The 56,281-nt window shown below is 66.3% G+C and carries 52 protein-coding genes (2 of these 52 only partly in view); 18 read left to right on the forward strand and 34 right to left on the reverse strand.

The genetic code is table 11. The features are described from left to right. Positions 1-137, reverse strand: partial view of a glutaredoxin 3 gene (gene grxC, locus AC24R4_RS15215; protein WP_066739793.1) — the 5' portion only. Its footprint begins 121 nt before the window's first position; the window shows 137 of its 258 coding nt (coding positions 1-137); the start codon lies at positions 135-137; the stop codon falls past the left edge of the window. Between the two features lie 88 nt (positions 138-225). After that, positions 226-639 (reverse strand): rhodanese-like domain-containing protein, encoded by a 414-nt coding sequence (locus AC24R4_RS15220; RefSeq protein WP_249640892.1) that lies wholly within the window; start codon positions 637-639, stop codon positions 226-228. 144 nt (positions 640-783) lie between these two features. Between AC24R4_RS15220 and gpmA the strand changes: the two genes are divergently transcribed. The 3 genes from gpmA to AC24R4_RS15235 all read left to right on the forward strand — a co-directional run bounded on the left by gpmA (position 784) and on the right by AC24R4_RS15235 (position 4,199). Then, the gene (gpmA, locus tag AC24R4_RS15225) at positions 784-1,530 is read left to right on the forward strand and encodes a 2,3-diphosphoglycerate-dependent phosphoglycerate mutase (protein ID WP_400392130.1); all 747 of its coding nucleotides are present in this window, start codon (positions 784-786) and stop codon (positions 1,528-1,530) included. Positions 1,531-1,735: 205 nt separating this feature from the next. Then, complete coding sequence (locus tag AC24R4_RS15230) at positions 1,736-3,346, forward strand: S41 family peptidase (protein ID WP_400392133.1); 1,611 nt, start codon at positions 1,736-1,738, stop codon at positions 3,344-3,346. 100 nt (positions 3,347-3,446) lie between these two features. Next, positions 3,447-4,199: a HesA/MoeB/ThiF family protein gene (locus AC24R4_RS15235; RefSeq protein ID WP_400392136.1), complete on the forward strand. Its 753-nt coding sequence runs from the start codon at positions 3,447-3,449 to the stop codon at positions 4,197-4,199. 273 nt (positions 4,200-4,472) lie between these two features. Here AC24R4_RS15235 and bfr read toward each other — a convergent pair whose 3' ends face one another. The 10 genes from bfr to AC24R4_RS15285 form a co-directional block, all read right to left on the reverse strand. After that, positions 4,473-4,952, reverse strand: a complete 480-nt coding sequence (gene bfr / locus AC24R4_RS15240) for a bacterioferritin (RefSeq protein WP_092603115.1) — start codon at positions 4,950-4,952, stop codon at positions 4,473-4,475. A gap of 167 nt (positions 4,953-5,119) precedes the next feature. Next, positions 5,120-5,401, reverse strand: a complete 282-nt coding sequence (locus tag AC24R4_RS15245) for a (2Fe-2S)-binding protein (RefSeq protein ID WP_400392139.1) — start codon at positions 5,399-5,401, stop codon at positions 5,120-5,122. 225 nt (positions 5,402-5,626) lie between these two features. Beyond that, positions 5,627-7,384: a phosphoenolpyruvate--protein phosphotransferase gene (gene ptsP, locus AC24R4_RS15250; protein WP_400392142.1), complete on the reverse strand. Its 1,758-nt coding sequence runs from the start codon at positions 7,382-7,384 to the stop codon at positions 5,627-5,629. Between the two features lie 49 nt (positions 7,385-7,433). Further along, complete coding sequence (locus AC24R4_RS15255) at positions 7,434-7,703, reverse strand: HPr family phosphocarrier protein (RefSeq protein ID WP_092603109.1); 270 nt, start codon at positions 7,701-7,703, stop codon at positions 7,434-7,436. Next, positions 7,672-8,127 carry a PTS sugar transporter subunit IIA gene (locus AC24R4_RS15260; RefSeq protein ID WP_153949029.1) on the reverse strand — a complete coding sequence of 152 codons (456 nt, stop codon included), beginning with the start codon at positions 8,125-8,127 and terminating at the stop codon, positions 7,672-7,674. Before AC24R4_RS15260 ends, AC24R4_RS15255 begins: the two co-directional genes overlap by 32 nt. Positions 8,128-8,254: 127 nt before the next feature. Continuing rightward, positions 8,255-9,208 (reverse strand): glutathione synthase, encoded by a 954-nt coding sequence (gshB, locus tag AC24R4_RS15265; RefSeq protein ID WP_400392146.1) that lies wholly within the window; start codon positions 9,206-9,208, stop codon positions 8,255-8,257. 99 nt (positions 9,209-9,307) lie between these two features. Further along, positions 9,308-10,603 carry a glutamate--cysteine ligase gene (gshA, locus tag AC24R4_RS15270; protein WP_400392149.1) on the reverse strand — a complete coding sequence of 432 codons (1,296 nt, stop codon included), beginning with the start codon at positions 10,601-10,603 and terminating at the stop codon, positions 9,308-9,310. A gap of 527 nt (positions 10,604-11,130) precedes the next feature. Next, complete coding sequence (locus AC24R4_RS15275) at positions 11,131-12,666, reverse strand: ammonium transporter (RefSeq protein ID WP_400392152.1); 1,536 nt, start codon at positions 12,664-12,666, stop codon at positions 11,131-11,133. Between the two features lie 32 nt (positions 12,667-12,698). After that, complete coding sequence (locus AC24R4_RS15280) at positions 12,699-13,037, reverse strand: P-II family nitrogen regulator (protein WP_066739826.1); 339 nt, start codon at positions 13,035-13,037, stop codon at positions 12,699-12,701. A gap of 64 nt (positions 13,038-13,101) precedes the next feature. Beyond that, positions 13,102-13,905 (reverse strand): TorF family putative porin, encoded by an 804-nt coding sequence (locus AC24R4_RS15285; protein ID WP_400392156.1) that lies wholly within the window; start codon positions 13,903-13,905, stop codon positions 13,102-13,104. Between the two features lie 524 nt (positions 13,906-14,429). Between AC24R4_RS15285 and AC24R4_RS15290 the strand changes: the two genes are divergently transcribed. The 3 genes from AC24R4_RS15290 to AC24R4_RS15300 all read left to right on the forward strand — a co-directional run bounded on the left by AC24R4_RS15290 (position 14,430) and on the right by AC24R4_RS15300 (position 17,166). Next, on the forward strand, positions 14,430-14,693 hold the full coding sequence (locus AC24R4_RS15290) for an accessory factor UbiK family protein (protein WP_066739835.1): 264 nt from the start codon (positions 14,430-14,432) through the stop codon (positions 14,691-14,693). An 85-nt stretch (positions 14,694-14,778) separates the two neighbouring features. Further along, positions 14,779-16,317: a YifB family Mg chelatase-like AAA ATPase gene (locus AC24R4_RS15295; protein ID WP_487523318.1), complete on the forward strand. Its 1,539-nt coding sequence runs from the start codon at positions 14,779-14,781 to the stop codon at positions 16,315-16,317. Positions 16,318-16,332: 15 nt separating this feature from the next. Beyond that, the gene (locus AC24R4_RS15300; RefSeq protein WP_487523319.1) at positions 16,333-17,166 is read left to right on the forward strand and encodes a YEATS-associated helix-containing protein; all 834 of its coding nucleotides are present in this window, start codon (positions 16,333-16,335) and stop codon (positions 17,164-17,166) included. Positions 17,167-17,238: 72 nt separating this feature from the next. Here the strand turns inward: AC24R4_RS15300 and AC24R4_RS15305 are convergent, their stop codons facing one another. From AC24R4_RS15305 to AC24R4_RS15315, 3 genes are all read right to left on the reverse strand, one after another. Further along, positions 17,239-17,364, reverse strand: a complete 126-nt coding sequence (locus AC24R4_RS15305; RefSeq protein ID WP_302847671.1) for a hypothetical protein — start codon at positions 17,362-17,364, stop codon at positions 17,239-17,241. 83 nt (positions 17,365-17,447) lie between these two features. Further along, the gene (locus AC24R4_RS15310; RefSeq protein WP_400397180.1) at positions 17,448-18,101 is read right to left on the reverse strand and encodes a LysE family transporter; all 654 of its coding nucleotides are present in this window, start codon (positions 18,099-18,101) and stop codon (positions 17,448-17,450) included. Positions 18,102-18,173: 72 nt separating this feature from the next. Continuing rightward, positions 18,174-18,764 carry a hypothetical protein gene (locus tag AC24R4_RS15315; protein WP_487523320.1) on the reverse strand — a complete coding sequence of 197 codons (591 nt, stop codon included), beginning with the start codon at positions 18,762-18,764 and terminating at the stop codon, positions 18,174-18,176. Between the two features lie 186 nt (positions 18,765-18,950). On the opposite strand from AC24R4_RS15315, the gene AC24R4_RS15320 reads away from it, so the two are divergent. The 3 genes from AC24R4_RS15320 (at position 18,951) to AC24R4_RS15330 (ending at position 22,370) form a co-directional block, all read left to right on the forward strand. Continuing rightward, positions 18,951-19,445: a thioredoxin fold domain-containing protein gene (locus AC24R4_RS15320; RefSeq protein WP_487523321.1), complete on the forward strand. Its 495-nt coding sequence runs from the start codon at positions 18,951-18,953 to the stop codon at positions 19,443-19,445. Between the two features lie 129 nt (positions 19,446-19,574). Then, on the forward strand, positions 19,575-20,111 hold the full coding sequence (locus AC24R4_RS15325; protein ID WP_487523322.1) for a TlpA disulfide reductase family protein: 537 nt from the start codon (positions 19,575-19,577) through the stop codon (positions 20,109-20,111). Positions 20,112-20,261: 150 nt separating this feature from the next. Next, on the forward strand, positions 20,262-22,370 hold the full coding sequence (locus tag AC24R4_RS15330; RefSeq protein ID WP_400396145.1) for an ATP-dependent helicase: 2,109 nt from the start codon (positions 20,262-20,264) through the stop codon (positions 22,368-22,370). Positions 22,371-22,377: 7 nt separating this feature from the next. Here the strand turns inward: AC24R4_RS15330 and cmdF are convergent, their stop codons facing one another. From cmdF to AC24R4_RS15350, 4 genes are all read right to left on the reverse strand, one after another. Continuing rightward, positions 22,378-23,982 (reverse strand): tyrosine 2,3-aminomutase, encoded by a 1,605-nt coding sequence (gene cmdF / locus AC24R4_RS15335; protein ID WP_487523323.1) that lies wholly within the window; start codon positions 23,980-23,982, stop codon positions 22,378-22,380. 67 nt (positions 23,983-24,049) lie between these two features. Then, positions 24,050-25,372, reverse strand: a complete 1,323-nt coding sequence (locus tag AC24R4_RS15340) for a sigma-54-dependent transcriptional regulator (RefSeq protein WP_400395165.1) — start codon at positions 25,370-25,372, stop codon at positions 24,050-24,052. Positions 25,373-25,395: 23 nt separating this feature from the next. Further along, entirely contained in the window at positions 25,396-27,405 is a 2,010-nt protein-coding gene (locus AC24R4_RS15345; RefSeq protein ID WP_400395163.1) for a sensor histidine kinase, read from the reverse strand. Between the two features lie 130 nt (positions 27,406-27,535). Next, positions 27,536-28,825, reverse strand: a complete 1,290-nt coding sequence (locus AC24R4_RS15350) for a dicarboxylate/amino acid:cation symporter (RefSeq protein ID WP_400395160.1) — start codon at positions 28,823-28,825, stop codon at positions 27,536-27,538. 462 nt (positions 28,826-29,287) lie between these two features. Here AC24R4_RS15350 and AC24R4_RS15355 point away from each other — a divergent pair, with 462 nt between their 5' ends. The 7 genes from AC24R4_RS15355 (at position 29,288) to AC24R4_RS15385 (ending at position 35,009) form a co-directional block, all read left to right on the forward strand. Continuing rightward, on the forward strand, positions 29,288-29,608 hold the full coding sequence (locus AC24R4_RS15355) for a (2Fe-2S) ferredoxin domain-containing protein (protein WP_092603084.1): 321 nt from the start codon (positions 29,288-29,290) through the stop codon (positions 29,606-29,608). A gap of 110 nt (positions 29,609-29,718) precedes the next feature. After that, positions 29,719-30,363, forward strand: coding sequence for an alpha/beta hydrolase (locus AC24R4_RS15360; protein ID WP_400394831.1), 645 nt, complete (start codon positions 29,719-29,721; stop codon positions 30,361-30,363). A 43-nt stretch (positions 30,364-30,406) separates the two neighbouring features. Beyond that, a complete protein-coding gene (locus tag AC24R4_RS15365; protein WP_153949047.1) occupies positions 30,407-31,612 on the forward strand; it encodes a D-alanyl-D-alanine carboxypeptidase family protein in 1,206 nt (401 codons plus the stop codon). A 40-nt stretch (positions 31,613-31,652) separates the two neighbouring features. Beyond that, a complete protein-coding gene (locus AC24R4_RS15370; protein ID WP_092603078.1) occupies positions 31,653-31,961 on the forward strand; it encodes a DUF493 family protein in 309 nt (102 codons plus the stop codon). Between the two features lie 4 nt (positions 31,962-31,965). After that, positions 31,966-33,159, forward strand: coding sequence for a class I SAM-dependent rRNA methyltransferase (locus tag AC24R4_RS15375; protein WP_400394833.1), 1,194 nt, complete (start codon positions 31,966-31,968; stop codon positions 33,157-33,159). Between the two features lie 362 nt (positions 33,160-33,521). Then, entirely contained in the window at positions 33,522-34,499 is a 978-nt protein-coding gene (locus AC24R4_RS15380; protein WP_400394834.1) for an NAD(P)H-dependent flavin oxidoreductase, read from the forward strand. Positions 34,500-34,529: 30 nt separating this feature from the next. Then, entirely contained in the window at positions 34,530-35,009 is a 480-nt protein-coding gene (locus AC24R4_RS15385) for a YbaN family protein (protein WP_400394836.1), read from the forward strand. A gap of 28 nt (positions 35,010-35,037) precedes the next feature. On the opposite strand, the gene AC24R4_RS15390 is transcribed toward AC24R4_RS15385, so the two are convergent. From AC24R4_RS15390 to AC24R4_RS15420, 7 genes are all read right to left on the reverse strand, one after another. Next, positions 35,038-36,288 (reverse strand): phenylacetate--CoA ligase family protein, encoded by a 1,251-nt coding sequence (locus AC24R4_RS15390; protein ID WP_487523324.1) that lies wholly within the window; start codon positions 36,286-36,288, stop codon positions 35,038-35,040. A 19-nt stretch (positions 36,289-36,307) separates the two neighbouring features. Then, complete coding sequence (locus AC24R4_RS15395) at positions 36,308-37,123, reverse strand: ABC transporter ATP-binding protein (RefSeq protein ID WP_400393760.1); 816 nt, start codon at positions 37,121-37,123, stop codon at positions 36,308-36,310. A 304-nt stretch (positions 37,124-37,427) separates the two neighbouring features. Then, entirely contained in the window at positions 37,428-38,765 is a 1,338-nt protein-coding gene (locus AC24R4_RS15400; protein ID WP_400393759.1) for an ABC transporter substrate-binding protein, read from the reverse strand. A 42-nt stretch (positions 38,766-38,807) separates the two neighbouring features. Next, the gene (locus AC24R4_RS15405) at positions 38,808-39,884 is read right to left on the reverse strand and encodes a branched-chain amino acid ABC transporter permease (RefSeq protein WP_400393757.1); all 1,077 of its coding nucleotides are present in this window, start codon (positions 39,882-39,884) and stop codon (positions 38,808-38,810) included. An 83-nt stretch (positions 39,885-39,967) separates the two neighbouring features. Further along, the gene (locus tag AC24R4_RS15410; protein ID WP_092603043.1) at positions 39,968-40,882 is read right to left on the reverse strand and encodes a branched-chain amino acid ABC transporter permease; all 915 of its coding nucleotides are present in this window, start codon (positions 40,880-40,882) and stop codon (positions 39,968-39,970) included. Positions 40,883-40,900: 18 nt separating this feature from the next. Then, on the reverse strand, positions 40,901-41,842 hold the full coding sequence (locus AC24R4_RS15415) for an ABC transporter ATP-binding protein (protein ID WP_400393756.1): 942 nt from the start codon (positions 41,840-41,842) through the stop codon (positions 40,901-40,903). Positions 41,843-41,859: 17 nt separating this feature from the next. After that, the gene (locus AC24R4_RS15420; RefSeq protein ID WP_400393754.1) at positions 41,860-43,824 is read right to left on the reverse strand and encodes an AMP-dependent synthetase/ligase; all 1,965 of its coding nucleotides are present in this window, start codon (positions 43,822-43,824) and stop codon (positions 41,860-41,862) included. 240 nt (positions 43,825-44,064) lie between these two features. On the opposite strand from AC24R4_RS15420, the gene AC24R4_RS15425 reads away from it, so the two are divergent. Next, positions 44,065-44,745: a Crp/Fnr family transcriptional regulator gene (locus tag AC24R4_RS15425; protein WP_153949055.1), complete on the forward strand. Its 681-nt coding sequence runs from the start codon at positions 44,065-44,067 to the stop codon at positions 44,743-44,745. A 13-nt stretch (positions 44,746-44,758) separates the two neighbouring features. Here AC24R4_RS15425 and AC24R4_RS15430 read toward each other — a convergent pair whose 3' ends face one another. The 5 genes from AC24R4_RS15430 to AC24R4_RS15450 all read right to left on the reverse strand — a co-directional run bounded on the left by AC24R4_RS15430 (position 44,759) and on the right by AC24R4_RS15450 (position 50,380). Further along, positions 44,759-44,932: a hypothetical protein gene (locus tag AC24R4_RS15430; RefSeq protein WP_487523325.1), complete on the reverse strand. Its 174-nt coding sequence runs from the start codon at positions 44,930-44,932 to the stop codon at positions 44,759-44,761. A 24-nt stretch (positions 44,933-44,956) separates the two neighbouring features. Further along, positions 44,957-45,811: a 3-hydroxybutyryl-CoA dehydrogenase gene (locus tag AC24R4_RS15435; RefSeq protein WP_400393989.1), complete on the reverse strand. Its 855-nt coding sequence runs from the start codon at positions 45,809-45,811 to the stop codon at positions 44,957-44,959. A gap of 91 nt (positions 45,812-45,902) precedes the next feature. Next, positions 45,903-46,340 (reverse strand): HIT family protein, encoded by a 438-nt coding sequence (locus AC24R4_RS15440; protein ID WP_400393987.1) that lies wholly within the window; start codon positions 46,338-46,340, stop codon positions 45,903-45,905. Positions 46,341-46,440: 100 nt separating this feature from the next. After that, positions 46,441-49,737 carry a fused isobutyryl-CoA mutase/GTPase IcmF gene (gene icmF, locus AC24R4_RS15445; protein WP_400393986.1) on the reverse strand — a complete coding sequence of 1,099 codons (3,297 nt, stop codon included), beginning with the start codon at positions 49,735-49,737 and terminating at the stop codon, positions 46,441-46,443. Positions 49,738-50,041: 304 nt separating this feature from the next. After that, positions 50,042-50,380, reverse strand: coding sequence for a DUF2917 domain-containing protein (locus tag AC24R4_RS15450; RefSeq protein ID WP_400393985.1), 339 nt, complete (start codon positions 50,378-50,380; stop codon positions 50,042-50,044). Positions 50,381-50,558: 178 nt separating this feature from the next. On the opposite strand from AC24R4_RS15450, the gene AC24R4_RS15455 reads away from it, so the two are divergent. After that, entirely contained in the window at positions 50,559-51,959 is a 1,401-nt protein-coding gene (locus AC24R4_RS15455; RefSeq protein WP_400393983.1) for an aminotransferase-like domain-containing protein, read from the forward strand. On the opposite strand, the gene bcaP is transcribed toward AC24R4_RS15455, so the two are convergent. The 3 genes from bcaP to aptA all read right to left on the reverse strand — a co-directional run. After that, positions 51,960-53,369 carry a branched-chain amino acid transporter BcaP gene (gene bcaP / locus AC24R4_RS15460; RefSeq protein WP_400393981.1) on the reverse strand — a complete coding sequence of 470 codons (1,410 nt, stop codon included), beginning with the start codon at positions 53,367-53,369 and terminating at the stop codon, positions 51,960-51,962. It abuts the gene before it with no gap. Between the two features lie 280 nt (positions 53,370-53,649). Next, positions 53,650-55,167, reverse strand: coding sequence for a CoA-acylating methylmalonate-semialdehyde dehydrogenase (locus AC24R4_RS15465; RefSeq protein WP_400394906.1), 1,518 nt, complete (start codon positions 55,165-55,167; stop codon positions 53,650-53,652). A 30-nt stretch (positions 55,168-55,197) separates the two neighbouring features. After that, positions 55,198-56,281 carry the 3' portion of an omega-aminotransferase AptA gene (gene aptA, locus AC24R4_RS15470; protein ID WP_400394908.1) on the reverse strand. It continues 248 nt past the right edge of the window, so the window shows 1,084 of its 1,332 coding nt (coding positions 249-1,332); its start codon lies off the right edge, out of view; its stop codon occupies positions 55,198-55,200.

Genomic DNA, 56,281 nt, shown 5'->3' on the forward strand with positions numbered 1-56,281 from the left:
ATCATTTCCTCACGCCGGCCAGGCTCGCGGTCGATCAGGATCTTCTCGATCGTTTCCACGCCACGCTGCTTGAGCAGGCGCTCGGCCATCTGGCAATAGGGGCACACAACCGTGCTGTACATGACGACGCGGGCCATGCGGATTCTCCTTGACTGAAAAAACAGCGGCGCGGACCGCCCATGGCAGTACCGCGCCGCGTGCTGCATGTTGAATGCGGCTGTTGTATTACTTGATCACCGGCAGGCCGGCCTGCTGCCACGCAGCCATGCCGCCTTCCAGCGCATAGACCTCACTGTAACCGGCTTCCTTGAGGGCTGCTTGCGCCTTGCTCGAACGCTGGCCGTTCTGGCACACCACGATGATGGGGACCGCCTTGTCCTTTGCAAGGCCGGCCGCGCGGTTGCCGATATCGGCAAGTGGCGCACTCTTGGCCTGGGGCAGATGGCCCTTGGCAAATTCGGCGGCGTCGCGGATGTCCACCACCACCGCGTTGCGCTTGTTGATCAGCTGCGTGGCGGCAGCCGTATTGACGCGCTTGCCGCCCGTGCCGGCCTTGATTTGCGGCCAGGCCAGCAGGCCGCCCGAGACCACGGCGATCGCGATCAGGGCCAGGTTGTTGTAATCGGCGAAGAAATTCACGTTGGCATTCCGTTGGGTTGGGTCGGCGGCATTATAAAATACGCGGTTTCGCGCCAGCGCCAATTATTTCGGGCGGCGCCTGCCACGCCCGGGCGTGACGCAGGCGCCGCGCGCCGCAGGTTACTCACTACCCTGGAAGCTGCAATGTACAAGCTCGTCCTCATCCGCCACGGCGAATCCACGTGGAATCTCGAAAACCGCTTCACCGGCTGGGTTGACGTCGACCTGACCGATACCGGCGTGGCGCAGGCCAAACAGGGCGGCCAGCTCCTGAAGGAAGCCGGCTTCACGTTCGATGTGGCCTACACGTCGGTGCTCAAGCGTGCCATCCGCACGCTCTGGCACGTCCAGGACGAAATGGACCTGATGTGGATTCCGGTACGCAACGAATGGCGCCTGAACGAACGCCACTACGGCGCCCTGGCCGGCCTGAACAAGGCCGAAACCGCGAAGAAGTATGGCGACGCGCAGGTGCTGGTGTGGCGCCGCAGCTACGACACGCCGCCGCCCGCGCTGGAGCCGACCGACGAACGCGCCTCGTTCAACGACCCGCGCTACGCCAATGTGCCGCGCGAGCAGGTGCCGCTGACCGAATGCCTGAAGGATACGGTCGCCCGCGTCATGCCGCTGTGGAACGAATCCATCGCTCCCGACATCAAATCCGGCAAGCGCGTCGTGATTGCCGCCCACGGCAACAGCATTCGCGCGCTCGTGAAGTATCTGGATCAGATTTCGGATGACGATATCGTCGGCCTCAACATCCCCAATGGCACCCCGCTCGTCTACGAGCTGGACGCCGACTTGCGCCCCCTGCGCCACTACTACCTGGGCGACCAGGAAGCGATTGCCGCGTCGCTGGCCGCCGTGGCCAACCAGGGCAAGGCCCGCTGACCGCCGCCGGTGCGCGCACGCGCCGGCCCGGGCGGCATCCGGGTAGGCGCGCCAAGGCCCTGTGTGGGCGCCCCCACCATGGTGTGGTGGCCCGCAGGTCTTTTTCTGCGCACCCTCTTATACTGTCGGTCAATCCGCGCCGGGCGTAACCCGTCCGGCCAGGGATTTCCCTTTCGCATCATCCACAAAAGCTCAGGCAGCCCTCATGCGTAAGACGCTCAAGAACATTAGCCTCGTCTCAGTCGGCGTCGTCGCCGGCGTGCTGGCCACGCTGCAAATCTCGGCCACCGCGCAGAACAGCTCTGGGCCGCTGCCGCTCGACCAGTTGCGGCTGATGTCCGACATCTTCGGGCAGATCAAGCGCGAGTACGTGGAGCCGGTCGACGACAAGAAGCTGCTGACCGAAGCCATCAAGGGCATGGTCGCCAGCCTCGACCCGCACTCGGCCTACCTGGACGAGAAGGACTTCAAGGAACTGCAGGAAGGCACCCGCGGCCGCTTTGCCGGCCTGGGCATCGAGATTTCGCAGGAAGAAGGCCTGGTCAAGGTCATCAACCCGATCGAGGACACCCCCGCCTTCCGCGCCGGCATCCAGCCGGGCGACCTGATCACCCGTATCGACGACAAGCCCGTGCGCGGCCTGCCGCTGGAACAGGCGGTCAAGCGCATGCGTGGCGAGCCGGGCACCAAGGTCACGCTGACCATCTACCGCAAAAGCGAGGAACGCACGTTCCCGGTCTCGATCACGCGCGCCGAAATCCGCGTGCAGTCGGTCAAGACCAGGATGCTCGACAACAACACCATCGGCTGGGTGCGCCTGACGAGCTTCCAGGAACGCACCGTGTCCGACCTGGGCCGCCGCCTGAAGGACATGGCGGAGAAGAACCCGAACCTGAAGGGCATCGTCCTGGACCTGCGCAACAACGGCGGCGGCGTGCTGCAGGGCGCGGTGGGCGTGGCGGCAGCGTTCCTGCCGGACGACGCGACCGTGGTGTCCACCAACGGACAGGTGCCCGATGCCAAGCGCGTCTACAAGGCCACGTTCAACAACTACCGCCTGTCGTCGCTCGAGGACGATCCGCTCAAGGACCTGCCCGCGCAGTTCAAGAAGCTGCCGATGATCGTGCTGACCAACGCCTACTCGGCATCGGCCTCGGAAATCGTTGCCGGCGCGCTGCAGGACCACAAGCGCGCGCTGATCATGGGCAAGACCACGTTCGGCAAGGGTTCGGTGCAGACCGTGCGCCCGCTGACCAACGACACCGGCATCAAGCTGACGATTGCGTACTACTACACGCCGTCGGGCAAGTCGATCCAGGCCAAGGGCATCCGCCCGGACATCCCGGTCGACCAGAACCCGGAAGGCGATCCGGATGACGCACTGATCACGCGCGAGATCGACACCGAGCGCCACCTGCACAACAAGCAGGAGTCGGAAGAGCCGGAAATGAACGAGCGCGAACAGCGCCGCGTGGACGAGCTGCGCCGCCTGGAAGAGGAAAACGCGAAGAAGACGCCGGAAGAACGCGAGAAGGATCGCAAGAAGAAGCCGGTGGAATTCGGTTCGGCCGAGGACTTCATGCTCCAGCAGGCCATCGCCCAGCTCGACGGCAAGCCGGTGCAGAAGTCGAAATCGCGCCTGGAAGCCACGGGCACGGCCGGCAAGCCCGACACCAAGGAAGAAAAGGCAGGCAAGGCCCCGGCCAAGCCGGCCGCCAAGCCCGCTCCGGCTCCGGCCAAGCCCGCGCCTGCCAGCCAGCCGCCCGCGAGCGCGCCGATCGGCCAGCCGCTGGGCACGCCGACCGGTCAGAAGTAACGGATCCGCGCCGCCCGCCCCAGGCGCGCGGCGCGCTTTCCCCTCATCCTGCGGCCCGCGGCATGCCACCGTCGGGCCGTTTTTCATTTGCCGCCAAACCATGAACGACGATCAGCTGCTGCGCTATTCGCGCCATATCCTGCTGGATGAACTGGGCATCGAGGGCCAGGAGCGCCTGCTGGCGGGCCATGCGCTGGTGATCGGTGCCGGCGGCCTGGGGGCGGCCGCCCTGCCCTACCTGGCGTCGGCCGGCGTGGGCCGCATCACGATCGTCGACGACGACGATGTCGACCTGACCAACCTGCAGCGCCAGATCCTGCATACCACCGCCAACGTGGGGCGGCCCAAGGTGGAGTCCGCCCGGGAAGGGCTGCTGCGCATCAATCCGGACGTCGATATCCGGCTGGTGGCGCAACGCGTGGACGATGTGGAGCTTGATGCACTGGTGGCACAGGCCGATGTGGTGCTCGATTGCTGCGACAACTTCGCCACGCGCCAGGCCGTCAACCGGGCCTGCCTGAAGCATCGCCGGCCGCTGGTCTCGGGCGCGGCGCTGCGCTTCGACGGCCAGGTCAGCGTGTACGACCTGCGCGACCCCGCGGCGCCGTGCTACGGCTGCCTGTTTCCGCCATCGGAACCGGCCCCGGAAGCGGCCTGCGCCACGATGGGCGTGTTCGCGCCGCTGGTCGGCATGGTCGGCACCGTGCAGGCGGCCGAGGCGCTGAAGCTGCTGACCGGCGTGGGCGAAACGCTGGCCGGCCGGCTGCTGATGGTCAATGCGATGACGATGGAATGGACCACGATGCGCCTGGCGCGCACGCCCGGCTGCGAGGTCTGCGGACAGGCGCATTAGGGCCCGGCGACGCAGAACGGGCGCCGAACCGCGCAAGAACAAGGAAAAACGCAGGAATGTCGCCTGGAAATCTGGCGACCCGCGGTGGAGCCCCCTCCCCGCCGGGTCGCCTTTTTTTTTTGGCGCAATGTGACTGGATGGAGACAAGAATCCGAATGAGAAGGGTTACCAACCCGCTCCGCACCGGGGCGTGGCGCCATCCCGCGCCACGCGCTTGCCCAGCCGCGCCTGCCGTGATCGCTCAGGCCGCGACGGGGTCGGAAGCCAGCGCGCTTATTGCTCGCCCGGTTCCAGCTGCGACTGCAGGTAGTTCTGCAGGCCGACCTTGTCGATCAGGTCCAGCTGCGTCTCCAGGTACTCGATATGCTCTTCGGTGTCCGTGAGGATATCGACAAGGAGTTCGCGGCTGACGTAGTCGCCAACGGATTCACAGTACGCAATGCCTTCCTTGACCGTGGCGTGCGCGGTCTGCTCCAGCTTCAGGTCGCACTTGAGCATTTCAGGCGTGTCTTCGCCGATCAGCAGCTTGTGCAGGTCCTGCAGGTTGGGCAGCCCGTCGAGCATCAGGATGCGGTCGATCAGCCGATCGGCGTGCTTCATTTCGCCGATCGACTCCTTGTACTCGACATCACCGAGCTTCTTCAGGCCCCAGTGGCGGTACATGCGTGCGTGGAGGAAATACTGGTTGATCGCGGTCAGCTCGTTCTTGAGCTGGGCGTTCAGATGCTGGATGACCTTCTTGTCACCTTTCATTCGGGGCTCCTGATGCGGATGTTGCAGACAACAAACGGACCCGGCGAATGGACGAAGGCGACGAAATGCAGCGAGATGCAACGGTCGGGAACGACAAAACGCGCCGCGGACGAATCCGTGGGCGCGCTTTTCAATTCACGCGTTGTTCGGTGTGAACGCTTCCTGAATCAGGCAACCAGCGCAGTGCGCTGGTCGTTCGCGACTGCCGGGTCACGAGCGTCCATTATGGCATGTGACGCAGCCGGCGAACAGGCGGAAATGTCGACGAGCTGGATGGTCTTCACGGCGGCAACGCCTTCGCAAAGCACTTGTTTCGCGCAGTCGCGGCAGCGGCCGCAGCAGGTTCCCACGCCTAGCGTTTCGGCCAGCTCGTCGAGCGTGGTCACGCCAAGATGCGCGGCACCATGAATCTCATGGTCGGTAACCTGATTGCAGATGCAGACGTACACAACTTGCCTCCTGAGGGCTGGCGGCACCGGCATGCCGCACGCGATGAGAGGCAGAATAACAGAGATCGAAAATGATAACAATTCCCATTAATCCACATGGGAAGCGTCGTGCACAGCGTCGTTGAAATGGCCCAAAAAGGCATCTGACACGCCACTTTTCGCACGAAAAAGTGGCGCGAGGTCCGCCAACAACGAGGCAAAAACCCTAAGGGTTTAAGGGTTGTGCTATGCCGACAGCAGCTTCAGGGCCGCCGCCTGTTCCTCTGGCTCGTAGCAGGTCAGGATCTGGTCCACGACCTTGCACAGCCGCTCGCAGTCCGCGTGGATGACTTCCTGCTTCACCCGCAGCAGCTGGGCCGGATGCATCGAGAATTCGCGCAGGCCCATGCCCAGCAGCAGGCGGGTCATCGCCGGATCGCCAGCCATTTCGCCGCAGACCGCCACCGGCACGCCGGCGTGGTTGGCGTCACGGATGGTGCGTGCAATCAGCTGCAGCACCGCCGGATGCAGGGGGTCGTACAGGTGGGCCACGGCGTTGTCGGCGCGGTCGATCGCCAGCGTGTACTGGATCAGGTCGTTGGTGCCGATCGACAGGAAGTCCATCCGCTTGAGAAACAGCGGCAGAAGCAGCACGGCGGCGGGGATCTCGATCATCGCCCCGATCTTGATGCCCGGATCGTACGGCTGGCCGCGCGCGTCCAGCTGGCGCTTGGCCTGCGCGATCAGGTCCAGCGTCTGGTCGATCTCGCTGGCGTGGGCCAGCATCGGGATCAGCAGCCGCACCGGCCCGAACGCCGACGCCCGCAGCAGCGCGCGCAACTGGGTCAGGAACATCGCAGGCTCCGACAGCGACCAGCGAATGGCCCGCAGCCCCAGCGCCGGGTTCAGCGCCGTCTCGAAGTCTTCGCCCAGGCCGTCCAGCGGCTTGTCGGCACCCACGTCGATCGTGCGGATTGTCACGGGCAGGCCGTGCATGGCCTCCACGGCATTGCGGTAGGCCTGGAACTGTTCGTCCTCGTCGGGCATTTCGTTCCGGCGGTTCATGAACAGGAATTCCGAGCGGAACAGGCCCACGCCGACCGCACCGGCGGCCAGCGCGGCACCGGCATCCTCGGCCAGCTCGATATTGGCCAGCAGCTCGATTTCCAGCCCGTCAAGCGTGACGGCCGGCATGTGCCGCAGCCGCTGCAGCCGCTTTTTCTCCAGCGCGCGTTCGCTCTGGCGGTGGCGGTATTCCTCGAGAATGATGGCCGACGGATCCACGATGACCAGGCCGGCATCGCCGTCGATGATGATCCAGTCGTCCTGGCGGATCAGCTCGCTGGCGCTCTTGACGCCCACGGCGGCCGGGATGTCCAGGCTGCGCGCCACGATCGCGGTGTGCGACGTGCGCCCGCCCAGGTCGGTCACGAACCCGTGGAACACCGTGTGCTTGAACTGCAGCATGTCGGCCGGGCCGATATCGTGCGCCACCACGATCACGCCGGGCGCGGCCTCGCCATCGGGGGCCAGGGCCGGCACCGGCGCGGGGGCCAGCACGGGCGCGCCGGCCAGCACCTTCAGGATCCGTTCCACCACCTGCTGGATATCGGCCTTGCGCTCGCGCAGGTACTCGTCCTCGATTTCGTCGAACTGGCGCATCAGTTCTTCAAGCCGCGTGGTCAGCGCCCACTCGGCGTTGTACCGGCGCTGGAGGATCAGTTCCTCGGGCTCGCGCGACAACGCCTCGTCGTCGAGGATCATCGCGTGGACGTCCAGGAACGCGCCCATTTCCTCGGGCGCGTCGCGCGGCAGGTCGCGCTTCAGGGTCACCAGTTCCGCCCGCACGGCCGCGCGCGCCGCGCGTAATCGCTCCACCTCGGCGTCGAGACGGTCTTCGTCGACCAGGTAGTGCGAAACATCCAGCGCAGCCGGCGCCAGGATATGGGCCCGCCCGATGGCGACCCCACGAGAAACCGGAATGCCGTGCAAGGCAAAGGGCATGACCCGCTCCGTCAGGAACGTTAAGAAATTCTGGGTGTGGCGCCAGGCCTCACTCGCCTTCGCCGAAGCGGTTGGCAATCAGCGCCAGCACGGCGTCCATCGCCTCCTGCTCGTCGGGGCCGTCGATTTCGATGGTGACCGTCGAGCCAATGCCGGCGGCCAGCATCATGACGCCCATGATGCTCTTGGCATCCACCTGGCGGCCGTTGCGGGACATCTTGACCTGGCTTTTGAAATTGCCCGCCAGCTGCGTCAGCTTGGCGGATGCGCGGGCATGGAGCCCGAGCTTATTGATGATGGTGGTGTCCCTCTGCAGCATATTTGTCGGGATGATTTGCGGTTTGATTCTGGACGGCGGTCGTGCCAATCTGCAGCACCCCTTGCGAGCCGCCGGCCAATGCCTTGGTGGCCAGCTGGTCAAGCTTTTCGGCGCGATAGCAGATCGCGCGCACGAGCATCGGCAGGTTCACGCCAGCCAACACCTTGACGCGGCCCGGCTCGGCCAGGCGCGCGGCAATGTTGGCGGGCGTGGCACCAAAGATATCGGTCAGCACCAGGGCACCGTTTTCTTCGCATACCGCGGCCAGGCTGCGCTGGGCCTCGGCCAGCACCGCGGCCGGATCGGCGTCGGCGACGACGTCGATGGCTGCCAGCCGGGGCGGCTGGCCACAGTAGACGTGGGCAGCGCAATCGCGCAGCGCCGAAGCTAGCGGCGCGTGCGCGATGATCAGAATTCCTGCCATGATGGTGAATCCGTTGGACTGCCCAAATTGTAGCAGGCAGCCTTGCGGCCTCTCCCGTGTTTATGTGCGCCCCCGCGACTGTGGCGCCTTCGCATCAGCCCCGGTGTACCGTGCCCTGCCTGCCGGCTCAGCGGCGGTCGCTGGCCACGGCCTCTTCGAGCGCATCGATGAACATCGCGCCCACGTTAAAGCCCGTCTGCTGCGTGATTTCCTGGAAACAGGTCGGACTCGTCACATTTACCTCGGTCAGGTAGTCGCCGATCACGTCCAGGCCCACCAGCAGCAGGCCCTGCTTGAATAGCCCCGGCGCCAGTGTCTCGGCGATCTCGCGGTCGCGCGCGCTCAGTTCCTGGGCGCGGCCCACGCCGCCGGCGGCCAGGTTGCCGCGAATCTCGCTGCCCTGCGGAATGCGCGCCAGCGAGTACGGCACCGGCTTGCCGCCGATCAGCAGGATGCGCTTGTCGCCCGCCTTGATTTCGGGGATGTACCGCTGGACCATCAGCGTGCGGGCGCCGTTGTCGCTGAGCGTCTCGACGATCGAGCCCAGGTTCATGCCGTCGGCCCCCACGCGGAAGATGCCCATGCCGCCCATGCCATCGAGCGGCTTGACGATGATGTCCTTGTGCTCGGCGTGGAAGGCGCGGATGCGGCCCGCGTCGCGCGTGACCAGCGTCGGCGTGACGAACTGCGGAAACTGGGCAATCGCCAGCTTCTCGGAGTGGTCGCGGATGGCCTGCGGCTTGTTGAACACGCGCGCGCCCTGCTTTTCCGCCAGTTCCAGCAGCCAGGTGCTGGTCACGTATTCCATTTCGAACGGCGGGTCCTTGCGCATCAGCACCGCATCGAAGGTGGCCAGCGGCAGCAGCGCGGCCTCGCCCAGGCGGAACCAGTCTTGCGCATCGTCAAGCAGCGTCAGCGGCCGCGCCACGGCCTCGACCACGCCGGCCGACAGCGACACCTGCGACTGCAGGCAGAAGAACAGCTCGTGCCCGCGCGCCGCCGCCTCGGTCATCATGGCGTAGGTGGAATCCTTGTACGTCTTGAAGGTTTCCAGCGGGTCGGTGATGAAAAGGATGCGCATGATGGCTCGTCGCGTTGGCGTCAGGTGAAAAGCGTCCGGCGGATTCGGATGGACCGCGCCGGACCGGGGGCGTGCGTGACAGGCGGCGGGCGCCGCAGGTCAGAGGATCGGGTTGGGATCGGTCTTCTCGAGCTCCACCGAGGCTGCCAGCAGCGCCAGGCGAGCCACCACGCCATACATGTAGAAGCGGTTCGGCACCGCCGCGCCAGGCTTGGCGTGGCTGTCCGGAATACCGTTCGGGGCAAACGCCAGCGGCACGAAATGCATGCCCGGCGCATTCAGGTTCTCGTCGTTGCCGCGGCCCGTGTGCACGCGGTAGAAGCCGCCCACCACGTAGCGGTCGATCATGTAGACCACCGGTTCGGCCACGGCCTCGTTGACCTTCTCGAACGTGTGCACGCCTTCCTGGATGATGACGTCGGAGACCTCCAGGCCTTCCTTCACGACGCTCATCTTGTTGCGTTCCTTGCGGTTCAGGCCCTTGATCTCGGACGGGTCGCGCACGGTCATGATGCCCATGCCGTAGGTGCCCGCGTCGGCCTTGACCACCACGTACGGGGTTTCCTTGATGCCGTACTCGCGGTACTTCTTGGCGATCTTCTTGAGCACGCCTTCGACGGCATCGGCCAGTTCTTCCTCGCCGATGCGCTCGTGGAAGTTCACGCCCGACTGGCGCGCGAAGTACGGGTTCACCATCCACGGGTCGATGTCGATCAGCTTGGCGAACTTCTTGGCCACTTCGTCGTAGGCGGCAAAGTGGCTGCTCTTGCGGCGTGTGGACCAGCCGGCATGCAGCGGCGGCAGCAGGTACTGCTCGTTGATGTTCTCCAGGATCGGCGGAATGCCGGCCGAGAGGTCGTTGTTGAGCAGGATCGAGCAGGGATCGAAATCCTTGAGCCCCAGGCGGCGGCCCTTGGTGCCCAGCCGCGCCAGCGGCTCGACCACCAGCGTCTGGCCGTCGGGCAGCTCGATCGGGGTCGGTTCGGTGATTTCCTCGGACAGCGAGCCCAGCCGCACGTTCAGGCCGGCCTGGCGCATGATCAGCGACAGCCGCGCCACGTTCTGCAGGTAGAACATGTTGCGCGTGTGGCGTTCCGGGATCAGCAGCAGGTTCTTGGCGTCCGGGCAGATCTTCTCGATCGCGGCCATGGCGGCCTGCACGGCCAGGGGCAGCATCTCGGGCGCCAGGTTGTTGAAACCGCCCGGGAACAGGTTCGTGTCGACCGGGGCCAGCTTGAAGCCGGCATTGCGCAGGTCGACGGAACAGTAGAACGGCGGGGTATGTTCCTGCCATTCCAGCCTGAACCAACGCTCGATGGACGGGGTGGCGTCCAGGATCTTCTTTTCCAGTTCGAGCAGCGGACCGTTCAGCGCGGTGATGAGATGCGGGACCATATCCATCCTAAGGAATCAGCTTTATTGTCCGCCCCGATTGTAAGGGAACGGCTATCTGGCTGCAGGCTCGCCTTGCATAACCTTATGCGGAACCTGGCCAGGGATGGGGATATGGGGCTGATCGGCGGTTTTCAAACCCCGGTGCCGGGCCGGCCGGGGTGGCCCCCGGGGCCGGAAGGCCGAAAGCAAAAAAAAAAGCGCGGCGTGGTGCCGCGCTTTCAAATGGCCTGACAGATACGGGGAGCGTTCTGCAGGTGGAGGAAACTGCCTCACTGGCACTCTATGCGCGCACCCCATTAAATACAATTGAGACTTTTTAAGATCCGATTTAAGCACCCTGCGAATAGGGCCGGCAGCCCTTGTCCCGCCTGGAGGCGCGCCAATCGCCGGTTCCGCACCGCGGAATGTCGGCCAGCGATCACACACCCATTCGGCGCCGCCAATAAAAAAGCCCCGGCGCAAGGCCGGGGCAAAACTCCTGAGAGAAGATTCCCAATCAGCTCTCCAGCACAACTCTGTTGTGGATATCAACCTTCATAGGCGGTTTCGCCGTGCGAAGTGATATCCAGGCCCTCGCGCTCTTCCTCTTCCGGCACGCGCAGACCAATCAGCATGTCCACCAGCTTGTAGGCCACCAGCGACACCACGCCCGACCACACGATCGTGGTCAGCACGCCTTCGAACTGGATCCACAGCTGGCCGGCGATCGAATAGTCGTCGGCCACCTTGTTGGCCACGTAGTCGTAGATGCCCACGCCGCCCAGGCTCGGTGCCGCGAACACGCCGGTCAGCAGCGCGCCGACGATACCGCCCACGCCGTGCACGCCGAACACATCCAGCGAGTCGTCCATGCCCAGCATGCGCTTCAGGCCGGTCACGCCCCACAGGCACAGCAGGCCAGCCACCAGGCCCATCACGATCGAACCCATCGGGCCGACGAAGCCGGCTGCCGGGGTAATGGCCACCAGGCCGGCCACGGCACCCGAGGCACCGCCCAGCATCGACGGCTTGCCCTTGCCAATCCACTCACCGAAGGTCCAGGCCAGCACGGCGGCGCAGGTGGCCAGCAGCGTGTTGACGAAGGCCAGCGCGGCACCGCCGTTGGCTTCCAGGCCCGAACCGGCGTTGAAGCCGAACCAGCCGAACCACAGCAGCGACGCACCCACCATCGTGAAGGTCAGGCTGTGCGGGCGGATTGCCTCGCGGCCGAAGCCGATACGCTTGCCGAACATGAAGGCACCCACCAGGCCCGCCACGGCGGCGTTGATGTGCACCACGGTACCGCCGGCGTAATCCAGCGCGCCCTTCTGGAACAGCCAGCCCGACTTGGCCGTGGCTGCGGTTGCGGCAGCGGCGTCGGTGTAGGCGTCGGGGCCCGGCCAGAACCAGACCATGTGCGCCATCGGGATGTAGGCGAACGAGAACCAGAGCACCACGAACACCAGCACGGCCGAGAACTTGGCGCGCTCGGCGAAGGCGCCGATGATCAGGCCGCAGGTGATGCAGGCGAACGCGCACTGGAACGCGAAGAACACCAGTTCCGGGATCACCACGCCCTTGCTGAAGGTGGCCGCCACGGCATCGACGTTCAGGCCCTTCATGAACAGCCGGTCCGTGCCGCCGAAGAACGCGTTGCCCTCGGTGAACGCGAAGCTGTAGCCGTAGATGGCCCACAGGATCGCCACCAGCGAGAAGATCACCAGGCACTGCATCAGCACCGACAGCATGTTCTTCGACCGGACCAGGCCGCCGTAGAACAGCGCCAGGCCGGGCAGCGTCATCAGGATCACGAACGCCGTGGCCACCAGCAGCCAGGCGGTATCGCCCTTGTTGGGAACAGGGGCCGGCGCGGCGGCGGGTGCGGCTTCGGCCGGCGCGGCGGCTGCCGGAGCCGCTGCCGCCGCAGCCGGGGCCGCCGCGGGCGCGGTGGCCGCTGCCGGGGCCGAAGCCTCGGCGGCGGGCTTGTCCTGCGCCACGGCGTGGGTGGACAGGCCGAGGCCGGCCGTGCCGAGCGCCAGCGTCATCGCGCCAGCCGTCAGGAATCGCTTGAACCAGGTTTTCATGGGTCTAACCTCTGTCTCTCGTAGTTCTGTTGTCACAGCGCATCGCCGCCGGTCTCGCCGGTGCGGATGCGGATGACCTGTTCAACGGGGGCGACAAAGATCTTGCCGTCGCCGATCTTGCCGGTGCGGGCCGACTTCTCGATGGCCTCGATGGCGCGTTCCACCACATCGTCGGGCACCGCCACCTCGATCTTCACCTTGGGCAGGAAGTCGACGATGTACTCGGCGCCCCGATAGAGTTCGGTGTGACCCTTCTGGCGGCCAAAGCCCTTGACCTCGGTAACCGTGATGCCCGATACGCCCACGTCCGAGAGGGCTTCGCGCACCTCGTCGAGCTTGAACGGCTTGATGACTGCAATGATCAGTTTCATTGGGGTTCTCCTTGAGGCAGCCCGATGGGCTCGGGCCGCCCGGCTGGGATGTGTGCTGTTTGCGTTAGAACGTCTTGGTGATCGATGCCCAGGCGGCTGCCTTGCCCAGGTAGCGGCCACGGTTGGCGCTGGTGTAGAACGACTCCTTGGCGTTGGTGTCCACATAGGCCACCGACAGCGCAAAGCCCTTGCCCAGGTCCTTGGTCAGGCCGATCTTCCAGTCCGTGTACGACGCGTCGCTGTGATGCGTCACGCCCTGGTAGCCCACGTGCGCGTTCAGCGTCAGATCCCAGAAATTCAGCGGCACGTTGGCGGACAGGTCGACGTAGTAGCTGTTCTTGCTGTCGTCGATGCCGAACAGGTTGGTCACCGCGTGCGAGTACTTCAGGAACACCGGGCCCCAGCCGATGCCGGCGTAGAGTTCGGTCGTGTACGGGCGGGTGGTCGTGTAGCCGCCCGGGTAGTAGTACTGCAGCACGCCCACGTCGTAGTTGAATTCCTCGCCGCCGACGCCGAACTTGTTCTTGTAGCCGCCGTAGAAGTCCATTTCCACGGGCGCCGAGACCGACGAGTCCGCGTCCTCGAGCCAGCTGATGCTCGAGTTCCAGTTGCCGACGTAGAAGCCGCTCTCGTGCGCATAGTCGAACCCGCCCTGGATGGCCGGACGCAGGTTGGTCTGGCTGATACCGCGATAGCGGTAGTCAGACACCAGCGACACGTTGGCACTGAATGTGTGGGGCGATGCCGGCTCGGCGGCGGGTGCGGCTGCGGGCGCGGCGGTGTCCGGGGCGGTCTGCGCGAACGCCACCGGGGCTGCCAGGCTCAACAGGACCGCAGCGGCGCTGACTGCGAGGCTCGACGTCTTCATCTGGTTCTCTCCTTTTCCTTGAAATCTTCGCGGGCTCGTTTTGAGGATCTGCTGCTTTATTGCTTTGTGGTGTTGACGCTCCTGGCAATCGATACTGCAACTGCCGTGCCAGCTATCGTCGCCCTGCGGCGGCGCATGCCGGGAGCGGCGTCCGCGGGGCGCCGGGACCACATGGAAGGAGACCGCGCCGTACCCTTGGCCGCGCCCGGAAAGCGTTAAAAGATGTGACCAGCCCTTGTCAGAGCTTTCATGGCGGGCGCCGAAGCGCCATAATCCGCGTCATGACGGGTCAAGTGCTGCGTGCTTGGCGTCCCGGTGAAACAGCCGGGCCAGCCCGGCGAGCGAGCGGCGCGATACGCCCCAGTCGGGTGCATCGGCCTGCTGGTCCCGTGTGCCAGGCGCCCCGGGCCACCGCCCCAATGCGGTGCATGGCTGGCCGATTCGCCACTGCCGGGCGCCTGGGCCACTGCCTGCCTGGCGCGGCCCGACCCGAACGATCCATTGGTCACAACAGGAGCTTCACCATGAAACCGACCGATCTCTTCAACGACCTGCAGCAAAAGGTCAGCGAGGCGCTGCGCAATTCGCCGGCCAAGGACATCGAGAAAAACGTGCGCAGCATGATGACCCAGGGCTTTGCGCGGCTGGACCTGGTCACGCGCGAGGAATTCGACGTGCAATCGCAGGTACTGGCACGCACGCGCGCGCGGCTGGAGGAACTGGAGGCCCGTGTGGCCGCCCTGGAAGCCCGCGCCGGCGTCAATCCGCCACCTTCGACCGGGGTATGACCCCAAGGCGCCAGCCGCCTGCCCCGCATCGCCAGAAAGGCCACCGTCACCCGGTGGCCTTTTTCTTTAACAAATCCGCAAACGTATGAGCCTTGCAGTCCTGCGCAGCCGCGCGCTGAGCGGCATCGACGCGCCGCCGGTATCGGTGGAGATCCATCTTGCCAATGGCCTGCCCGCATTCAATATCGTCGGGCTGGCCGATACCGAAGTCCGCGAAAGCCGCGAGCGCGTACGGGCGGCGCTGCTCAACAGCGACTTCGAGTTTCCGAACCGGCGTATCACGGTCAACCTTGCGCCCGCCGACCTGCCGAAAGAGTCGGGGCGCTTCGACCTGGCCATCGCGCTGGGCATTCTGGCCGCTGGCGGACAGTTGCCGTTGGAAGGGCTCGATGCGTTCGAGTTTGCCGGCGAGCTGTCCCTGGCTGGCGATCTGCGCCCGGTGCGCGGCGCCCTGGCCATGGCGATGGGCCTGGCGCGCGACAACCGGGCACGGGTGGCCGCCGGCCAGCCGCCGCGCGCGTTTATCGTCGCCATGGAAAACGGCCCGGAGGCCGCGCTGGTGGAGGATCTGACGGTCCATGCCGGCACCACGCTGCGCGAGGTGTGCCATCACGTGGGGCTGCCGCCCGAGCAGGCACTACGGCGCGCCCGCCCACCGCAACGGGTGGCCGATACGGGCGATGCGCCCGACCTGCGCGACGTGCGCGGGCAACTGCAGGCCCGGCGTGCCATGGAAGTTGCCGCGGCGGGCCAGCATTCCGTGCTGCTGGTGGGCCCGCCCGGCACGGGCAAGTCGATGCTGGCCCAGCGATTTCCGGGGCTGCTGCCGCCCATGACCGAGGCCGAGGCGCTCGATGCCGCTGCCGTGCTGAGCCTGACGCCGGGCGGTTTCCAGCCATCGCAATGGGGCCGACGGCCGTTCCGCAGCCCGCACCACACCGCGAGCGGGCCCGCGATGGTGGGCGGCGGCGGCAATCCGCGCCCCGGAGAGATCTCGCTGGCCCACCATGGCGTGCTGTTTCTGGACGAATTGCCAGAGTTCGAGCGCCGCGTGCTGGAAGTCCTGCGCGAACCGCTGGAAACCGGTCACATCACGATTTCTCGCGCGGCGGCGCAAATCGACTTCCCGGCCCGCTTCCAGTTCATCGCGGCAATGAACCCGTGTCCGTGCGGCTACCTGGGACACCCCACCCGCATGTGCCGCTGCACACCCGACCAGGTGCAACGCTATCAATCGCGGATCTCGGGCCCGCTGCTCGACCGCGTGGACCTGCAGATCGAGGTGCCCGCCCAGGGCCAGCACGACATCCTGGACGGCCCGCCCGGCGAACCGAGCGAAACGGTCCGCGCCCGCGCCGTGACCGCGCGAGACCGCCAGCTGGCGCGCCAGGGCATGCCCAACAGCGAACTGTCCGGCCGCGCCATCGACACCCACTGCCCGCTCGACAACACCGCGCAGACCCTGCTGCGCGGCGCGATGGACAAGCTGGGCTGGTCGGCCCGCGCGTACTTCAGGGTGCTGAAAGTGGCCCGCACCATCGCCGACCTGGAAGGCGCCGAGGTACTGAGCGCCGCCCATGTGGCGGAGGCGATCCAGTATCGGCGGGTGCTGCGGTCGGCTTAGCTTGGGGATTGAACGATGACTACTTTCGTTGCATTCGAATGGTTTTCCGAATTCTGGTGGTGGATCGTGTTCGCGACGATCCTGCTGTCCGGTATTGGCGGTGGCATCGCGCGGTTCATGCAATGGCGCACCAGAACCCGGGAGCCCGGCTGGATTGCCAGCGCCGTCGTGGGAGTTGCCGCAGCATTCCTGGTGCCGATGTTCCTGAATTCGATTTCAAGCGCCTTGATCGCCCAATCCAGGGAACACCCGGAAAAGCTCTTCGTACTGATTGGCTTTTGCATTGCTGCAGCGTACTTCGCTCAGCAATTCATCGATTCGGTCGGCCGCAGGGCCCTGAGGATATCGCAAGAGGCAAAAGCCATTGCAGAGACGGCAGAACGCACGGCACGAAGTGCAACAGATCATGCGCATCGCGCGAACAATCGTGCAGTTGCCATGTGGAAAGTCATGCAGCTGGTCGACAACGACCAGTATGCAGACGCACTTGCCGCAGCAGACCGCGTTTTGACGACAGACCCGGACCATGCGGGCTGCCTGGCATGGCGTGCCTACTGTCTGAAGCGTCTTGGTCGGGCTGCCGAAGCAGTAGCCGCCATCGACCGCGCGCTGGCGCTGGAAGGCAGCGAGGTGTTTAGCTGGCTCTTCAACGCCGCGTGCTATCGCGCGCTAATCGATACACCATTTATCCAGATCAAACCCCTGCTGTTGCGAGCGTGGCACTGTGCCACGGCAAGTCAGCGCGACTGGCTTGTCGCCGCGCTCACGTCCGAGGACGATCTCGAGCGCGTGCGTCAGGATCCGGAATTCTCAGCCCTTGTCTCAATATTCAAAAGGAATGCCACATGAGCGACACCCCTCCGACCCATTAAGCATGACGTATCCCCAGACAAAAGGCCCGCATCGCGGGCCTTCGTCATGTCACACCGGCGGTTCCAGCGGCGGCGGGGGCGGTTCCTCGATGGGCGGCTGGTCCGCCGGGAAGCCGGGCGGAGGCGGCTCGTCGGGAGGGGGTTCGCGGTGGGCAGTCAGGGGGACATCGTGCATCGGGGGCTCCAGGTACGCCGGGTCACTCCCCATTGAAGCAAACGCTGCCGCACTACGCCAGCCATTCGGCCGCCGGCGTGGCTTCAGGTGTGATGCCGGCGCACAAAGAACAGCGCGGTGCCCACGGCCACCAGCACGCCGCCGAAGAAGCGGTTCTGCCAGCGCACGGCGCGGGCGTTGCGGAACAGGCCCTGCATGCGCGACGCCAGCAGCGCGTAGCCGTGCATCACGATCAGGTCCACAAAGCACATCGTGGCGGCCAGGATGGCCAGCTGCACGCCCAGCGGATGGCCCGGGTCGATGAACTGCGGCAGTACCGCCACCATGAAAATGATGCCCTTCGGATTGGTGACATTGGTCAGCAGGCCCGTGGCAAAGCGGCGCCGACGGCTCATGACCGCGGTGCGTACTACGCCGCCCTCACCGTTGGCGCCTTCCTCCGGGGTGGTCTCCACTTTGGATCGCCATTGCTGGACGCCCAGGTAGATCAGGTACATCGCGCCAATCGTCTTGACGACCAGGAAGGCTTCCTCGGACGCCAGCAGCAGCGCGCCAAGGCCACCGCCGGCCACCAGCAGGATGATGACCAGGCCGGTCTGCAGGCCCAGGATCGTCGTCGACGTCTTCTTCAGGCCATACGACAGGCCATGGCTCATCGACAATACCGCGCCCGATCCTGGCGAAACGGCGATCACCCAGCACGCGGCAAAATAAGCCAGCCACACTTCCCAACGCATCCCTGCACTCCTGAAGGTAACAACGGTTAACGGCTAAAAGCGGTTCAATCGGATCAGGCGGTCGAGTCTGCCTCAGAACGGGTGGAATCCGGTCAGGAACTGTTCGACCTGCTCGGCCTGGCGCGTATCGCGGGCGGCATCGCCCGCTTCCAGCACCACGGCCTGGTAGACGCGGGCGCCCGACGCCACCAGCCGCGCGGTCAGGCGGCGCGGCGCCTTGTCCTGTGGCGATACGCCGGCCACCGACACTTCCACGCCGGCGAGCGACACGGGCGGCTGGGCCGCCGACATCACCGTGACGGGGTGCGCCTGGGCCGGTGCCCCGGGGTGCGCACCCAGGTTAGCCACCAGTCCCGCCTGCATGGCGTCCATGGCTTCGCGGCGCATGGCGGCATCGTCGCTGGGCAAGGTCACCACGCCCACCGCGAATAGCGTGCCCTCGATATTGGCGGCATCCATGGTCATCGGCAGCTTGTGGCCGGCAATCGATACATCGCGCGCGGCGCTGGTCGGCTTGGCCGGATACATGGCGGTGTACTTGCCGTCGTTCGAGACGATGGTCCGCCAGTCATAGCGCGGCGAGCAGCCGGCCAGCGCCAGCCACAGCAGGGCGAGCAGCGGCAGCCGGCAATGACCGGGGCGAAACAGGCCGGGACGGGACAAGCTGGACGAACCGGGCGGACGGGGGCGGAGCGTGGATGGGGGCATCGGCATGGGCGGCGCATTCGTGCGCAAGCCGGTATTATCCGGGAAGCCGCCCGCCCGCGCATGTCCGACCCGTGGCTTTCATCCCATCGTCCCTTGCCGACCACCCAGGCGCCGGCCGGCCCGTTTTCCCGTGAGGTGACCATGCCCTTCCGTTCCCTGCCCCGCCTTGCCGCACCGTGGCTGGCCAGCCTGGCCGCCGTGGCCGGCTTCAGCGCCGTGGCCGGCACCGTGCACCTGCCTCCGGTGACCGATATTGGCGCCCAGTCGGCCGCAGCCGCCAGGCAAGGCGAGCCGCTGGTGGTACTGGTCAGCCTGCCCGGCTGTACCTATTGCGAGACGGTGCGCCGCAACTATCTGGGCCCGCAGGTGGCGGCCGGGGACATTGCCGCGCGGGAAATCGACATGACGGCCGATACGCCGATCCGTGACGTCGATGGCACCATGACCACCGCCAAACGCTGGGCGCAGGCCCACAACATCTCGGTCGCCCCGACCGTGATGTTCCTGGACCCGCACGGCCGCAACCTGGCCAAGCCGCTGCGCGGCATGCAGCCCGATTTCTATGGTGCCTATCTGGAGCAGGCCATCGACGAGGCCCGTGCCAAGGTGGCCGCCCGGCCCGGCGCGCCGCAGTAGCGCCGGCACACGCTTCCCGATTGCGGCCAATTGCCGCAGCGCTGGCGGGCTTGACCGTCCACGATGCCGGCTTCCACGCCCGGCAGTAGAATAGCCGCTGTCCGATGGCTGTCCCGGTACCGTTATCCCATGTCCAATACTGCTGCTTCCGCCACTTCCCCGCGCAAACGCTGGCCGCTCGCCGTCGCGGTCGTGATCGTCGCCCTGCTCGGCGTCTTTGGCTATCGCGCCATGTCGCCAGCCAGCAAGGTGCCCGATGCCACGTTCACGCTGCTGTCGGGCCAGAAAGTCAGCACGGCCGATCTGAAGGGCAAGGTCTACCTGGTCAACTTCTGGGCCACCAGCTGCGCCACCTGCGTCAAGGAAATGCCGCAGATGATCGACACCTACAAGCAGTTCAAGGACAAGGGCCTGGAATTCGTGGCCGTGGCCATGAACTATGACCCGCCGATGTACGTGGCCAACTACGCCAAGACGCGCGAACTGCCGTTCAAGGTGGCCATGGATTCGGACGGCTCGGCGGCCAAGGCCTTTGGCGACGTCCAGCTCACGCCCACCACGTTCGTGGTCGACAAGAACGGCAAGATCCTGAAACGCTACGTGGGCGAGCCCGAGTGGGATGCGCTGCACAAGCTGCTGGACGGTGCGCTGGCCAGCGCCGCCTGATTGCCTTCCGTCCCGGTCGAAAAGGTGCCCATGCGGCACCTTTTTTGTTGCCCGCACGCCGCGCAGGCACGTGCGGCTTGCCAGTCGAAGCTGTATGGATATACAGTGGGCGCCAGATTTTTCTCAATCCTCCCCTCTGCCCTTCCCGCTGTGCTACCGGATCTCGCCCCTGAAGCCGACGTGCCCGCCGACCTCTCCCCCGAGACAGGCGACGCGGCTGCCTACCTGTCCAAGCTCAATCCGGAGCAGCGCGCCGCCGTGGAATATGCCGGCGAGGCGCCGCTGCTGATCATTGCCGGCGCGGGCTCGGGCAAGACCAATACGCTGGCGCACCGCGTCGCGCACCTGGTAGTGGGGGGCGCCGACCCGCGGCGCATCCTGCTGCTGACGTTTTCGCGCCGAGCGGCGTCCGAGATGGGCCGCCGCGTGGAGCGCATTGTCGATCAGGCACTGGGCATCCAGTCCGGCGCAGGGCGTGCGGCGCTGCAGTGGTCGGGCACCTTCCACGCCATCGGCGCCCGGCTGCTGCGCGAATACGCCGAGACGCTTGGCCTGGCGCCGAGCTTCACGATCAGCGACCGCGGCGATTCGGCCGACCTGATGCACGTGGTGCGCCACGACCTGGGGCTGTCCGAGCAGGCGTCGCGCTTTCCGCGCAAGGAAACCTGCCTGGCCATCTATTCGCGCGTGGTCAACACCCAGCTGCCGATCGAGATGGTGCTCAAGACCCAGTTTCCGCGCTACGCGATGTGGGCCGACGCGCTCAGGACGCTGTTCGCCGGCTATGTCGAGGCCAAGCAGAAGCAGCAGGTGCTGGATTACGACGACCTGCTGCTCTACTGGGCGCAGGCCATGACCGAGCCCGCGCTGGCGCAGGACATGGGCGCGCGCTTCGACCACGTGCTGGTCGACGAGTACCAGGACACCAACGCGCTGCAGGCGTCGATCCTGCTGGCGCTGAAGCCGCAGGGCCGCGGCCTGACCGTGGTGGGGGACGACGCGCAGTCGATCTACGCCTTCCGGGGCGCCACCGTGCGCAACATCCTCGATTTCCCGACGCAGTTCACGCCGGCGGCCGAACAGGTCACGCTGTCGCAGAACTACCGTTCCACGCAGCCGATCCTGCAAGCCGCCAACGCAGTGATCGGCCTGGCGGCCGAACGCTTCACCAAGGACCTCTGGTCGCTGCGCGAGTCGGCTGAAAAGCCCGGCGTGGTGGTGGTCAACGACGAAGCCGACCAGGCGCGTTTTGTGGTCGAGCAGGTGCTGGCGCGGCGCGAATCGGGCCTGGCGCTGATGCAGCAGGCGGTGCTGTTCCGCGCGGCCGACCACAGTGCGCAGGTCGAAATCGAACTGGCCCGGCGCAATATCCCGTTCGTGAAGTTCGGCGGCCTGAAATTTCTGGAATCGACGCACGTCAAGGACGTGATGGCCGTGGTGCGCTGGCTGGAAAACCCGCGCGACCGCATGGCCGGCTTCCGCACGCTGCAGCTGCTGCCCGGTATCGGGCCAAAGACCGCCGCGCGCGTGCTCGAAGGGCTGGAAGCGGCCACCGAGCCGCTGGTGGCGCTGGAGGCCTTCGAGGCCCCGCCCGCTGCCGCGCCCGCGTGGGACGACCTGCTGACGCTGGCCCGCACGCTGATGGCGCCCACGTCGCCGTGGCCGTCGGAGTTCGAGCAGGTGGTGGCGTGGTACGCGCCGCATCTGGAGCGCATGCACGACGATGCCGCCGCGCGCCAGGCCGACCTGCAGCAGATCGAGCGCATCGCGGCCACCTATGCGTCGCGCGAGCGCTTTCTGACCGAACTGACGCTGGACCCGCCCAGCGCGTCCAGTGACGAATCGGGCGTGCCGTCGCGTGACGAGGACTACCTGATCCTGTCCACCATCCATTCGGCCAAGGGCCAGGAATGGAAGGCCGTGTACGTGCTCAACGCCGTGGACGGCTGCATGCCGTCCGACCTGGCCACCGGCACCACCGAGGAAATCGAGGAAGAACGCCGCCTGCTGTACGTGGCCATGACGCGCGCGCGCGACCACCTCGACGTGATCGTCCCGCAGCGGTTCTACGTGCACAACCAGGTGGGTTTTGGCGACCGCCACGTCTACGCGTCGCGCACGCGCTTCCTGCCGAACCGCGTGATGCCGAATTTCTACAGCCGGTCGTGGCCGCCCCCGCCGATGCCGGGCGAAGGGCAGGACAAGGCGTCCTTGCCGCAGGTCGATCTGGCATCCCGCATGCGCAACATGTGGAAATAGGCGGCCATCAGGCCAGCGCCACCCCCGCCTGGCGCACTACCTCCACCAGCGCCCCGTCGCGCAGCAGCGCGGCCACGCGTTCGATCTCGTCGGTCATGTAGCGGTCCGTGTCCAGGAACGGCACGTGTTCGCGCACGAAGGCGAAGACGGCGCGGCCGGCTGGCGACAGGTGCTCGACCGCGCCGGCCAGTTCCGCCGCCTGGCACGCGGCCAGCAGCTCCAGCGCCAGGATGTACTGGTTGTTGTCGAGGATACGGCGCGCGTTGCGGGCCGAGATCAGCCCCATGCTGACCACGTCCTGGTTGTCGCCGTTCGACGGCACGCTCTGGATGCTGGCCGGGCTGCAGATCGTGCGGTTCTCGGCCACCAGCGCCGTGGCCGGGTACTGGGCGCCGGCAAAGCCGCACGACAGGCCTTCGTTGGCGGCGGCCAGGAAGGCCGGCAGGCGATTGTTCAGGTGCGGGCTCAGCAGGCGGTTCAGACGGCGTTCGGCCATCACGCCCAGTTGCGTGGCGGCGATGGCCAGGAAGTCCATCGCGAAGGCCACCTGCTGGCCGTGGAAATTGCCGCCGTGGAACAGCGCGTCATCGTCAAAGAACAGCGGGTTGTCGTTCGACGAATTGAGTTCGCGCGTCACCACGTTGGCGCAGTGATCCAGCGTATCGCGCACGGCACCGAGCACCTGGGGGATGCAGCGCAGCGTGTAGGCCTTCTGGATGAACACGCCCGTGCCGGTGTTCTTTTCGTCGCCGGCGCGATGCTTCATCTCCGCGCTGAGCGTGTCGTGCCCGGCCAGCCGCGTCGAGCCGGCCAGCAGCGCGCGCAGGTTGGCGGCGGAGCTGACCTGGCCCGGGTGTGGCTTGGCGATGTCGTGGCCGTGCGCCATGAACGCATCGGCCGATGCCGACAGCCCTTCCAGCGCCAGCGCCGCAATCGCTTCGGCCTGCCGGACCTGCGCGCGCAGCGTCTCCAGCAGCAGGCACGACACCCCGGTCATGGCGGAAGTGCCATTGATCAGCGCCAGCCCTTCCTTGTACGCCAGCGTGATCGGGGCAATGCCGTGCTGTCGCAGCACGTCGGCAGTGGGCGCCGTGCCGCCATCGGCGGTCAGCACCTTGCCTTCGCCAATCAGCGTGATGGCCACGTGCGACAGCGGCGCAAGGTCGCCGCTGGCACCGAGCGATCCCACCTGCGGCACGGCCGGCGTGATGCCGGCGGCCAGGTATTTGAGCAGTTGCTCGATCACAACCGGGCGCACCGCCGAATAGCCGCGCGACAGCGCGTTGGCCCGTGCCACCATCATGGCCCGCACTTCATCGCGCGAGAACAGCGGCCCCACGCCGGCGCAGTGGCTGCGCAGCAGGTTTTCCTGCAGCGCGCGGCCGTGCTCGATATCGACCCAGTTGTGGACCAGTTCGCCAAACCCGGTGGACACGCCGTAGATCGGCACATTGGTGGCCGCCACTTGCTCGAAGCGGGCCCGGGCGTCGCGCACCTTGTCGAGCACGTCGGCAGGAACTTGCGCGGTCAACTTGCCGTGGGCGATGGCGGCGACGGCTTCGGGGCGGAGCTGGTAGCCGTCGATGGCGGCTTGGGATGCGGTGTGGGTCATGGGGCGTGCGGTAGGGATTCAAGGCCGGGCGAGAGTGTACCGCGCCCGATTCGCCCTGCCGCAGCCGTTACAGTCCGTAGCGTTTGATCTTGTCGTAGAGCGTCGCCTTGCCCACTTGCAGCAGATCGGCGGCCTGGCTGACGGCGCCGCCCGTGCGCGCGAGCGTATCGGCGATCACGGCGCGCTCGTAGCGTTCCATCCGCTCGCGCAGCGGAATCGATTCGTCGCCGCCTTCGGCCTTGCCGGCATGGCCGCCCTCGGGCACGCCCAGCACCAGGCGGTCTGCCGCGTTGCGCAGCTCGCGCACGTTGCCGGGCCACGGGCGTTGCATCAGCTGCTGGCGCTGCATCTCGGACAGGATCGGCGCCGGCCGCTGGTAGCGCACGGCGGCCACCAGCATGAAGTGCTCGAACAGCGGCACGATATCCTCGCGACGCTCGCGCAGCGGCGGCAGCGGAATCGTCACCACATTGAGGCGGTACAGCAGATCCTGCCGGAACGCGCCCTGCGCCACCAGCGACTCCATGTCGCCCTTGGCGGCGGCGACGATGCGCACGTCGATCGGCAGCGATGCGTTGGAGCCCAGCCGCTCCAGCGTGCCTTCCTGCAGCACGCGCAGCAGCTTCACCTGCAGCGCCAGCGGCATGCTCTCGATCTCGTCCAGGAACAGTGTGCCGCCCGACGCATGTTCGAGCTTGCCGATGCGGCGCTTGCCCGCGCCCGTGAACGCGCCCGCCTCGTGGCCGAACATCTCGCTTTCGAAGATCGATTCCGGCACCGCGCCGCAGTTCAGCGCGATAAACGGCGCGTCGCGGCGCGTGGACAGCGCGTGCAGGCTGCGCGCCACCAGTTCCTTGCCGGTGCCGGTCTCGCCGTTGATCATCACCGGCACATCGGTTTCGGCCACATTGGCGATCAGCCCGCGCACCTGGGCAATGGCCGGCGACCGGCCGATGATGCGCGTGCCGGCCGCCGGGCCGGCCAGTTCACGGCGCAGCGCCACGTTTTCGAGTTCCAGGGCGCGGCGCTCCAGCGCCCGGCGCACGGTGTCGGTCAGGCGGTCCGCGCCGAACGGTTTCTCGATGAAGTCGTAGGCGCCTTCGCGCATCGCCTGCACCGCCATCGTAATATCGCCATGCCCGGTCACCAGGATCACCGGCAGGCCCGGCGCCACGTTGCGGCAGTGGTGCAGCAGGTCCAGCCCCGACGCGCCGCCCAGGCGCACGTCGGTGACCAGCACGCCCGGGAAGTCGGCGCTCAGGTGCGGCATCGCGGCCTCGGCCGACGGCAGCGCCAGCACCGCGAATCCGGCCAGTTCCAGGCTCTGTGCCGTGGCCTGGCGCACCAGCGGTTCGTCTTCGACAAACAGCACGCGCAGCCCGTCTTGCATCGCAATCATTTCGCTTTTCCTCATCACGCCGCCACGGGCTGGCGCGCCCGCCGCAGCGTCACCACAAATTCCGCGCCGCCACCTTCGGCATCGCCGGCCACCAGCTGGCCGCCGAACTCGCGCACGATCGACGACGAGATGGCCAGCCCGAGCCCCAGGCCCTGGCCGATTTCCTTGGTCGTGTAGAACGGCTCGAACAGGCGCGGCAACGCGTCCGGCGCAATGCCGGTGCCATTGTCGCGCACCGCGATACGTACCTGTTCCTCGGTGGCGGCGACGTCGATCTCCACCCGGCCATCTGGGCGGCCCACGGCGGTAATAGCATCGAGCGCGTTGCCCACCAGGTTCAGCAGCACCTGTTCGAGCTTCAGCTCGTCGGCCCACACGGCCAGGTCGGCGGACTCGCCGTCCAGCCCGCGTATGCGCAGCATCACCTGGCCCAGGCGCGGGGCGATCAGCTGCAGCACATGATCCAGCGCGGCACGCACGCGCACGGCATTGCGGCGCTGGCGCGCCTTGCCGGCAAACAGCTTGAGCTGGCCCGTGATCTTGCCCATGCGCTCGGTCAGGTCGGCGATGGCCGACAGGTTGCCCGTCGCGGCATCGAGCTGCCCGCGCTCCAGCAGCACCCGGGTGTTGTCGGAGAACGTGCGCAGCGCCGCCAGCGGCTGGTTGAGTTCGTGCGTGATGCCCGCCGCCATCTGGCCCAGCGCGGCCAGCTTGCTGGCCTGCACCAGTTCGTCCTGGGTCGCGCGCAATTCGCCTTCGGCGCGGGTGCGCTCGGCCACCTCGCCTTCGAGCTGTTCGTTGATGGCCATCAGGTCGGCGGTACGCGCCTCGACGCGGCGTTCCAGTTCGTCGTAGGCGGCTTCCAGCAGGCGGCGGCTGTACAGCATGTCGCGCGCGCGCTGGCGGCGCTGGCGCAGATTCACCAGCAGCAGGCAGATGCACGCGTACGCCAGCGCGGCGCCGATGGTCGCGCTGCGGGCATTGGCCAGCACCGGGTCCAGCGGCGCCATGACCTGCATGTTCCATCCGGCCGGGCCCACCGTGCGGTTGATTTCAAGGTAGCGGTCGCCGCCGGTGTCGGCCAGGCCGAAGCCCAGGCCGGCGCCCTCGCCGCCATCGGGCGCGCCCTCGCCATCGCGCCGGTCGGTCGGACCCACCCGCACCAGCCGCTGGCCATCGGAGAGCGTGTTGTCGGCCAGCCAGCGCATGAGGGGCGACGTCAGCGACTGCATCGGCAGCGGCGTGACGTCCACATCGTGGTACTGGCGCGTGCGTTGCAGTTCCGCCTGCAGCGCCGGCGGCAGCGGCCGCAGCGTGCGGTACTGCCAGCCGGGCACCGACGACAGGAAGATCACGCCGTGGTCGTCGGACACCATCAGCGGCTCGCCGCGGCCCGAGCCGGCGCGCTGGAACCATTCCAGGTTCAGCTTGACCACCGTCACGCCGATCACCTTGCCGCCGGCCTCGATCGGCTGGGCGATGTAGTAGCCCGGTTCGTCGCTGGTGACGCCGATGGCATAGAAGCGGCCTACCTCGCCGCGCGAAGCCATCTGGAAATATGGACGGAAGCGATAGTCGGTGCCGACGAAGCTGCCCGGCTCGCCATGGTTGCTGGCGGCCAGCGCCAGGCCGTTCGCGGCGATCACGTAGGTGGCCGATGCCCGGGCGCGCCGGTTGACCTCCACCAGGTAGTCATTGACGGCCGCGATGCGTGCCGGGTCTTGCGGCGACGCCAGCAGCGCACGCACGGACGGGTGCAGCGACACCAGCGCAGGCAGGAATTCGTAGCGGTCGAGCGTGGATTCGAGGGTGCCCGCGTACCGGTCGGCACGCATGGCCGTGGACTGCTGCAACGCGACGATGCCGCGCTGCACCGACAGCAGCCAGGTCAGCGTGCACAGCACCAGCAGGCCGGCCAGCAGCGCAACGGCAAAGCCCCACCAGCGCGAACTGTGCTCCGGCGCGTGCACGGAGTCAGGCGGTGCGGGGTCATGCACGGCAAGGAAGTCGTCGGAATGGGGCATCGGCGCGGGCGAAAGCTCTGGCGCCGATGATACCCGCTGGCCGCCCTGGGGGGCTCCCGGGCCAGCGGGGGGATGCTGCGGGGTGCCCGCGACGCCGTTCAGCGGGTCGGCGGGCACCTGGCCAGACATGTCAGGCGCTGGCGTCGGCGAGTTCGACGTTGTCATCGCCACCACCGCGCAGCACGCGGTTCAGGCGGGCGCGGTCAAGCTCGCGTTCCCAGGCCGACACCACCACGGTGGCCACGCCATTGCCGATGATGTTGGTCAGCGCGCGGCATTCGCTCATGAAACGGTCGATGCCCAGGATCAGGACCATGCCGGCCACCGGGATGGTCGGCACCACGGCCAGCGTGGCCGCCAGCGTGATGAAACCCGAACCGGTCACGCCGCTGGCGCCCTTGGACGTCACCATCGCCACGGCCAGGATGGTCAGCTGCTGCATCAGGGTCAGCTCGATATTCGTCGCCTGGGCGATGAAGATCACGGCCATCGTCATGTAGATGTTGGTGCCGTCCAGGTTGAACGAGTAACCGGTAGGCACCACCAGGCCGACCACCGACTTCGAGCAGCCCAGCTTTTCCATCTTCTCCATCAGGTGCGGCAGTGCGGCTTCCGACGAGCTGGTACCCAGCACGATCAGCAGCTCTTCCTTGATGTACGCGACGAAGCGGATGATCGAGAAGCCGGTCAGGCGCGCCACGGTGCCCAGCACCACCAGCACGAACACGATGGCGGTGAAGTAGAACGTGCCGATCAGCTTCAGCAGCGGGATCAGCGAACCCAGGCCGTACTTGCCGATCGTGAAGGCCATGGCGCCGAACGCGCCGATGGGGGCCACCTTGGTGATCACGTGCACGATGTGGAAGAACACCTTCGACACCTGGTCCACCATGTCGTGGATGATCTGCGCGCGGTCGCCGATGATGGCCAGGGCCGAGCCGAAGAACAGCGAGACCAGCAGGATCTGCAGGATGTCGCCATTGGCGAACGCGCTGAAGATCGTGTCCGGGATGATGTGCATGAAGAACTCGACCGTGCTCTGGCCGTGGGCCTTCGACACGTATTGCGAGATCGTCTTGGTGTCCAGCGTGGCCGGATCGATGTTGAAGCCCACACCGGGCTTCAGCACGTGCGATGCGATCAGGCCGATCAGCAGCGCGAACGTGGACACGATCTCGAAGTACAGCAGCGCCTTGCCGCCCACGCGGCCCACCTTCTTCATGTCGCGCATGCCGGCAATGCCGGACACCACGGTACAGAAGATGATCGGGCCGATGATCATCTTGATCAGCTTGATGAACGCGTCACCCAGCGGTTTCATTTCCACGCCGGTGGCCGGCGCGAAATGTCCCAGCAGGATGCCCACGGCAATCGCGAACAGGACCTGCACGTACAGGATCTTGTAAAAGGGTTTCCTCATGATGTCGTCCTCGGTGTTTTGACCGGTGCCGGGCGCTCGGAAGGCGCCCACGTTGCACGCCTGGCCCGCGATGACCGGGCGGCGCGTCTGGAAGTAACTATTTGCAACCGCCGTGCCACGCACGCCGGCGCCGCCAAGTCCTTGATTTGCCAGGGAAACCATCGGGACCGGCGCGCGAATCGGTCCGGGAGTCCGGAAATCCGGAATCGGTGCCTCCGGGAATTCGGACGGCTACGGGCCGATTTCGGCCCAAAAAGTGGTGTGTTCGGCATACGGCACGCCGTCTCTGCCCGCCGGAGCCCGCGCCGGACGGCCACGCGCATCGCGATTTCCGGCATTCCGGGCGGCGCCGCCGCGCGGAACGGCGCGCGCGACCACGTATAATTCCGAGCTTCCTCGATTCATGCCGCGCCAGGCGCCCGCGTTACCGCGGTCCGGCGCCACGCAGTCCAGTTCGCCGCCATGAGCAGCTACTACAAACACCACGTTTTCTTCTGCCTGAACCAGCGCGACGACGGCAAGGCCTGCTGTGCCGACCACAATGCCAAGGCCATGCAGGAATACGCCAAGAAGCGCTGCAAGGAACTGGGCATCGCCGGCGCCGAGGGCCGCGTGCGCATCAACAAGGCCGGCTGCCTGAACCGGTGTGAACTTGGTCCGGTGCTGGTGGTCTACCCCGAGGCCGTCTGGTACACCTTCGTCGACGAGCAGGACATCGACGAGATCATCGACAGCCATCTGATTCACGGCAAGCCCGTCGAACGCCTGATGGTCGATCGCTGATCCGGTACCCGCCGGGCCGTGCCGGGCCGCCTGCCCGGTTTTTTGTTGTGCCGCTTTTGTCGTGCCGCTTTTGTCGTGCTGTTGTCGCCGAACCTTCCTGCCCCCTCGCCATGAACGCGCATACCCAGGTCACCACCATCGCCGGCCCCGTCGGCGCCATCGACATCTCGATCGATCTGCCGCAGAACGAGCCGGTGCGTGGCCTGGCGCTGGTGGCGCATCCGCACCCGCTGTTCGCCGGCACCAAGGACAACAAGGTGGCGCAGACGCTGGCACGCACGTTCGTGGCGCTGGGCTATGCCACGGTGCGGCCGAACTTCCGCGGCGTGGGCGGCACGGCCGGCGAGCATGACCAGGGCATCGGCGAACAGGACGACCTGCTGGCCGTGATCGACTGGATGCGCACGCAGACCGCGTGGTCGCCGGACGTGGCCGCGCTGCCGCTGGCGCTGGGCGGCTTCTCGTTCGGCAGCTTCGTGCAGACCCACGTGGCACGCCGCCTGGCCGAAGCGGGCACGCCCGCGCAGCGGCTGGTGCTGGTGGGCACGGCCACCAGCCGCTGGGACGTGGCCGCCGTGCCGGCCGACACCATCGTGATCCACGGCGAGCAGGACGACACCGTGCCGCTGGCCAGCGTGCTGGACTGGGCCCGTCCGCAGGAACTGCCGGTCATCGTCATTCCCGGCGCCGACCACTTTTTTCACCGCAAGCTGCACCTGATCAAGCAGCTTGTCGTCAACGCGTGGGAACGGTGAACCGTCCCGCCCGCGCCATCCCTTTATTGTTGGAACACTACCCATGCTGAACAGAGCCACGCCGCATTTCGCATCCGCCCTTGCTCCCGTTGCCGTCGCCGCAACGCTTGCCACCGTGCTTGCCGCCGCCCCCGCCGCCGTCCTGGCGCAGGGCGTGCCGATGCCGCAGGTGGCCGCCAAGTCGTGGATGCTGTACGACGTGACCAGCGGCCAGGCCCTGGCGTCGCAGAATGCCGACCTGCGCATCGAGCCCGCGTCGCTGACCAAGCTGATGACCGCCTACCTGGTGTTCGAGGCGCTCAAGGAAAAGCGCCTGACGCTGGACCAGACCGTCACGCCGACCGAGATCGTGCGCAAGGTCAAAAGCGATGAGTCGCGCATGTTCATCGAGGCCGGCAAGCCGGTCAGCGTGAACGACCTGCTGATGGGCCTGATCGTGCAGTCGGGCAACGACGCGTCGCTGGCGCTGGCAGAGGCCGTGGGCGGCTCGGAAGAAGGTTTCGTGGCGATGATGAACCGCGAAGCGCAGCGCATGGGCATGAAGGGCACGCACTTCACGAACACCGACGGGGTGCCCGATCCGAACCACTACACCACGGCGGTCGACCTGGCCACGCTGTCCACGCGCCTGATCAAGGACTTCCCCGAGTACTACGGAATGTACTCGCAGAAGGAGTTCACCTATAACAAGATCAGGCAGCCCAACCGCAACCGCCTGCTGTACATCGACCCGACCGTGGACGGTCTGAAGACGGGCCACACCAAGTCCGCCGGCTACTGCCTGATCTCGTCGGCCCAGCGCCCGCTGGCCAATGTGCCGAATGGCACGCGCCGGCTGGTGTCGATCGTGATCGGCACGGCCACCGAGCAGATCCGCACCCAGGAAAGCCTGAAGATCCTGAACTACGGCTTCCAGTTCTTCGACACGCTGCGCCTGTACGACAAGGGTCAGGTGCTGGCCACGCCCGACATCTACAAGGGCCGCGCCAGCACGGTCAAGATCGGTGTGGCCAACGAGACGTTCGTGACGGTGCCCAAGGGCACGGGCGGCCGCCTGAAGCCGGTGCTGGAGCGCCAGGAACTGCTGATCGCCCCGATCGCCGCGGGCCAGCAGGTGGGCACGGTCAAGCTGATGGACGGCACCAACAAGGTGGGCGAATTCCCGGTGGTGGCACTGGAGGAAGTGCCCGAGGCGGGCTTCTTCGGCCGGCTGTGGGATACGATCCGCCTCTGGTTCAAGCGCAAGTAAGCGCAAGCAGGCGCATGGAGCGCGCACAAGGTTACGCAAGATGACGACAGATTCCAGCAACGGTCCGCTGATCCCGGGTGATATCCCGCCCGAGCAGTCGCTGATCGAATACCCGAGCGAATTTCCGATCAAGGTCATGGGCGCCATGCAGGACGGCTTTGCCGAGGCCATCGTGACGCTGATCCAGGAATTCGACCCCAACTTCCACGCCGGCAAGATGGAGATGCGTCCGTCGCGCAACGGCAATTACCTGGGGCTGACCGTGACCGTGTACGTCACGAGCCGCGAGCACCTGGACAGCGTGTACCGTGCGCTGACGTCGCACCCGATGGTCAAGGTGGTGCTGTAACCACATGAACGTCATCACCCTGAAGCCCGGCAAGGAAAAATCCCTGCTGCGGCGCCACCCGTGGGTCTACGCCACGGGCATCGCCTCCACCGAAGGCCGCTGCGAGGCCGGCTCGACCGTGGTCGTCCGCAGCGCGGATGGCCGCTTCCTGGCGCGCGGCGCCTACAGCCCCGAATCGCAGATCCGGGTGCGCGTATGGACATTCGACGAAAACGAGCCGGTCGACCACGCCATGTTCAAGCGCCGCGTGTCGGCCGCGCTGGCGCACCGCCAGCGTTGGGTCAGTGACACCAGCGCGGTACGCCTGATCTTCGGCGAATCCGACCGCCTGCCGGGCCTGATCGTCGACTACTACGGCCAGGGCGAGACCGGCCAGCTGGTCTGCCAGTTCAACGCCGCGGGCGTGGAGCAGTGGAAGGACGCGCTGGTCCAGGCGCTGGTCAAGGAAACCGGCTGCCCGAACGTCTACGAACGTTCCGACGCGGCCGTGCGCCAGCGCGAAGGGCTGGAACTGGTCACTGGCGTGCTGGCCGGTGCCGAGCCCGATCCGCAGCTGTCGGTGACCGAACACGGCGTGCGCTACTACGTGGACGTGCGCAACGGCCACAAGACCGGCTTCTACGTCGATCAGCGCGACAACCGCAAGCTCGTGGGCGACCTGGCCGAAGGCCGCGACGTGCTGAACTGCTTCTGCTACACGGGCGGCTTCTCGCTGGCCGCGCTGCGTGGCGGTGCGAAGTCGGTGACGTCGATCGATTCGTCGGGCGAGTCGCTCAAGATCGCGGCCAGCAACGTGACGCTGAACGGCTTCGACGCCGAGCGCGCCACGTGGCTCGATGCGGACGTGTTCAAGATGCTGCGCGAGTTCCGCGCCGAAGGCCGCCAGTTCGACCTGATCGTGCTGGACCCGCCCAAGTTCGCCCCGTCGGCCCAGCACATCGACCGTGCCGCGCGCGCCTACAAGGAAATCAACCTGGTCGGCATGCAGCTGCTGCGGCCGGGCGGCCTGCTGTTCACGTACTCGTGCTCGGGCGCCATCAGCATGGAGCTGTTCCAGAAGATCGTGGCCGGCGCCGCCACCGATGCCCGCGCCGACGCCCGCATCCTGCGCCGCCTGTCGGCCGGCACCGATCACCCGATGTCGGCGGCCTTCCCCGAAGGCGAATACCTGAAGGGTCTGCTGCTGGAAAAGATCTAGTCAGGGCCGGGAAACGCGTGCGGTGACGGGTTTTCCGGAATTGCCTCGGAACTGTCTTCCGGTGGTCATATTCACCCCCTAAGATTCGTCTCACGGTAAGGCATTGGCAGGTGCCTGACCGTCTCTTCTTATCAGTCTTCGTGGTAATCGCCCCGCTAACCCAGCGGGGCTTTTTTTGCCCGTCGCCCGTCTTTCTCCCCTGTCCCACTGCATGGGAGAGGGGAGCGCATCGCCGCCGGCATCGCATAGACTGGAGCCTCTACCCCGACTCCGCGCCCCAGCGAAACTCCCTATAATCGAACGACCGTGCATTTCGCACCGCTTGTCCGCGTCATTTCATCAGACGGATTCGAGGAGACACCATGCCTGCCGCCAAACACATTCCGCCAGCCCTGCAGAACCTGGCCCTGCCCGTCATCGCGTCGCCGATGTTCATCGTCAGCTATCCCGAACTGGTGCTGGCCCAGTGCAAGGCCGGCATCGTCGGATCGTTTCCGGCGCTCAACGCGCGCCCGGCCGAGTTGCTCGACGAATGGCTGACGCAGATCCAGGAAGAACTGGCGGCATTCGGGGCTGCCAATCCCGGCAAGCCCGTCGGCCCGCTCGCCGTGAACCAGATCGTGCACGCGTCCAACGCGCGGCTGGAACATGACGTCAAGGTGTGCGTGGAGCACAAGGTGCCGATCTTCATCACGTCGCTGCGGGCGCCGCCCAGGGAAATGATCGACGCCGTGCACAGCTACGGCGGCATCGTGCTGCACGACGTCATCAACCTCCGCCACGCCGAAAAGGCCATCGAGGCCGGCGTGGACGGGCTGATCCTGGTGGCGGCCGGCGCCGGCGGCCATGCCGGTACGCTGTCGCCGTTCGCGCTGGTCGGCGAAGTGCGCAAGATCTTCGACGGTCCGATCGCGCTGTCCGGATCGATCGCCACCGGCGATGCCGTGCTGGCCGCCCAGGCCATGGGCGCGGACTTCGCCTACGTGGGCACGCGCTTCATCGCGTCGCAGGAAGGCCATGCCAGCGCCGAGTACAAGCAGTCGATCACCAGTTCGGCCGCTTCGGACATCATCTACACGAACCTGTTCACGGGCGTCCACGGCAACTACATCCGCGAGAGCATCGTCAATTCGGGCCTGGACCCCGAAGACCTGCCCGTGGCCGACAAGAGCAAGATGGATTTTTCGAGCGGCAGCTCGAAGGCCAAGGCCTGGAAGGACATCTGGGGCGCCGGCCAGGGCGTGGGCCAGATCCACGACATTCCCACCGCCGGCGAGATCGTGGCGCGCATGAAGGCCGAGTACGATGCGGCGCGCGCCCGGCTGGGGCTGGTAGCATAAGGGCGTTTTGGCGCCCCTTTTCCTGAACCGTTGCCTTCTTCCGACCCCGAAACACCGACCGGCCCCACCGACCTGCCCGGCACGCTCACGCACCGGGAGCGCGTGATCCGCGCGTTCTGGGTCACGCTGGGCGTCATCAGCCTGGTGCTCGGCTTTATCGGCATCTTCCTGCCGCTGCTGCCGACCACGCCGTTCGTGCTGCTGGCGGCCGCGTGCTTTGCGCGCGGGTCGGAAAAATTCCACAACTGGCTGATCACGCACGAGCGATTCGGGCCGCTGGTGCGTGACTGGCAGGCCCACCGCAGCATTCCGTTCCGCGCCAAGTGCCTGGCGCTGTCGATGATGTGGACGTCGATGAGCATCACGGCCTGGCTGCTGCGCGCACGGCCCGTGTCGTCGCTGACGCTGATCGCCATCGGCATCGCCGTAACGGTCTGGATGGTACGGCTGCCCACTCGGCCGCGCGGCGGCTATCCCGACGCCAGCGACGGCCCTTCGTCGCAAGCGTAGGGCCGCCGCCGGCCCTGCGCCACGGCAATCAGTCGTAGCTGCGCGCGTCCTCGATCGATTTGCCGTCCTGCGGCAGCGATCCCGGCGGGACGAAGCGCACCTCTCCCCGCAGCCGCATTACCTCGCGCATCGAATCGGCCACGGCAATCGCCAGGCCCTCGTCGATGCGCGTGGTGTCGCAATGGAGCGTCATCACGTCGGCACCGATCGTGCCGGTCACCACCAGCCGCGCCGCGCGGATTTCGGGGTGGCGCCGCACCACTTCGGCCACCTGGCCCGGATGCACGAACATGCCCTTGACCTTGGTGGTCTGGTCGGCGCGCCCCAGCCAGCCCTTCAGCCGGATATTGGTCCGCCCGCACGGGCTGGCGCGGTGCGACGATTCGGCCACGATGGCCGACAGATCGCCGGTGCCGAAACGGATCAGCGGGTAGTCGCCGTTGCCCAGCACGGTGACCACCACCTCGCCCACCTCGCCCTCGGGCATCGGCTTCGTGCCGCCCGGCTCGACGATCTCGACCAGTACGCCCTCGTCCACCACCCAGCCGTCGCCGCCGTCGGTCTCGAAGGCGATCAAGCCGACATCGGCCGTGCCGTACATCTGGCGCGCCGTGATGCCGTGGTCCTGCAGCCAGCCCCGCAGTGCGGGCGGGCAGGCCTCGCCCGACACCAGTGCCTTGGACAGGCTGGCGCACGGCAGCCCCATCTCGTCACCTTTCTCGATCAGCAGCTTCAGGAACGATGGCGTGCCCGCGTAGGCGGTGGGCTGCAGGCTGGCCAGCGCCTGCACCTGCGATTCGGTCTGGCCGACGCCCGCCGGGAACACGCAGCACCCCAGCTTGTGGGCGCCCGACTCCATCATCATCCCGGCCGGCGTGAAGTGATACGAAAACGTGTTGTAGACCAGCTCGCCGGACCGGAAGCCGGCCGCGAACATCGCGCGCGCCGTGCGCCACCAGTCGGCGGCAAAGCCATCGGGCTCGTGGATCGGCCCCGGCGACTGGAACACATGGCGCAGGCCACCCAGCGCCGTGGCATTGAGGCCGCCCAGCGGCGGCACCACGCGCTGGCGCGCACTCAGTTCGGACTTGCGCGTGACCGGCAGCAGCGCCAGCGCATCGCGCGAGGTGATCTCGCGTGCATCGAAGTCGCCCAGGATTTCGGCAAAATACGGTGCATGTGCCTGCGCATGCGCCACCTGGCGCGCCACGGCGGCAAGCAGCGCGGCTTCGCGCTCCGCAGGCGCGCGCGTCTCCAGCGAATCGAAGTATTCAGCCATATCGGTGTCCAGGGGAGATTCAGGCCAGCCAGCGTTTGCGGCGGCGATAGCTTTTCACGTCGCGGAACGATTTGCGCGCGCCGCCTTCGGCGTCGTTGGCGGCCACGCCCAGGTAGAACTCCTTGACATCTTCGTTGGTGCGCAGCGATTCGGCTTCGCCGTCCATCACCACGCGGCCGTTTTCGAGGATGTAGCCGTAGTCGGCATAGCGCAGCGCCACCATCGTGTTCTGCTCGGCCAGCAGGAAGCTCACGCGCTCGCGCGAGTTCAGGTCGCGCACGATCTCGAAGATCTCCTCCACGATCTGCGGCGCCAGGCCCATCGACGGCTCGTCGAGCAGGATCATCGACGGCTTGGCCATCATGGCCCGCCCAATCGCGCACATCTGCTGCTCGCCCCCCGAGGTATAGCCGGCCTGCGACTTGCGGCGCGTCTTCAGGCGCGGAAAGTAGTCGTAGATCTTCTCCAGCGCGTCGCGCGTCTCGCCACGCGACAGGCCGCGCGTATAGGCCCCGGTCAGCAGGTTTTCCTCGATGGTCAGGTGCGCGAAGCAGTGGCGGCCTTCCATCACCTGGATCACGCCGCGCTTGACCAGGTCGTTGGGCGTGAGCTGGTCCACGCGCTGGCCGCGGTACTCGATCGACCCCTTGGTGACATCGCCGCGCTCGGCGTGCAGCAGGTTCGAGATGGCCTTGAGCGTGGTGGTCTTGCCCGCGCCGTTGGCGCCCAGCAGCGCCACGATGCGGCCCTCTGGCACATCGAGCGACACGCCTTTGAGCACCAGGATCACGTGGTCGTAGATGACTTCGATGTTGTTGACGGATAGAAGGGTCATGTCTCGTCCCTGTACTGGTTTTTGCTCGCCTCTCCCGCGCAGCGGGAGAGGGGAGAAAAAACTGATGGTGCTTCAGATGCTGCTGATCCGCTCCCCTCTCCCACTTGTGGGAGAGGGGTTGGGGGAGAGGGCCCGGCGCATCAAGACTCGGCACGTCGCAATTTGAGCCTCAATACCCTCTCCCCCGGCCCCTCTCCCGCGCAGCGGGAGAGGGGAGAAAAAACTGATGGTGCTTCAGATGCTGCTAGTCCACTCCCCTCTCCCGCTTTGCGGGAGAGGGGAGAAAACCGCCACCAAGCCGACACTACGACTTCATGCAGGCCGGCGTGATGCCCTTCTCTTTCGCGTACTGCGCGGCCGTGGCCTTGAACAGCGGGTGGATCAGGTTCTTGTTGCCTTCGATCCAGTCCGACACCACCACCCACTTGGTGCCGTCCCACTGCTGGATCTTCACCTTGCCCGATCCCTCGTGGTTGTCGCAGCTGGTCTTGATCTCGGGCAGCAGGCCCGTGGCGCCCAGTTGCTGGAGGCGCGCGCTGGTCAGGTTCAGATTCTCGAAGGCCCAGCGCATCTCGTCGCCGGTCATGACCTTGCCCTTGCCGAACTTGCCCTGCGCCACGCGGATCGCCTCCACCGTCACCACCGCCGCCGACACGCCGCGGTTATAGAGCACCGAGCCCACCTTGTTGCGGTCCTGCATGTTGCCCTTGTTGGCGCCGTAGACCACCTTCTCGATATCGGCGATCAGCGGCACGCTCTTGCCGGCCACATTCCACGTGGCGCTCATGTAGCCCTTGGCGGCGTCGCCGGCCGGCGTGGTGTCTTCCTCGGAGCCGGCCCACCACGATCCGATCATCTTTTCGCGCGGGAAGCCCACCTTCTGGGCTGCCTTCAGTGCCGTCTGGTTCATCACGCCCCAGCCCCAGAAGATCACGTAGTCGGGATTTTCCTGGCGGATCTTCAGCCACTGCGCGCCCTGCTCGTTGCCCGGGTGCGCCACCGGAATCTCCACCAGGTTGAACTTGCCGAGCCGGGCCTCGGCCTCCAGCGCGACGATCGGTTCCTTGCCGTAGGCCGAGTCGTGATACAGGTAGACGATCTTCTTGCCGGCCAGCGACCCGCCGTTCTTCGACGCCAGGTACTTGACGATGGCCGACACCTGCATCTGGTACGTGGTGACCAGCGGGAACGCGTACGGGAACACCGAGCCATCGACGGCATCGGTGCGGCCGTAGCCCATCATCACCAGCGGCACCTTGTCGGCGGCGGTCTTGTCGACCAGCGCGTACGAAATGCCGGTAGACATCGTGTGGTACGCGGTGCCCTTGCTCTGGCCGTTCTTGGCCTTCAGGCGCTCGTAGCACTCCACGCCCTTGGCGTTGTTGTACTCGGTCTCGCACTCTTCCCACGACAGCTTCACGCCGTTGACGCCCCCCTCCTTGAGGTTGACGTAGTTCAGGTAATCGACAAATCCGCCATAGAACGATTGCCCGTTCGAGCCATACGGGCCGACGCGGTAGCTGGGCAGCGCCACGAACTGGTCATTGGCCTGCGCCAGGGCCGGCAGGGCCGGCGCCAGCAGCGCAGCCGCGACGCTGACCACCAGGGCGGCGCGCTGCACATTGCGGAATACGGTTGTCATCACAGTCTCCTTCACCTCGAACGGGCGTTGTTATGGGAACGACTAATGCGGGAATGGCCAGAGGCGCAGCTTCTCCTTGGCAATCTGCCAGAGCCGGGCCAGGCCATGTGGCTCGACGATCAGGAAGAAGATGATCAGCGCGCCGAATACCATGAGCTGGATATGCGACACCGTGGCGTTGGTGAACGGCAGGTGCAGCAGCGCGGCCAGCGTCGGCAGCACGTTATCGAGAAAGATCGGCAGCAGCAGGATGAATGCCGCGCCCAGGAACGACCCCAGGATGCTGCCCACGCCGCCGATGATGATCATGAACAGGATGCGGAACGACAGGTCCAGCGAGAAGCCGTCAGGCTCCACCGATCCCAGGTAGCAGAACGCGTACAGCGCCCCGGCCACGCCGCAGTAGAACGAGCTGACGGCGAAAGCCAGCAGCTTGGTGCGCATCAACGGGATGCCGATGACCTCGGCGGCCACGTCCATGTCGCGCACGGCCATCCAGGCGCGGCCCGTGGCCGAGCGCACCAGGTTCTTGGCCAGCATCGCCAGCACCGTGACGATGGCCAGCACGAACAGGTACTTCCTGATCGGGGTATCGATCGCCACGCCGAACAGGTCCAGCCGCTGCGCCGTGATCACGCCCGACGAGCTGTTGTTCGAGAACCAGGGAAACTTGGTCAGCGCCCACACCACGAAGAACTGCGCGGCCAGCGTGGCCACGGCCAGGTAGAAGCCCTTGATCCGCAGCGACGGCAGCCCGAATGCCACGCCCACCAGTGCCGACGACAGTCCGGCCAGGATGAACGTCAGCACCACCGGAATGCCTTCGATCCGAAGCTGGAAGTTGTAGGCCGCATAGGCCCCCACGGCCATGAAGGCCGCCGTGCCCAGCGACAGCTGTCCGGCATAGCCGGTCAGGATGTTCAGGCCCAGCGCCGCCAGCGAGAAGATCAGGAACGGCGTCAGGATGGCGTTGAACCAGTACTCGCTGCCCGCGAACGGGATGACGACGAACGCCACCACCATCAACAAAGCAAAGAAAATACGATCTTGCCGGATCGGGAAGATCTGGCTGTCGGCAACGTAGCTGGTCTTGAACTGTCCGGATTCGCGGTAGAGCATGAAATTCTCCGATCTCGGCATGCGTGACGGCAACGCGGATGCCTTGGCTTGCGGCCGTCGCTGCGCGACTTCAATTTGCTGCGCTATACGCGGTCGATGTGTTTTTCTCCGAACAGCCCCTCTGGCCGCACGAGCAGGAACAGCAACGCAAACACATACGGGAACCAGCCTTCGATCCCGCCGAAGTTGCCGCCGAACGCCGACTGGAACACGGGCGGGATATAGATCTCGGCCAGCTTTTCCGATGCGCCGATGATCAGCCCGCCGACGATGGCGCCCGGCACCGACGTAAAGCCGCCCAGGATCAGCACCGGCAGCGCCTTGAGCGCGGTCAGCGTCAGCGCGAACTGCACCCCGTTGCGCGATCCCCACAGCATGCCCGCCACCAGCGCGACAAAGCCGGCCACGCCCCAGACGATGGCCCAGATGTTCTGCAGCGGAATGCCCAGCGACAGCGCCGCCTGGTGATCGTCGGCCACCGCGCGCAGCGCGCGGCCCACCTTGGTGTACTGGAAGAACAGCGCCAGCACCGCCACCAGCACGGCGGCAATCAGCGCGGCGGCCAGGTCGAACTTCGACACCACGATATTGAAGTGGGTCAGAATCGACTCGATGGGCTCATCGACGATGCCCAGCTGGATCGGCCGCACCTCGTTGCCGAACAGCAGCGGTCCCAGGCCTTCCAGAAAGAAAGACAGGCCGATGGTGGCCATGAACAGCGTGATCGGCGGCTGGTTCACCAGCTTGCGCAGCACCAGCCGCTCGGTGCTCATGCCGACCACGATCATGACGATAAAGGCGCCGATCACGGCCGCCCACATCGGCAGGCCCTTGTCCATCAGCCCCACCACCGCCAGCGCGGCAAAGTACACCATCGCGCCCTGCGCGAAGTTGAACACGCCCGACGCCTTGTAGATCAGCACGAAGCCCAGCGCCACCAGCGAGTACATCAGCCCCGAAAGCAGCCCGCCGATCAGGATTTCGAAGAAGAATGTCATCGTAGTTTCCTGATTTCTTCAGTGGGAAGTGCCCAGGTAGGCCTTGATCACGTCGGGGTTGGCCTTGACCTCGACCGGCGTGCCGTCGCCGATCTTCTTGCCGTAGTCGAGCACCACCACGCGGTCGGAGATATCCATCACCACGCCCATGTCGTGCTCGATCAGTACGATGGTGGTGCCGAACTGCTGGTTCACGTCCAGGATGAAGCGGCACATGTCCTGCTTCTCTTCCACGTTCATGCCGGCCATCGGCTCGTCCAGCAGCAGCATCGAAGGCTCCGCCGCCAGCGCGCGCGCCAGCTCCACGCGCTTCTGCAGCCCGTACGGCAGGCGCCCCACCGGCGTCTTGCGGATGGCCTGGATTTCCAGGAAGTCGATCACTTCCTCGACCTTGCGGCGATGCCGCATTTCCTCGGCGCGCGCCGGGCCCCACCACAGCGCATGGGCCAGCAGGCCGGTGCGGAACTGTGTGTTGCGGCCCGTCATGATGTTGTCGAGCACGGTCATGCCCTTGAACAGCGCGATGTTCTGGAACGTGCGCGCGATGCCCTGGCGGGCGGCGGCCGTCGGATGCATCTTGCGGCGCTCCTGCCCCCGGAACACGATGCGACCCTGCTGCGGGTGATACACGCCGTTGATCACGTTCAGCATCGAACTCTTGCCGGCGCCGTTCGGGCCGATGATGGCGCGGATCTCGTGCTCGCAGACATCGAACGAGATATCGGTCAGCGCCTTCACGCCGCCAAACGACAGCGAGATGTTCTGCAGGTCCAGAATCACGTCGCCGCGCGTGCTGGCGTGGGCCGGGGCGTCGGGCCGATGGGCCTCGCCGGTGCGCGGGCTGTCGCCGTGGACGGTGTCCGCATGGCCGGGCGGGGCCAGGGTGCCGGGCGACGCCATGGCGCCCGTGGCATCGACGCGGGTCATGCCGCCCTGCCACGCTGTCTGGGTTGCCGTCATCTGTGCGTCTCCCTGTCTCATGCCGCGCGCGCCCCGCCCACGGGCGGGAATCGCTTGACGTCCACCAGCTTCAGCGTGGCCGACACACTGCCCTCGCGGCCATCCTCGAACTTCACGCGCGTGTCGATGAACTGCTCCGGCTTGCCCGCGAACAGCGCGTCCACCAGCACCGCGTATTTCTCGGCGATAAAGCCACGCCGCACCTTGCGCGTACGCGTCAGTTCGTCGTCATCGGGGTCCAGCTCCTTGTGCAGGATCAGGAAGCGCGCCACCTGCGAGCCGGCCAGCATCGCGTCGGCAGCCAGGTCGGCGTTCACCTGCTCCACGCATTCGGCAATCATGGCGATGACATCGGGCTGGCCCGCCAGGTCCACGTAGCCGGCATACGGCAGGTGACGGCGCTCGGCCCAGTTGCCCACCGCATCGAAGTCGATATTGATGAACGCGCAGACGCGGTCGCGGCCGGTGCCAAACGCCACCGCCTCCTTGATGTACGGGAAGAACTTGAGCTTGTTCTCGATGTACTTGGGCGCGAACATCGACCCGTCGGCCAGCTTGCCCACGTCCTTGGCGCGGTCGATGATCTTCAGGTGCCCGTCGGCATCGATCACGCCGGCGTCGCCGGTCATGAAGTAGCCCTCGTCGTTGATGGCCTCGCGCGTGGCATCGTCGCGCTTGTAGTAGGCCTTGAGCAGCCCCACGCCGCGCACCAGCACCTCGCCGTTGTCGGCGATGCGGATCTCCATGCCCGGCGCGGCCGGCCCCACCGAATCGAACTTCACCTGGCCGTCCGGCTGCAGGCACACATAGGCGCAGGTCTCGGTCTGGCCGTAGAACTGCTTCAGGTTGATGCCGATCGACCGGTAGAAGCGGAACAGGTCCGGCCCGATGGCCTCGCCCGCCGTGTAGCCCACGCGGATACGGCTCATGCCCAGCACGTTGCGCAACGGGCCGTAGATCAGAATTTCGCCAATTCCGTAGCGCAGGCGATCCAGCGCCGGCACGGGCCGCTTGTCGAGGATGTCCGACCCGCAGCGGCGCGCCACGTCCATCGCCCAGTGGAACAGCCGGCGCTTCACCCAGCCCGCGTCTTCCATGCGGATCATGACCTGCGTGAGCAGCCCCTCATAGATCCGTGGCGGTGCAAAGTAGTAAGTGGGGCCGATCTCGCGCAGGTCGGTCATCACCGTTTCGCGCGACTCCGGGCAGTTCACGGTGAAGCCGGCCACCATGGCCTGCGCGTACGAGAACAGGTTGTCGCCTACCCAGGCCATCGGCAGATAGGACAGCACGTCGTCATCGGCGCCGAGCCCGTCGAACTGGCAGCCGTTGCGCGCGGCCCCGATCAGGCCGGCATGCGCATGGCAGACCCCTTTCGGCTTGCCGGTAGTGCCCGACGTGTAGAGGATGATCGCCGTGTCATCGGGCGCGCCGGCCTGCACCTGCGCATCGTAAAACCCTGGATTTGCCTGATCGAATTCGCGGCCGATTTCCTGCACGCGTGCGTAAGACAGCAACGACGGATGATCGTAGTCGCGCAGCCCGCGCGGGTCTTCGTAGATGACGTGGCGCACGGCGCGGCCGCGCGACGCCAGCTGCGATTCCACTTCGAGCAGCTTGTCGACCTGCTCCTGGTCTTCGACGATGGCGAACTCGATCTCGGCGTCGTCGAGCACGTAGACCATCTCGCCCGCGATGGCGTCCTGGTACAGCGGCACGGGCACCCCACCCAGCGCCTGCGCGGCGGTCATCGCCCAGTACAGGCGCGGACGGTTGTCGCCGACCACGGCCAGGTTCATGCCCCGGCGAAAGCCCAGCGCCGCCAGGCCGCAGGCCAGCGCGCGCACCTCGGCCGCTGCCTGCTGCCAGCTGTAGGTCTGCCAGATACCGAGATCCTTCTCGCGATAGGCCGGATGATCGGGCCGCTGCCGGGCATGCGCCAGCAGCCATCGCGGAAAGGTCGTTGCCGACGATTCCTGCATCGCTGTCTCCTCTCCCCTTCGAATGGCCTAGGGACCATGCCGGGTATCAAGCCGCCAGACCGGTCGCTATACTGGGCGCCTTGTCCGGTGCGACGATTGCCGCACCGCATCACGCCCGCCTTGCCTTGTTGGGTGAGGATTGATGGCAGGGGCGGTTCCGGGTGATCGTAAGATAGCCGATGCCATTCCGCCGGGTTGTCGCGCCGGCGACAATTCCGGGTTAATCCCTACGGGAGCGCAATGCCTGCCGCCGACCCCTTCTCGTTCATCGACCGCTGTGCCTGGGCCGCCGACCTCAGCCCGGAACAGCGCGACCGTGTCAAACGTGTGATGACCGTGCGCGAATACGCACAAGGTGATTACGTCTGTCACAAAGGTGAAATGGCCGAGCACTGGCTGGGCGTGGTGGAAGGCATCGTCAAGATCACCACCGTGTCGCCGTCGGGCAAGTCGGTCACCTTCACCGGCGTGCCAACCGGCGGCTGGTTCGGCGAAGGCGCCGTGCTCAAGCAGGAAATCCGCAAGTACGACGTGATGGCGCTGCGGCGTTCACGTATCGCTTTCGTCCCACGCGAGACTTTTCAGTGGTTGCTGGATACCAGCCTGCCGTTCACGCGCTTCCTGCTGATGCAGTTCAACGAGCGGCTCGGCCAGTTCATCGCGGCGGTCGAATACGAACGGCTGCTCGACATCGATTCGCGCGTGGCCCGTGCGGTGTCATCGCTGTTCAACGAACACCTGTATCCCAGCATCGGCTCGACGCTGGAAATCTCGCAGGAAGAGATCGGCCTGCTGGCCGGCATTTCGCGCCAGCGTGCCAACCAGGCCCTGAAGGTGCTGGAACAGCAGGGCCTGGTGCGCGTGGACTATGGCGTGATCGACGTGCTCGACCTGGAGGGGCTGCGACAGTACGGCGAATGACGGCGCAAGGCGGCTACCTTTCGCTGCGCACCCACGCCCAGTACGCCTCGCGGCGCGCCTGCAGGCCGCGCGAAATGCCGCTGCTACGGACCAGCCGGGCGTTGTCGTCCTCGCCCGTCGCCGTGACGTAGCGCAGATGGCGCGTGCGCTGCGGCACGTCGTCGGGATCGCGGCTGAAGCCCAGCACCAGCACGTCGTGCGCGCGGCGGGCTTACTTGCTGTACACGTACACGCCGCGGCCGGTCTTGCGGCCCAGGTAGCCCGCGGCCACCATTTCGCGCATCAGCATCGCCGGGCGGTACTTCGGATCGGCGAACTCGGTGTACAGCACTTCCATCACCGCCAGCATCGTATCCAGGCCAATCATGTCGGCCAGGGCCAGCGGGCCGATCGGATGGTTGCAGCCCAGCTTCATGCCTTCGTCGATTTCTTCCGGCGACGCCAGGCCTTCGCCCAGCACGCAGAACGCCTCGTTGATCATCGGGCACAGGATGCGGTTGACCACGAAGCCGGGGCTGTTCTTGACCGTGATCGGGTACTTGCCCAGCTGCTTCGCCAGGGCCTCGACATCGGCGTGCGCGGCGTCGCTGGTCTGCAGGCCGCGAATCAGCTCCACCAGCGCCATCATCGGCACCGGGTTGAAGAAGTGCATGCCGATGAAGCGGTCGGCGCGCGACGTCACGGCGGCCAGCTTCGTGATCGAGATCGACGACGTATTCGACGCAATGATCACGTCGGGGCCGACGATGCCGTCGATCTGCTTCAGGATCTTGACCTTCAGGTCGAAGTTTTCCGTGGCGGCCTCGATCACGATGTCGGCGCGCTTCAGATCGTCGTATGACGTGCTGCCGTGGATGCGCGCCAGCGCGGCCGCCTTGTCGGCCTCGGTGGCCTTTTCCTTCTTGATCAGGCGGTCCATGCTGCCGGCCACCGTGGCGATGCCCTTCTGCACGGCGGCGTCGCTGATATCGACCATCACCACGTCCAGGCCCGCCACCGCGCAAGCCTGCGCAATGCCGTTGCCCATCGTGCCGGCACCCACGATGCCCACTGTCTTGATTGCCATGTCTCGCTTCCTTGCTATTTCACTGATTGGATGGGTCTGCTTGATTCGGTGCTGCCGGGGGGCGGCCAAGTGGCGGCCGAGGGGCGGCCGTTCAGCCCTGCAGCTTCGCCAGGGCCGCCACCACGCGTGCGGCATGCTGCTTGAGCAGTTCCATGTCCTGCTGCTGGCGGGCATGGCCGCGCAGGGACTGGTCCGCATAGCGCGGCACGATATGGAAATGCACGTGCGGCACGGTCTGGCCGGCCGCCGCGCCGTTGAACTGGCTGATCACCACGCCGTCCGGCTGGAAGGCCTCGCGCACGCCGCGCGCCACGATCTGGGTGGCGCGGATCGCCGCGGCCGCGCCCTTTTCGGAAAGCCCGAACAGATCCACGGCAGCCTCCTTCGGCACCACCAGTGCGTGGCCGTCGGACTGCGGCATGATGTCCATGAACGCGATGGCGTCGGCGTCCTCGTAGATCTTGAAGCACGGGAGTTCGCCACGCAGGATGCGGGCGAAGATGTTGTTGCTGTCGTACTCGGCTTGCATGGGTGTCTCGGGAATGGATGGCCTGACGGCGACGGAGCAAAGAGTGTAGCCCCAGTGCTCCGCGCCGTGAACCGGCCGCCCGCCATTCACGGCGGCTTTTTCACATGTTGCGACGGTACTGGCCGCCTACCTCGAAGAGCGCATGCGTGATCTGCCCCAGCGAGCACACGCGCACCGCATCCATCAATACCGCGAATACATTGCCATTGTCGATCACGGCCTGGCGCAGCCGGTCCAGCATGGCCTGGGCATCCCCGGCATGGCGGCGGTGGAATTCCGCCAGGCGGGTCAGCTGGCTCTGCTTTTCCGCCTCGCTCGACCGCGCCAGTTCCAGCGTTTGTGGCGTCGGGTCGCCATTCGGGTTCCGGAAGGTATTCACGCCGATGATGGGCAGCGTGCCGTCGTGCTTGAGTTGCTCGTAGTACAGCGATTCCTCCTGGATCTTGCCGCGCTGGTAGCCCGTTTCCATCGCGCCCAGCACGCCGCCGCGCTCGGCGATGCGTTCGAACTCCTGCAGCACCGCCTCTTCCACCAGATCGGTCAACTCTTCGGTCAGGAAGCTGCCCTGGTTGGGGTTCTCGCACTTGGCCACGCCCCATTCGCGGTTGATGATCAGCTGGATGGCCAGCGCCCGGCGCACCGATTCGGCCGTGGGCGTGGTGATCGCTTCGTCATAGGCGTTGGTGTGCAGCGAGTTGCAGTTGTCGTAGATGGCGATCAGCGCCTGCAGCGTGGTGCGGATGTCGTTGAAGTCGATCTCCTGCGCGTGCAGCGACCGGCCCGACGTCTGGATGTGGTACTTGAGCTTCTGGCTGCGCTCGTTGGCGCCGTACCTGTCGCGCATCGTCACGGCCCAGATGCGGCGCGCCACGCGGCCCAGCACGCTGTACTCGGGGTCCATGCCGTTCGAGAAGAAGAACGACAGGTTCGGCGCGAAGTCGTCGATATGCATGCCGCGCGCCAGGTAGGCTTCCACGAAGGTGAAGCCGTTGGCCAGCGTGAAGGCCAGTTGCGAGATCGGGTTGGCGCCGGCCTCGGCAATGTGATACCCCGAGATCGACACCGAATAGAAGTTGCGCACCTGGTGGTGGACGAAATATTCCTGGATATCGCCCATCACCTTCAGCGAGAACTCGGTGCTGAAGATGCAGGTGTTCTGCCCCTGGTCTTCCTTGAGGATGTCCGCCTGCACCGTGCCGCGCACATTCTGCAGCACCCAGGCGCGAATCTTGGCCTCTTCGTCGGCGGTCGGCTCGCGCTGGTTATCGGCTCGGAATTTGTCCAGATTCTGGTCGATGGCCGTGTTCATGAACATGGCCAGGATGGTCGGCGCCGGGCCGTTGATGGTCATCGATACCGACGTGCTGGGGCTGGTCAGGTCAAAGCCCTCGTACAGCACCTTCATGTCGTCGAGCGTGGCGATCGACACGCCCGAGTTGCCCACCTTGCCGTAGATATCGGGGCGCTCGTGCGGGTCTTCGCCGTAGAGCGTGACCGAATCGAACGCGGTGGACAGGCGCTTGGCGTCCATGCCTTCGGACACCAGCTTGAAGCGGCGGTTGGTACGGAATGCGTCGCCCTCGCCCGCGAACATGCGCGTGGGGTCTTCCCCCTCGCGCTTGAAGGCGAAGACGCCGGCTGTGTACGGGAAGCTGCCCGGCACGTTCTCGCGCATCAGCCATTTCAGGATTTCGCCTTCGTCCTCGAAGCGCGGCAGCACGACCTTGCGGATCTTCGTGCCGGACAGCGTGGTGGTCACCAGCCCGGTGCGGATTTCCTTGTCCCGGATCTTGACCACGTACTCGTCGCCACTGTAGGCGGCCTGCATCTGCGGCCACATCGCCAGCAGCTTGCGCTCCACGCTGCCCAGCGACGCCTCGCGCTCGGCGGCCAGCGATGCCAGCGCCTGCCCGTCGGCATCGCTATTCGACGATTTCAGCATTGCCCCGGCGGCGCGCAGTTGCTGACGTTCGCGCGCCAGCCGGCTCTGTTCGGCCACGCGCCGATGGTAGGCGCGCACCGTATCGGCAAGCTCGGCCAGATAGCGGTTGCGCGACGGCGGCACGATCACGTTCTGGCCCGTCGAAATGCGGCCAGCCAGCTTGGGCAGCACGCCCGGCCCGACATGCAGGCCGCGCCCGGCCAGCGACGCCACCAGCCCCTGGTAGAGCATGGTCACGCCGTCGTCGTTGAAGCGCGATGCCTGCGTGCCGTAGACCGGCATCTCGTCGGGCCGGGCGTGCCACTGCTCGCGGTTGCGCTGCACCTGCTTGGCCACGTCGCGCCAGGCGTCCTGCGCGCCCTTGCGGTCGAACTTGTTGATCGCCACGAAATCGGCAAAGTCGAGCATGTCGATCTTTTCCAGCTGGCTTGCCGCGCCAAACTCGGGCGTCATCACGTAGAGCGACAGGTCCACATGCGGCACGATGGCCGCGTCGCCCTGGCCGATCCCGGACGTTTCGACGATCACCAGATCGAACGCGGCCGCCTTGCAGGCCGCGATCACATCCGGCAGCGCCTGCGAAATCTCCGAGCCGGCATCGCGCGTGGCCAGAGACCGCATGAAGATGTTCGGATGGTTGATCGCATTCATGCGAATGCGGTCGCCCAGCAGCGCGCCGCCGGACTTGCGCCGCGACGGGTCGATCGAGATCACGGCAATGGAAAGCGCGTCCTGCTGGTCCAGGCGGAAGCGGCGGATCAGTTCGTCGGTCAGCGACGACTTGCCTGCCCCGCCCGTGCCGGTAATACCCAGCACCGGCGTGGTGGATGCCCCGGCCCGCTCCTGCAGCGCGCCGACCAGCGCCGGCGCGGCCTTGCCGTTTTCCAGCGCGGTGATCAGCTGCGCCAGCGCGCGACGGTCGCCAGCGGTCACCGCATCGAGCGTGGACGGCGCGTAGCGCGTCAGGTCGATATCGCACCGCTGCACCATGTCGGCGATCATGCCGGCCAGGCCCATGCGCTGGCCGTCTTCGGGGCTGTAGATGCGCGCCACGCCGTAGGCCTGCAGTTCGCGGATCTCGTCGGGCACGATCACGCCGCCGCCACCGCCGAACACCTGGATGTGTTCGCCACCGTGCTGGCGCAGCAGGTCGATCATGTACTTGAAGTATTCGACGTGGCCGCCCTGGTAGCTGGAGATGGCAATGCCCTGCACGTCTTCCTGCAAGGCGGCGGTCACCACCTCGTGGACGGAGCGGTTGTGACCCAAGTGGATCACTTCGCAGCCATGCGACTGCAGGATGCGCCGCATGATGTTGATCGATGCGTCATGGCCGTCGAACAGCGACGCGGCGGTGACAAAGCGCACCTTGTTGGCCGGGCCCTGCCCCTGGGTTGCCGGGGTCGCCCGCGGCCGGGCGGCCGCCGTCCTGCTCACATCCGAAAGATCAGTCATGGTCTCCACCGCTCTGTTATGTGGCTGGCTGCCCATGCTGGCGATGCGCCGGCGGTTCTGCGACCGCGCTGACAGGGGCCGGACGATTATATGACGTTTACGTTAACGTAAGTCCAGGGGCGCGGGAAAGCACCGAGGGCATGGCTGGCATCGTCGCACAGCGGCAGGGGCGGAAAAAGGGGGAATGCGGGGAATACGGGGGAAGAATGCGGAAGAAGGGCCCGGAAGCCGCCGCTTCGCCGCGGGAGGTCGGCGAAGGTGACGAAGGCGGCTCCGGATCCCAGGAGAACGTGCCTGACGCCCGTCAGGCGTGGATTTGCGGGCAGTCGCCGAAGGCGTCGGTCTTGCGGGCGTCCCAGCGGCGCTTGAACTGGCGGACGACGCACCAGGCGCGGCGCAGCGACCATGGCGCCGGCGTCTCGGTCAGCAGGAAGCGGGCAACCGGCGCCTCGCCGGACAGCCAGACCCGCTCGCCTTCGACCAGTGCGTACACATCGCCGGGGCGCAGCCAGATGTCGGCCAACTGCCCTTCCAAAGTCAGCCAGAAGCTGCCTTCCAGCGCGGTCACGCTCTGGCCGTGGCGCGCACGCCAGCTGACGGGCCGGCCCGGTTCGTCGAGTTCGAAAGTCCTGAGTTCACGCATGGGTGTCTCCTTGTCTTGCCGGTGCGGCCGCTCTGGATCAAGGGATCGGAGGCAAAAAGGGGGCGCCGCACCACGCTTCCATTATTCATGGCGGGGACTACAATCCCATGCACAGTTCCGAACAGTTTTCGTTGAACTGTTCAGTAGTTTTGACTGACAGTTGCCGTTCCCGTCACCCATGAAACTTGTCATCGATTCCTCTACCGGCGTGCCCCTGACCGAGCAGATCGTGCTCGGCGTGAAGGACTGGATCCGCTCGCGCGAGGCCACGCCGGGCGCCCGCCTGCCGTCGATCCGCGCACTGGCCGCCGAACACGGCATCAGCCGCTTTCCGGTCATCGAGGCGTACGACCGCCTGGTGTCGCAGGGGCTCGTGGATTCGCGCCAGGGTTCGGGCTTCTACGTGGCCGAAAGCGCGCTGACGGGGCGCCGTGGGCGCGGATGGTCCGACCCGAGCCTGGCCGAAGACCTGTCGCTGCATATCATCGACCAGTTCCACCATCCCAGCGGCACGCTGAAGCTGGCCGGCGGCTTCGTGCCCGAGGAATGGCGCGATGTGGAGGGGCTGACGCAGGCCATCCGCCATATCACGCGGCACGACATCGACAGCGTGATCCACTACGCCACGCCGCTGGGCCACCCGGCGCTGCGCAAGCATGTGCTGACCCGCGCGCGGCAGGTGGGAATCGAAGCGGAACTGTCGCAGGTGCTGATCACGTCGGGCGCCAGCCAGGCGCTGGACCTGATCGTGCGCCACCTGCTCAAGCCCGGCGATACGGTTTTCGTCGAGGACCCCGGCTACTACAACCTGTTCGGGCTGCTGCGCATGCATGGCGTGCAGCTGGTGGGCGTGCCGCACACGCCGAACGGACCCGACCCCGAGGCCTGCGAGCGGCTGCTGCGCGACCACAAGCCCAAGCTGTTCTTCACCAACAGCGTGCTGCAGAACCCCACCGGCTCCACGCTGGCGCCGCCCGTGGCGTTCCGCCTGCTCGAACTGGCGCGCCGGCACAACTTCCGCTTCGTCGAGGACGACATCTTTTCGGACTTCCAGCTCAATTTCACCGACCGGCTGGCCACGCTGGACCAGCTCGAACACGTGATCTACATCGGCGGATTTTCGAAGACGGTCTCGGCGGCGCTGCGCGTGGGCTATATCGTCGCCGACAAGGCGCTGATCAAGGACCTGATCGACGTGAAGGTGCTGACCAGCGTGGCGGGATCGCATTTTGCCGAAGCCGTGACGGCGACGATGCTGGAGCGCGGCGCCTATCGCAAGTACGTCGAGCGGCTGCGCGTGCGCACGCGCGAGGTGACGGCCGATGCCGTGAAGATCCTGGGCCAGTACGGCTGGGAGGTGTTCTGCGAGCCGGCCGGCGGCAACTTCCTGTGGGCCCGCTCGCCCGCGATCGAGGACTCGCGCGACCTCGTGGCGATGGCCGAGACCCATGGCATCTCGCTGGCACCGGGGCACTTCTTCCGCCCAGGCGGCGAGACGTCGGCCTGGGTGCGCATCAACTCGGCCTACGCCGGCGAGCCGCGCTCGCGCGCCTTTTTCGAGCAGGCCGCCGCGCGCTGATCAGCCCTGGGCGTCGCCGCCGTGGTTGTGCAGCACGGCGTTGCGGCGCGAATAGGCGAAATAGATCACCAGGCCCAGCGCCAGCCAGCAGAGGAATGTGATCCACGTCAGCTTCTGCAGGTGTGCCATCAGAAATAGACAAAACGCCACGGACAGCAGCGGCACGACGGGCACGCCGGGGCAGCGGAACGTGCGCGGCAGGTGCGGCTGCGTCCGGCGCAGCACCAGCGTGGCGATCGAGATCAGCGTGAAGGCCGACAGCGTGCCGATGTTGATCAGCTCCGCCAGCACGTTCAGCGGCACGAACCCGGCGATGGCCGAGAACACGATGCCCACCGCCCACGTGGCCGTGAACGGCGTGGCGTGAACGGGGTGGACGGCCGACAGCGCCTCGGGCAGCAGGCCGTCGCGCGACATCGCAAAGATGATGCGCGTCTGGCCGTAGGTCATCACCAGGATCACCGTGGTCATGCCCAGGATGGCGCCCAGGTCCACAAACCCGGCCACCCAGTTCTGCCCCGCGTACTGCAGCGCCAGCGACACCGGATGATCGACGCCCTCGAACTTCATGAACGGCACGATGCCGGTCATGATGGCCGCCACCGCCACGTACAGGATGGTGCAGACCGCCAGCGATCCGATGATGCCGATCGGCAGGTCGCGGCCCGGATTGCGCACTTCCTCGGCCGCCGAGGTCACGGCATCGAAACCGATGAACGCGAAGAACACCAGCGCCGCCGCATTGAAGATGCCCGTGAAGCCGAACGGCGCGAACGGCTGCCAGTTGGCCGGCTTCACGTGCCAGATGCCCACCACGATGAACAGCAGCACCACGGTGATCTTGATGGCCACCATCACGTTGTTGAGCCGCGCCGACTCGCGCACGCCGTACGACACCACCCACGTGATCGCCAGCATGATCAGGATGGCGGGCAGGTTCACCAGCGTATGGACGCCCGGCACCGAGCCCGGCGCGGCCGTGATCGCGGCGGGCAGGTGCAGCCCGAAGCCGGCCATCAGCGACTGGAAGTAGCCCGACCACCCCACCGACACCGCCGAGGTCGCCAGCCCGTATTCGAGCAGCAGGTCCCAGCCGATCATCCACGCGATGATCTCGCCCAGCGTGGCGTAGCTGTAGGTGTAGATCGATCCGGACACCGGAATCGCGGACGCAAATTCTGCGTAGCACAACGCTGCAAAGCCGCAGGCCATGGCCGCAATCACGAACGACACAGTCAACGCCGGCCCGGCCGTCAGCGCGCCGGTGCCGGTCAGCACGAAGATGCCCGTGCCGATGATGGCGCCAATGCCCATCAGCACCAGATCCACCGGCCCCAGCACCTTGCGCAATCCATCATGCTCGCTGACATCCAGCATGGATTCGATGTTCTTGGTGCGGAAGAGACTCATGGGCGGCTCCGGGCGACAGTCCGTGCATTGACTATAGGTTGTACAAGTCGCACCGGCGGCCTGGGCCGCACATCTTTTGGACGGTGGCAAGACAGGGGCGCCGGCGGAAGGGCGCGATGATACGCGCCGGCGGCCGCGTTGTCATGGCGGACCGGCCTCACCGCGATGCCCGCCACCGTGCCCGCGCACGAACAAATAAAAAGGCGCCCTGTTCAGGGCGCCTTCAAGACGACGATGCCGGCCGGCATCGGGAAATCAGAGAAATCAAAGAATCTGCGATCTACTTCGCCACCGGCATGGTGAATTCCGCGCCCTTGGCGATGCTGTCGGGCCAACGCTGCATCACGCTCTTGTAGCGCGTGTAGAAGCGCACGCCTTCCTCGCCGTAGGCGTGGTGATCGCCGAACAGCGAACGCTTCCAGCCGCCGAACGAATGCCAGGCCATCGGCACCGGAATCGGCACGTTGATGCCGACCATGCCCACCTGGATCTGGCGCGCGAACGCGCGGGCGATGCCGCCGTCGCTGGTGTAGCACGACACACCGTTCCCAAATTCGTGACGATTGATCAGGTCCACCGCCTCGGCAAAGTCGTGCACGCGTACCACCGACAGCACCGGGCCGAAGATCTCTTCCTTGTAGATCGTCATGTCCGGCTTGACGTTGTCGAACAGCGTGCCGCCGACGAAGAAGCCGTTCTCGTGGCCGTCCACCTTGTGGCCGCGGCCGTCGGTCACCAGCTTCGCGCCCTCGGCCACGCCCTTGGCGATATAGCCCTCGACCTTGGCCTTGTGCGCGGCCGTGACCAGCGGACCCATCTCGGCGTCGCCTTCCATGCCGTTGCGGATCTTCAGCGATGCGGCACGTTCGGCCAGGCGCGGCACGAGCTTGTCGGCGACCTCGCCCACCGCCACGGCCACCGAGATCGCCATGCAGCGTTCGCCGGCCGAACCGTAGGCGGCACCGACCAGCGCATCGACGGCCTGGTCCAGATCGGCATCGGGCATCACCACCAGGTGGTTCTTGGCGCCGCCCAGGGCCTGTACGCGCTTGCCGTGCTTCGTGCCTTCGGTATAGATGTACTCGGCAATCGGCGTGGAGCCCACGAACGACAGCGCCTGCACGTCGGGGTGCGCCAGCAGTGCGTCCACGGCCACCTTGTCCCCCTGCACCACGTTGAACACGCCATCGGGCAAGCCCGCCTGCTTGAGCAGGTCGGCGATCAGCAGGCTCGGCGACGGGTCGCGCTCCGACGGCTTGAGCACGAACGTGTTGCCGCACGCCAGCGCCACCGGGAACATCCACATCGGCACCATCACCGGGAAGTTGAACGGCGTGATGCCGGCCACCACGCCCAGCGGCTGGCGCAGGTTCCAGTTGTCGATGCCACCGCCGATGTTGTCGGTGAAATCGGTCTTGAGCAGGTTCGGAATGCCGCAGGCGAACTCCACCACCTCGATGCCGCGCGTGACTTCGCCCTTGGCATCGGAAAACACCTTGCCATGCTCACGCGTGATCAGCGCGGCCAGGTCGTCGTGGTGGCGGTCTAGCAGTTCCTTGAACTTGAACAGGATGCGCGCCCGGCGCAGCGGCGGCATCTCGGCCCAGGCGGGCCAGGCCGCCTTGGCGGCGGCCACGGCGGCAGCCACGTCATCCGGCGTGCCCAGGGCCACGCGGGCAGCCACGTCGCCAGTGGCCGGGTTGAACACATCGGCAAAGCGGTCCGTGCCGGCGCGCTGCACGCTGCCGCCAATGTAGTGATGGATTTCGGCAATCTGCCGGTTTTCTGCGATGTTCACTGCGGTCTTCCTCTATGTCTCGGGCAGGTCTTACTGGATGCTCTGCAGGGCCTGGCGTACGGTATCGAACAACTGGTCGATCTCGGCCTCGGCAATGATCAGCGGCGGCGAGAACGCCAGGATGTCGCCGGTGTAGCGTACCAGCACACCCAGCTCCAGGCATTTCAGGAACGCCTCGTATGCGCGCGCACCCGGGGCGCCGGGGCGCGATTCCAGTTCCACGCCGGCCACCAGGCCCAGGTTGCGGATGTCCTTCACATAAGGCGCGCCCCGCAGCCCGTGCACGGCGGCCTCGAATTTCGGCGCCAGCTCGGCCGCCCGCTCGAACAGCCTGTCGCGCTTGTACAGGTCCAGCGTGGCGATACAGGCCGCCATCGCCAGCGGGTGGCCGGAATACGTGTAGCCGTGCGGCAGTTCGATGCCGCCCTGTGGCGTGGCGTTGATCACGGCGTCGTGGACTTCGCGGCGCACGGCCACGGCGCCCATCGGCACGGCGGCATTGTTGATGGCCTTGGCCATCGTGATCAGGTCCGGCGTGACCTTCAGCCGCTCCGCCGCGGTGGCGGCGCCCAGGCGGCCAAAGGCGGTGATCACCTCGTCGAAAATCAGCAGGATGCCGTGCCTGCTGGTGATCTCGCGCAGTTTCTCCAGATAGCCGACCGGCGGAATCAGCACACCGGCGGAACCCGCCATCGGCTCGACGATCACGGCGGCGATGTTCGACGCATCGTGCAGCGCGATCAGCCGTTCCAGGTCATCGGCCAGATGGGCACCCCATTGCGGCTGGCCCTTCGAGAACGCCGCCTCGGCAATGTTCAGCGTGGCCGGCAGGTGGTCGGTGCCCGGCATCACGTTGGCCGACCACATCTTGCGGTTCGGGCCGATGCCGCCCACGCCCAGCCCGCCGAAGCCCACGCCGTGGTAGCCACGCTCGCGGCCGATGATGCGCGTGCGCTGGCCTTCGCCGCGGGCGCGATGGTAGGCCAGCGCGATCTTCAGCGCCGTGTCGACCGACTCCGAACCCGAATTCGTAAAGAAAATACGATCCAACCCCTTGGGCATCAGGGCTGCCACCTTGGTGGCGGCCTCGAATTCCAGCGGATGGCCCATCTGG

This window comes from Cupriavidus sp. CER-90, assembly GCF_057652055.1.

Excerpts from the sequence above, each read along its gene's own strand:
- gpmA (WP_400392130.1), top strand. The coding sequence starts at position 784 with ATGTACAAGCTCGTCCTCATCCGCCACGGCGAATCCACGTGGAATCTC.
- AC24R4_RS15230 (WP_400392133.1), top strand. The coding sequence starts at position 1,736 with ATGCGTAAGACGCTCAAGAACATTAGCCTCGTCTCAGTCGGCGTCGTC.
- AC24R4_RS15235 (WP_400392136.1), top strand. The coding sequence starts at position 3,447 with ATGAACGACGATCAGCTGCTGCGCTATTCGCGCCATATCCTGCTGGAT.
- bfr (WP_092603115.1), bottom strand. The coding sequence starts at position 4,952 with ATGAAAGGTGACAAGAAGGTCATCCAGCATCTGAACGCCCAGCTCAAG.
- ptsP (WP_400392142.1), bottom strand. The coding sequence starts at position 7,384 with ATGCCCTTTGCCTTGCACGGCATTCCGGTTTCTCGTGGGGTCGCCATC.
- AC24R4_RS15255 (WP_092603109.1), bottom strand. The coding sequence starts at position 7,703 with ATGCTGCAGAGGGACACCACCATCATCAATAAGCTCGGGCTCCATGCC.
- AC24R4_RS15260 (WP_153949029.1), bottom strand. The coding sequence starts at position 8,127 with ATGGCAGGAATTCTGATCATCGCGCACGCGCCGCTAGCTTCGGCGCTG.
- gshB (WP_400392146.1), bottom strand. The coding sequence starts at position 9,208 with ATGCGCATCCTTTTCATCACCGACCCGCTGGAAACCTTCAAGACGTAC.
- gshA (WP_400392149.1), bottom strand. The coding sequence starts at position 10,603 with ATGGTCCCGCATCTCATCACCGCGCTGAACGGTCCGCTGCTCGAACTG.
- AC24R4_RS15275 (WP_400392152.1), bottom strand. The coding sequence starts at position 12,666 with ATGAAAACCTGGTTCAAGCGATTCCTGACGGCTGGCGCGATGACGCTG.
- AC24R4_RS15280 (WP_066739826.1), bottom strand. The coding sequence starts at position 13,037 with ATGAAACTGATCATTGCAGTCATCAAGCCGTTCAAGCTCGACGAGGTG.
- AC24R4_RS15285 (WP_400392156.1), bottom strand. The coding sequence starts at position 13,905 with ATGAAGACGTCGAGCCTCGCAGTCAGCGCCGCTGCGGTCCTGTTGAGC.
- AC24R4_RS15290 (WP_066739835.1), top strand. The coding sequence starts at position 14,430 with ATGAAACCGACCGATCTCTTCAACGACCTGCAGCAAAAGGTCAGCGAG.
- AC24R4_RS15295 (WP_487523318.1), top strand. The coding sequence starts at position 14,779 with ATGAGCCTTGCAGTCCTGCGCAGCCGCGCGCTGAGCGGCATCGACGCG.
- AC24R4_RS15300 (WP_487523319.1), top strand. The coding sequence starts at position 16,333 with ATGACTACTTTCGTTGCATTCGAATGGTTTTCCGAATTCTGGTGGTGG.
- AC24R4_RS15305 (WP_302847671.1), bottom strand. The coding sequence starts at position 17,364 with ATGCACGATGTCCCCCTGACTGCCCACCGCGAACCCCCTCCCGACGAG.
- AC24R4_RS15310 (WP_400397180.1), bottom strand. The coding sequence starts at position 18,101 with ATGCGTTGGGAAGTGTGGCTGGCTTATTTTGCCGCGTGCTGGGTGATC.
- AC24R4_RS15320 (WP_487523321.1), top strand. The coding sequence starts at position 18,951 with ATGCCCTTCCGTTCCCTGCCCCGCCTTGCCGCACCGTGGCTGGCCAGC.
- AC24R4_RS15325 (WP_487523322.1), top strand. The coding sequence starts at position 19,575 with ATGTCCAATACTGCTGCTTCCGCCACTTCCCCGCGCAAACGCTGGCCG.
- cmdF (WP_487523323.1), bottom strand. The coding sequence starts at position 23,982 with ATGACCCACACCGCATCCCAAGCCGCCATCGACGGCTACCAGCTCCGC.
- AC24R4_RS15340 (WP_400395165.1), bottom strand. The coding sequence starts at position 25,372 with ATGCAAGACGGGCTGCGCGTGCTGTTTGTCGAAGACGAACCGCTGGTG.
- AC24R4_RS15345 (WP_400395163.1), bottom strand. The coding sequence starts at position 27,405 with ATGCCCCATTCCGACGACTTCCTTGCCGTGCATGACCCCGCACCGCCT.
- AC24R4_RS15350 (WP_400395160.1), bottom strand. The coding sequence starts at position 28,825 with ATGAGGAAACCCTTTTACAAGATCCTGTACGTGCAGGTCCTGTTCGCG.
- AC24R4_RS15355 (WP_092603084.1), top strand. The coding sequence starts at position 29,288 with ATGAGCAGCTACTACAAACACCACGTTTTCTTCTGCCTGAACCAGCGC.
- AC24R4_RS15360 (WP_400394831.1), top strand. The coding sequence starts at position 29,719 with ATGAACGCGCATACCCAGGTCACCACCATCGCCGGCCCCGTCGGCGCC.
- AC24R4_RS15365 (WP_153949047.1), top strand. The coding sequence starts at position 30,407 with ATGCTGAACAGAGCCACGCCGCATTTCGCATCCGCCCTTGCTCCCGTT.
- AC24R4_RS15370 (WP_092603078.1), top strand. The coding sequence starts at position 31,653 with ATGACGACAGATTCCAGCAACGGTCCGCTGATCCCGGGTGATATCCCG.
- AC24R4_RS15375 (WP_400394833.1), top strand. The coding sequence starts at position 31,966 with ATGAACGTCATCACCCTGAAGCCCGGCAAGGAAAAATCCCTGCTGCGG.
- AC24R4_RS15380 (WP_400394834.1), top strand. The coding sequence starts at position 33,522 with ATGCCTGCCGCCAAACACATTCCGCCAGCCCTGCAGAACCTGGCCCTG.
- AC24R4_RS15390 (WP_487523324.1), bottom strand. The coding sequence starts at position 36,288 with ATGGCTGAATACTTCGATTCGCTGGAGACGCGCGCGCCTGCGGAGCGC.
- AC24R4_RS15395 (WP_400393760.1), bottom strand. The coding sequence starts at position 37,123 with ATGACCCTTCTATCCGTCAACAACATCGAAGTCATCTACGACCACGTG.
- AC24R4_RS15400 (WP_400393759.1), bottom strand. The coding sequence starts at position 38,765 with ATGACAACCGTATTCCGCAATGTGCAGCGCGCCGCCCTGGTGGTCAGC.
- AC24R4_RS15405 (WP_400393757.1), bottom strand. The coding sequence starts at position 39,884 with ATGCTCTACCGCGAATCCGGACAGTTCAAGACCAGCTACGTTGCCGAC.
- AC24R4_RS15410 (WP_092603043.1), bottom strand. The coding sequence starts at position 40,882 with ATGACATTCTTCTTCGAAATCCTGATCGGCGGGCTGCTTTCGGGGCTG.
- AC24R4_RS15415 (WP_400393756.1), bottom strand. The coding sequence starts at position 41,842 with ATGACGGCAACCCAGACAGCGTGGCAGGGCGGCATGACCCGCGTCGAT.
- AC24R4_RS15420 (WP_400393754.1), bottom strand. The coding sequence starts at position 43,824 with ATGCAGGAATCGTCGGCAACGACCTTTCCGCGATGGCTGCTGGCGCAT.
- AC24R4_RS15425 (WP_153949055.1), top strand. The coding sequence starts at position 44,065 with ATGCCTGCCGCCGACCCCTTCTCGTTCATCGACCGCTGTGCCTGGGCC.
- AC24R4_RS15435 (WP_400393989.1), bottom strand. The coding sequence starts at position 45,811 with ATGGCAATCAAGACAGTGGGCATCGTGGGTGCCGGCACGATGGGCAAC.
- AC24R4_RS15440 (WP_400393987.1), bottom strand. The coding sequence starts at position 46,340 with ATGCAAGCCGAGTACGACAGCAACAACATCTTCGCCCGCATCCTGCGT.
- icmF (WP_400393986.1), bottom strand. The coding sequence starts at position 49,737 with ATGACTGATCTTTCGGATGTGAGCAGGACGGCGGCCGCCCGGCCGCGG.
- AC24R4_RS15450 (WP_400393985.1), bottom strand. The coding sequence starts at position 50,380 with ATGCGTGAACTCAGGACTTTCGAACTCGACGAACCGGGCCGGCCCGTC.
- AC24R4_RS15455 (WP_400393983.1), top strand. The coding sequence starts at position 50,559 with ATGAAACTTGTCATCGATTCCTCTACCGGCGTGCCCCTGACCGAGCAG.
- bcaP (WP_400393981.1), bottom strand. The coding sequence starts at position 53,369 with ATGAGTCTCTTCCGCACCAAGAACATCGAATCCATGCTGGATGTCAGC.